The sequence below is a fragment of the Gemmatimonadaceae bacterium genome (assembly GCA_036504815.1).
In the GTDB taxonomy this organism is placed as follows: Bacteria; Gemmatimonadota; Gemmatimonadetes; order Gemmatimonadales; family Gemmatimonadaceae; genus PNKL01.
This window is the reverse complement of sequence record DASXUN010000021.1, coordinates 403701-460539: the sequence shown is the minus strand read 5'-3', so window position 1 is coordinate 460539 and position 56839 is coordinate 403701. Positions and strand designations below refer to the sequence as shown.

Sequence of the window (56839 nt, the reverse complement as noted above, 5' to 3'; positions counted from 1 at the left end):
GTTCTGGCTGAACTGCAAGCCGAGCGTCACCGTGCTGGGCGCGGCGAAGATCTTGGCGATCGGCGAACTCGCCAGGTCGCTGCCGCCGCTGCTGCTCGAATCCGAGCCGCTTCCGCTCGAGCCGCCGTTCGAACTCCCGTTCGACGAACTCCCCGCGCTCCTGCTGATGGCCTGGAACTGGCTCTCGAGCGTGCGCTGGTAGCCCGCGGTGCCGTTGAGCTGCGGATAGAACTGCGCGCGCGCCTGATAGCGCTGACCCTGCGTGCGCTTCAGTCCGGCCTCGGCGATCTTGAGCGCCTCGCTGCGCTGTTCCGCCAGCTTCAGCGCGTCGGCCAGCGACAGCTGGGCCGGCGCGGCCGAACCCTGGGCGTGCGCCATCGCGGGGAGCGCGAGGGCGAGCAGCAGGCTGGCGCCACGGGCGGCGCGTGTCGTACCCGAGATGATTCGCATGAGAGATGGTCTGTTCATATGAAGGCCCTCCGGGTCAGGCGCTGCGCTTGGCGCGCGCGGTCGAAGGGCGGCGACGGGGGGCAGTCTGCTCGGCGTGATAGCCGATGGCGGCAAGCATCAGGTCCACGTATGCGGCGGGCACCTGCTTGGCCGGAGGCAGCGCCTCGGGCATCATGTCGCGCCCCATCGCGTCGGAGAACAGCGCACCGAGGAGCATGGCCGAGGCATTGATGGCATTCGCATCCTTGGCACAGCGACCGTCGCGTGCGAGCGCCGTCAGGTACCGTTGCAGGCGCGTGTACCCGCCGAGCGGTCCCTGCGCCATGCAGCGGCGCAGTTCCGGACGTTCGATGAGCTCGGTCATTCCCTGCCGGATGGAGGGGCGGTGCGCGAGGATGTTGCTGTACTCCACCGAGGCCCACGCAATCAGTTCGGCACGGGCGTCGCCGGGGGCGTCCGGCAGCTGGGAGACCTCGCGTTCATAGACGCGGGTGCGGATGGCTTCGCCAAGGAGGGCGTCCTTGGAGCCGAAGAGGCGAAAGAGGGTCACCTCGTTGACGTCGGCCGCCTCGGCGATGAGCCGGGTGGTCGCGCCGCGGAAGCCGTGCTCGGCGAAGACTTTCGCCGCGGCGTCGAGGATGTGGTCGCGGGTGGGAACGGTCATAGGGGCTCGCGTTGAATGCAAGTAAGCACTTGCTTGAAAGCAAGCAATTACTTGCAATGAACGCAAGGGCGGGGGGCGGGGTTCCCGGGGGACCGTCCAGTGCCTCTGGCGTCCCTTCCCTGGCGTTCGCACCATCAATCCATGCGAACTCTCCCCACATCCATAGATCAGTTCCTCCGCGCCCGCCGCATCGCCGTCGCCGGCGTATCGCGCGATCCGCGCCAGCCCGCCAATGCCATCTTCCGCCGCCTGCGCGACAGCGGGCATGACGTGGTGCCGGTCAATCCGAACGCCAACGCACTGGAAGGGGCAACCTGCTACCCCGACCTGGCATCCATTCCCGGCGAGGTCGATGCGCTGATGATGGCGGCGCACCCGGCCACCGGCGTGGCGCTCGTGCGCGAGGGGGCGGCGCGCGGCGTGCGCGCGGTCTGGTTCCATCGCTCCATCGGCGATGGCAGCGTCTCGGCCGAAGCGGTCGCCGAGGCGGAGCGGCTCGGGCTGCAGGCCATCGTCGGCGGCTGCCCGATGATGTACTGCGAGCCGGTGGACCCGTTCCATCGCTGCATGTGCGCCGTGCTGCGCTGGACGGGGCGCGTACCGTCGTAGTCCGGTCGTCGCCGGGCGCGACGCGCTGACCCGCTACTTCGCCCGCTTGCGCGCCTCGTCGGAAATCGTGATGGCCGGCTTGCCGCGCATGATCAGGTGCCTCCGTCCGTCGCGCTTAAGGTGCGTTCGGCGCGCCACCACCGGTCAAGCCGCACCGCTCCGGCGGCGATCAGCCAGCCGAGCGCCGACGCCGCGATCTCCCACCACCCCGGTGTGCGCATACCCGCAATCAGCGCGACGACTTCGAGCATCGCCAGGTACCCCGCCGGTATCACCCACGGCGAGGTGCCGATCATCAGCGAGACAAGCACCACGAACGTGAGCGCCGCCGCCACGACCTGCACCAGCGGCTGGTACGACTGGAACGGCCAGACCGGCCACATCCACGCACCCACCCGCGTTGGCGTCCACTCGCCGCGCACTTCATGCTCGAGCCGGGGATCCACCTGCAGCAGTATGACCTGCTTGAGCGTGTCGGCCACGCCGCACGCCGCTTCGAGCGGCGGCCGTAGGCGCATACGCGTCCCAATGGTGTTCTCGAACATCAGGAGCACGCAGTCACGGTCGGTCAGCGTCCGCCCGAGGGCGCTGCTCTGCACGCGGGCGTAGGTCCGGTCGCCGACGCCGACCACGCGCACATACTTGTTGCCGCTCTGCGCCGTGTTGGGCACGACGATGCACGCCGTCGTCTCCCGCGTCCCCGCGGGGCACGAGATGCGGTCCACGGTCTGCCAGACGCCCGCGCCGCCGACGAGTTCCACCGGCTCTGGCCACATCGTGTTCAGCTGGTGCAAGCCGAGGAACCCGATGAGAACCGAAAAGGCGATGGCCAGCCGCACTCGCGGTTGGGTCGCGCGCGTCGCCATCCACCAGCCGAGCGCGGTCCCTGCGATGTTGAACGCGATATCGGTGGCCTGGCTCGTCCGCCCCGGCACCCACTGCTGGATGAACTCGATGCTCCCGCTCACCACCAGGCCGGCCAGCACGGCGTGCCACCAGCGCCAGCGCCCGCGGCTGGCAATCCATCCGAGCGGAAGAAACAGCACGACGTTCTGCGCGTAATCGACGCCGGCCATCGTCTCGGTGAAGAAACCCCAGAACCTGACGGACGTCCCCTGCCCCACGGGCTGCAGCGTGAGCAGCAGCGTGGTCGCCAGCCAGAGCGCGGCACTGGCGCGCGTAACGAGAGCGCGCGCGTCCCCCTTCATCGCTAGTCCGCCTTCCCCGCCAGCCGCGCCTCGCGGAGCTCGATCACCGCGCTCTCCCGCATCTGGTCGTCGAAGGCGTTCTCGCTGCGCGAGATCACCAGCGTCGCCACGCCGTTGCCAATGAGGTTGGTGATGGCGCGCGCCTCGCTCATGAAGCGGTCCACGCCGAGCAGCAGCGCGATCCCCTCGATGGGAATCACGTTCACGCTCGCCAGCGTGCTTGCGAGCACGATGAATCCGCTCCCCGTCACGCCGGCCGCCCCCTTGGACGTGATCATCAGGATGAGCAGGATCCCCAGCTGCTGCGACAGCGGCAGGTCCTTGCCGTAGACCTGCGCCAGGAAGATCGTCGCCATCGTCAGGTAGATGCTCGTCCCGTCGAGGTTGAACGAATACCCCGTCGGCACCACGAGCCCCACCACCGGGCGCGCGCATCCGTAGCGCTCGAGCTTCTGCATCAGCCGCGGCAGCGCCGCCTCCGACGAGCTCGTCCCCAGCACCAGCAGGATCTCCTCGCGGATGTAGTTGAGGAAGGCGAGGAGGCTGAACTTGTAGTAGCGCGCAATCAGGTTCAGGACAATGAAGATGAACAGCGCCATCGTCGTGTAGACATCGAGCATCAGCCGCCCGAGCGGAATCAGCGTCTTGAGCCCGAACGTGCCCACCGTGAACGCCATCGCGCCGAAGGCGCCGAGCGGCGCGACCTTCATGATCAGCTGGACGATGCGGAACATCACCTCGAGCGTCTTCTCGAGCACGTCCATGAGCGGCGTCACGCTCACCGGCATCGTTACCACCGCCATGCCGAACAGCACCGCGAAGAAGACGATCTGCAGGATCTCGCCCTGCGCGAACGCCTGCACCGGGCTCGACGGCACGATGTGCATCAGGTAGTCCACGAAGCCCATCTGCTTGGCCTGCGTGGCGTACGCGCTCACATCGCCGCTCACGAGCTGCGACGCGTCGAGCCCCGCGCCGGGCTTGGTGTAGTTCACCACCATCAGCCCGATGGCGAGCGCAAAAGTGGTCACCACCTCGAAGTAGATGAACGCCTTGCCGCCCACCCGGCCGATCTTCTTGACGTCGGCGATGTTCGAGATGCCGAGGACGATCGTGAGGAAGATGATCGGCCCGATGATCATCTTGACCAGTTTCACGAAGGTGTCGCCGAGCGGCTTCATCTCCTTCGCCAGCTCGGGATTCACCACCCCGAGAATCACGCCGATGGTGACGGCGAGCAGGACGCGGAAGGTGAGGTTGTGGTGGATGCGGCGCAGGTTCATGGCGTGTGAAGATCGGCGCTTTCCCAGACCAGCGCAACGCGCCGCGGCGGCGCCTACTGAATCCGCGCCCCTTCGCCCTTGATCTGGACGTCCATCACGTCCTTGGTGTACTTCGACTCATCCACCTTGGTGCCGCGCTCCTTGGCCATCTCCTTGGCCTGGGCCAGCGCCTGCGCCGCCGTCAGCATCTTCACCTGCACTTCGCCCTCGACGGTCGCCTTCTTTCCCTTGGCGTCGAGCGGGAAGACGATCACGCCATCATCCACCTTGAAGCGGATCGACTCCAACGGCTTGTCGCTGGCGATCTTGATCCAGCAGCCGCGCTCCTCGCAGACCTCGATGATCGCCCCCTCCACCTGGACCTTCTGGCCGTGATAGGCGTGCGGATTCTGGAGGATCTTGGAGATGGGCGTCTTCTCCTTGAGGGTCAGCGGCTTGCCGTACTGCTTGCCCTGTGCCTGCGCGGTGGCGGTCAGGGCGACGAAAGCCAGCGCGATCGTGGCCGAGCGAATGAGCGTCATTGGGGTAGTCCGGAGACGGGAGTTTGCGGCTCCCCTAACGTCAACGAATTCCGCCCCCATTTCCAAGCTGGGAATTGCCCTACACATTGTCAGGGTGCCCTGCCATAGGAACGGCATGGAATTGCGGGTACCATAAGAGACTGTTCCTTCACCCCCGCACTCCGCCCTCTTCACCCCCTCTTTCATATGATCTCATCTCTTCGCAGCATCCGCTTCCTCGCGGCCCTGATCGCGGTGCTCCTGATTCCGGCGCTGGCGAGCGCGCAGGCCAAGCCGGCCGCCAAGGCGCCAGCGGCGGCCGCGGCCCTGGTGCAGACCGGCCCCGGCGGCTGGATCAAGGAATTCGGCACCATGTGGACCTTCGACGCGCCGCCGATGGACTACTGGAAGGGCCGCTACGGCTTTGAGCCCACCAAGGAATGGCTCGAGCATGTGCGCCTCTCCGCCGTCCGCATCCCCGGCTGCTCCGCGTCGTTCGTGAGCGACAACGGCCTGGTGATGACCAACCATCACTGCGCCCGCGGCTGCATCACCGCCGTCTCGCCCAAGGACACGAGCTACCAGGAGGCCGGCTTCACCTCGGCCAAGCTCGAGGACGAGAAGAAGTGCCCCGGCATGTACGCCGACCAGCTCGTCGGCACCGAGGACGTGACCGCCAAGGTGCGCGCGGCCGTGACCTCCAAGAAGACCGCCGAGCAGGTGGAGCAGCGCGACAAGGCGATCAACGACATCCAGGCCGCCTGCTCGGTGGGCGGCCTCACCTGCCAGGTCGTCACGTTCTACCAGGGCGGCAAGTACTCGCTCTATCGCTACAAGCGCTACATTGACGTCCGCCTCGTGATGGCGCCGGAAGAAGGGACGTCGTTCTTCGGCGGCGATCCGGACAACTTCACGTATCCGCGCTACGACCTCGACCTCACGCTGCTGCGCGTCTACGAGAACAACGCCCCGTTCAAGGCGCCGCACTACCTCAAGTGGAACGCCAAGGGCGCGGGCGAAGGCGAGCTGACGTTCGTCGTCGGCAACCCGGGAAGCACCGGCCGCCTGCTGACCATGGCGCAGATGGAATTCCTGCGCGACTACCAGTATCCGTTCCAGCTTGCCAACTACAAGGCGCAGATTGCCTTCTTCAAGGCGCTCGTCGCGCAGAGCGAGGCCAACAAGCGGATGTACGAGAACACCGTCTTCGGCCTCGAGAACTCGCAGAAGGCCGTCACGGGCTACAACGCCGGCCTGATCGACAAGAACATCATGGCCAAGAAGGCCGCGTTCGAGAAGGATTTCCGCGCGCGCATCCTGGGCAAGCCCGACCTCGCCGGCAAGTACGGCAAGTCGTGGGACAACATCGCCGCCGCGCAGAAGGAATTGGGCTCGTTCTTCGTCGCCCAGCAGTTCCAGGGGTTCGCGGGCTCGACGCTGCTGAATCTCGCCGCCGGCATCGTCCGCATTCCGGAGCAGGAGAAACTGGCCGATTCGCTCCGCCTCCAGGCCTATCGCGGCCCGGGCCTCGCGCGCGCCAAGGGACAGATTGGCGCCAGCATGCCGGTGGACGTCGCGATGGACAAGCAGCTCCTCGCCATGCAGTTCGAGCGCGCGCTCAAGGCGCTGGGCCCGAACGACCCGTTCGTCAAGCTCGCGCTGAACGGCAAGGCGCCGGCTGAAGCCGCCGCCGCCCTGCTCGACAACACGACGCTCACCAAGGTCGAGGCGCGCAAGGCGCTGCTCGACGGCGGCGCCGCCGCCGTGGCCGCCAGCACCGACCCGCTCATCGTGTTCGCCCGCCAGGTGAACCCGATGGCCACCAGGCACTCGATGCGCGCGATGAAGCTGAACACCACCATCAGCGCGAACGTCGAGCTGGTGGGCCAGGCCATCTACGCCGCCTACGGCGAGAGCCTGCCGCCGGACGCCACCTTCACGCTGCGCATCACCGACGGCGTGGTCGCCGGCTTCCCGTACAACGGCACCATCGCCCCGTACAAGACCAGCATCTACGGTCTCTACGGCCGCAGCGCCGAGTTCGACAACAAGCCGCCGTTCCAGCTCGCGCCGCGCTGGGTGAACGCCCGCACCGCGGTGGACATGACGACGCCCATCAACTTCACCAGCACGCACGACATCATCGGCGGCAACTCCGGCAGCCCGGTGATCAACGCCAGGGCGGAAGTGGTGGGCCTGGTCTTCGACGGCAACATCGAGAGCCTGCCGAACCGCTTCATCTTCACCGACGACGTGGCCCGCACGGTGGCCGTGCACACCGCCGGCATCACCGAGGCGCTCAAGAAGGTGTACGGCCTGCCGCGCATCACGCAGGAGCTCGAGGCGGCCGCCGCGAAGAAGTAGTATTTAGTATCAAGTAGTTACCAATACACCCGCCGGTCGCGCGCGTCGCGGCCGGCGGGTGGGTGCTATTGACCCAATTGCCGACGCGGCGTGTATTCAACACATGCCCTCTCGCCTCGTTCTCCTCGCCGGCGCGCTCTGCGCCCTCCTCGCCCTCCTCGCCCCCGCCGCGGCGCACGCCCAGGCCGGCGGCCCCGTGCTCGCCGTCGCCCCCGACACCAGCGCGCGCCAGCTCATCAAGCTGCGCGACGGCTCCACCGTCCTCGGGCGCATCACGCAGTCCTGGGGCGACTCGGCGCGCGTCGAGTCCATGGCCGGCACGTTCGTCGTGCGCGGCGCGAATGTGCGCACGGTCACGCTCGTGCGGGCCACGTCCATCCACGGCGGGGAGTACTGGCCCGACGACCCCAACGCCACGCGCCTGTTCTTCGGCCCGACTGCGCGCACCCTGAAGAAGGGCGAGGGGTATGTTGCCAACCACTGGGTGCTCTTCATGGATGGCTATGGCGGCGTCACCGACCGGTTCACGCTCGGCGGCGCCATGACGCTGATTCCCAGCGACAACTTCATCAAGAACAACGTCTATTTGCTGTCGGCCAAGCTCGGCCTCACGCAGTCCGAACGCCTCAACACCGCGGTCGGACTGTTTGTCGGCGGCGCGCCGTTCAGCGACGTCGCCGGGAGCGTGAACACCTTCGGTATCGCGTACGGCGCAGCGACGTGGGGCGGTCTCGATGGTGCCCTGACCCTGGGCGGCGGATACGGGTTCGCCGAGGGAAAGGCCGCGCGCAACCCGATGGCGATGGTGGGCGCGACGCGGCGACTGTCTCGCCGCTTCTCGTTCGTCACCGAGAACTGGATCTTCCCGAACGTGCAGGACCACCCGCTCGTCTCGGCGGGGCTTCGCACGACCGGCGAAAGCATTTCCTGGGACATGGGGTTCGTGACCGTCCTCGGCACGGGCGGCGGGACCGTCCTCGTGCCGTGGTTCGGCGCCGCGTGGAAGTTCTAGCGCTCCTGCGAGCGCGCAACCGCCCTAGCCATGACGAACCCCTTCTCCCGCCGCGACTGGATCAAGACCGTTGGGGTCGCCGGCGCCGCCGCGTTCGTGCCGCACGATGGCACGGCCACGCAAGGCAATTCCCCCGTGTCCGAGCACCACACCGTGCCCGCGCCCCTGCACCAGCACTTGGCCACCGGCGACATCATCGAACTCTATTCCACGTCCGATGTCTTCACGCCGGCGCGCGGCGACTCGTTCATGCGGTTCTCGTTCGACTTTCCGGAACCCGCGGTCGTCTTTGGCGGGCATCGCTTCAGCTTTCTCGTCTTCACCGACGAGAACACGTACGCCATGGACCGCGCGCTCATGCGCACCAGCGGCAATGAGGACGCACTCGAGCTGACCTGCACGGGGATGGTCTGGGCCGGCGGACAGGAGAAGGCGCCCGGCACGGTGACCGTGAAGTTCGCGCGTCAGGGTTCGACGATCACGTGGGACGTCACCGCCGAGATGCACCGCCCGGTGAAGACGGTGACCACCGTCATCCGCGACGTCCCGCGCGGCAAGGTTTCCTTTGGCGGCGGCACGCCGCAGGACACTCGCGACGGCGACGTGCTCGGCGGCTACACTTTCGGCGCCGGCGACCTGCACGGCGGGCAGACCCCGCAGAGCATGAACACCCCGGTGGCCATCGTGCAGGCGGGCGACGCGGACTTCCACTATTTCACGACGCTCGACAATCGCGTGCGCCCCAAGCGCTACTTCTTCCAGGCGGGCGAGCGCGGCTTCCGCACCGAGTGCATCTACGAGCATGACGCCTGGCGCAACGACGCGCGCGTGGTGGTGCCGCGCTGGCAGATGGGGCGCGCCGTCACGTTTGAAGAGGCCATGACGCCGCACATGCAGCACATCGAGCGCGCCTTCAACCTCCAGCCGTGGGAGACGCGCCCCGACATGCCGCAGTGGATGCGCGACGTGGCGATGGTGACGACGCTGCACGGGATGCACTACACCGGCTTCATCTTCAACGACTACGCGCGACAGCTGGAGATCCTGCGCTGGATGGCGACGCAGATTCCGCCGCACCGCGTGCTGGTCTTCCTGTCGTCGTGGGATGGCCGCTACTACTGGGACTATCCCAACTATGTCGTCCCGCAGCGCATGGGCGGCGAGGCGGGCTTCAAGCGGCTCATCAGCGAGGCACGATCGCTGGGCTTCAAGATGATGCCGATGTTCGGCACCAATGCCGCCAATCGCAGGCAGCCGGTCTGGCCGAAGATTGCCTCGAGCGCCACGCACAAGATTGACGGCGACCAGTACGACATCAACTGGGTGGACTGGAACAACGACCGGCACCAGGACGCCTGGCTCACCTACATGAACTTGGGCGCCGACAGCTGGCGCAACTATCTCACCGCGCGCATCGCCGAGGTGATCGAGCGGTACCAGGTGGACGCCTACTTCCTGGACATCGTCGGCGGGCACGTGAACTCCACCACCGGCGACATGCACGAAGGGACGCGCCGCATGGTGCGTGACCTGCGCGAGCGCTTCCCCAAGGTCGTGGGCGTCGGCGAGATGCCGTACGACGCGCTGTACGAGTTCATTCCCATGTTCCACGCCGGCGGCGGCCCGCGCTGGCGCAAGTACGCGCGCTTCTACCAGCACCTCAGCGCGCCGGCCCCCGGCCGCGGCAGCAGCGGTGTGCACGAGTGGGGCTTCTCCAGGTTCAACACCGAGACGCTCGGCCTGAATCCCAACGCCATCCCCACACTGCAGGTCGTGGACGACACCTTCACCCAGCACCGCGCCACCATGGCGGCGATCATCGCGCAGGCGAAGGCACGGGCTGGGATTGTGTGATTGTGGCAGCTGTTTTCACCACGGAGGCACGGAGAACGACCTGAGGGCCACGGAGGGACTACAACTTCTTTGAATAACAGCGCGCGCCACGCGAAACTCTGCGTGGCGCGATGTCGTTACCCCAGTTGTAGTAGTTCTCCATGGCCCTCAGGCAGTTCTCCGTGCCTCCGTGGTGAAAAAGTCCTCTACCTCCGCACAAGTCGCACCCCATACACCGGAACAATCCGCGATCCTGAGTCGGCCTCGAACCGCACGGTCACGCTCTTCTTGCCGAGCGTCAGTACCGTAGGCACCGCATACTCGGCTTCGTAGAACCCCGACTTCACCACGTTCGGCGCGTAGCGAGCAACTTCAGCCCCCTCCACGATGATCGCGAACTTCCCCTGCGGCGCCGGCAAGCCGTGCTCGTTGAAGTACGTCACCGCCAGCGACACCGGCACCGTGCCGTCCACCTTCACGTCGTACGAGAACCACCCGCTGCCACCGCGGTTCGGTTTGCGTCCGCGCCCGACCGGCCGGTCCTTGGGCTCGCTCGTGTAGTTGGCCGCCTTCTCCGACTCGGCGTCGCCGACCACCACGCGCCCCACCGTCACGAAGTCCCGGCGTTCCGCGTTCCGGCGCTCGTTCTCGCGCGCGGCCCACAGCGTCTCGTAGCCCTGTGGAGTCACCAGGTCCACGTACACGCTGTACGTCCGCCGATGCGTGCGATAGAACGGCCGGAAGGTCAGCGCCGGCCCCGGTCGACGCGGCTCGAGCAGCTGCGTTGCCCAGCGCATCTTGAAGTCGCCGGCCCGTCCGGCGGGTTCGAGGAACTCGCTCGGCGCGCGTGTATCGAAGACGAGCAGTGGCACCGGTCCCGATGGATCGTCCTCGCGGCGCTTGGTGTCGCGCGGCCCGAGATCGGCGGCCAGCGCCAGCGGCCCCCACATGATGGCCGTGACGTTCGGATTGTCCGGCGTCGGCTCGAGCGTCAGCGACTTGGGAATCGACACCGACACGGTGTCGCCGGTTGCCCACATGCGCGTGATGTACACGTAGGTGCTCGCCGGCGCGTCACTCTCGTTGTGCACGCCGCCGGCGCGTCCGCCCGCCACGGGATCACTCAGCGACGCCTGCGCCGGCTGCGCGAGCGCGCTGCCGTTCACCGCAATCGCAAAGCCATCGCCCGCCCAATACGGGAGTCGCACCGCCAGCGTGAACGTCGTCGCCTTCGGCACGGTCACCCGAATCGTCGCGCTGTCGCCATCGGGAAAACTGGTATCCATCGCCAGCGTCGCCTTGCCGAGCGTGAACTGCGCCGTGCTCGGCACGAAGAGGTTTGCCCAGATGGTGTCGTCAGACTCGAACCAGACGCCGTAGCCGTGCAGGGCGTGGCTCTCCATCCCCGTTCCCACGCAGCAGGTGAAGTCGCGCTGCATGTCCTGATACTCCTGCTGCACGCCGCGCCCCACCGGCACCATGTACGACGTGCGCCCATCCTCGGGGTCGATGGAGGCGAGAATGTGATTGAAGAGCGCGCGCTCCTGGAAGTCAGCGTACGCGGCATCGGGGCGCCAGGCAAACAGCTGTCGCGTCAGCTTGATCATGTTGTACACATTGCATGTCTCGGCGGCGCGCCCGTCCACGCGCAAGGCGAGTTGGTCCGGCGGCCCAAAGTATTCCTCCAGTCCGTGCCCGCCGCTTGCGTAGCTGTGATGCCGCACCACGCGATCCCAGAAGAATGACGCCGCCACGATGTCGTCGGCGTCACCGGTGTAGCCGTACCGCGCCGCCGAGCCGATGAGCTTGGGGATCTGGCAGTTGCCGTGCTTGCCGCTGAGGTTGTCCTGGTGCCGCTTGAGCGGGAGCGTGAAGGCGTGGTGCTCGAACCGCCGCGACAACGCCAGCCAGCGCGCGTCGCCCGTGTCGGCATAGAGGTCGGCGAGCACCTCGTTCATCCCGCCGTGCTCGGTGAGCAGCATCTTCTGCACCTGCGCGTCGCTCATCGGCGCGAGCACGCCCTCGGCCCACGCGGCGTACTTCACCTCGAGTTGCAGCGCCAGCTTGTTCCCCGTGTGGCGATACGCATCGCGCAATCCGGCGTACGTCTTGTGCAGCGTGTACCAGGGCGACCAGAGCCCGTTCAAGTCGAATGAACCCGAGCGGATCTCTCCCTTGGACACCTGCGCAAACGCCTCGCGCAGTCCCTCGAGCGCCCCCAGGTAACCGTCGCCGTTCTTGCGCTGCACGACGTCGAGCTCGCGGACGATGTAATCGGCGCGCTCCTTCATGCGCGCATCGCCCGTGGCCTCGTACATCAGCGAGACCGCCGACAGGTAATGCCCCGCGATGTGCCCCGTCAGGTTGCGACCGCCGCCGTCCCATCCGGTGAGCGGCTCGGCTTTCTTCTCCAAGCCGGCGCGTGCGCGATAGGGCGCCAGCATGCGATCGGCATCGAGCGAGAGCAGGTAGGCGAGCGTGATCTCCTGCGCGTGCTTCAGCGGACCGCCGGTGAGGCGTACCTTGGCCAGCGGCACCGGCCGCGCCCGCATCAGGCGCCGCTCGGTGGCGAAGGCGTCCCCCGTGACAGTTTCACCGACCGCTCGTTTCACCGGCGCTGCGGACGCCACGTCGGCGCCGAGCGTCAGGGCGGCGGCCGTCGTGGCGGAACGCTTGAGGAAATCGCGACGTGCCGAGTCCATGGGAACACCCGCTGTCGAATGTTGGTCGCTCTCGCTCATCTTATTAAGATGCCGCCTCGCTCTTCTCTCGTCACCCGCAAGGCAACCTCGCTCGCCGGCACCGTCAAGGCGCAGGCCGTCACGCTGGGCACCCCGCTCAGCATATCCTGGGCCACCCTCGGCGCGAACACCATCCTTGGCGGCGCGCTCAATCACTTCGGCATCGTCCCGCGTACCGAGCAGGGACTGTGGGGCATTCTCTTCGCGCCGTTTCTGCACGGCAGCGTCGCGCATCTCGCCGCCAACAGTGTCTCGCTGCTGATCCTCGGCTGGCTCACGCTCGCGCTCGCCGGGCGCCGGACATTTTGGATCGTCTCCGCGTCGGCCGCACTTGGCGCGGGCATCACCGCCTGGACGCTCGGTGCGCCGGGCACGGTGCACATCGGCGCGAGCGGCGTAATCTTCGGTTATCTCGGCTACCTGATGCTCAGCGGCTGGTGGGCCCGGCGCGTGATGCCCGTCCTCGTCAGCCTCGGCGTCACCGCGATGTGGGGCGGCGCGGTGCTTGGCGTCCTCCCCGGCCAGGTGGGGATCAGCTGGCAGTCACACCTCGGCGGTTTCATCGGCGGTGTGCTCGCCGCGCGGGCACTGCACAAGCGTCAGCGGTAAGGCTGAGTTTGGTGTGGCATTCTTGGCTTTTTCACCACGGAGACACGGAGAACTACTTGAGGGCCACGGAGGAACTACAACTTCTTGGGGTAACAGCGAGCGCCACGCATTGATCTGCATGGCGCGATGTCGTTACCCCAGTTGTGGCGGTTCTCCGTGGCCCTCAGGTCGTTCTCCGTGCCTCCGTGGTGAAGAAGGCCAGCGCAGGCACTCAGGGCCTCGCCAGTCGCACCGCCGCGAGGATGATGACGATGCCGGCGATCGCGCTTACGCGCGCGTAGAGCGACGCGCGCCGGCGCAGCATGAGCGACTCGGGCGATCCGGCCGTCACTTGTCCCGCGCGTGGGCCGAGCACCCAGTCGTGATAACCCTCGACGACCAGCATCACCAGCACCGCGGCCAGCTTGATCTTCAGCGCCGTCGCCCAGCTGGAGTTGCTGAACCCCGGATCGCGCCACATCGCGACGTTCAGCGCGCCGCGAGACCAGAGGTTGAACACCCCCGTGACGAGCAGCACGCCGAGCGCCATCCAGCCGACCGAGCGAAAGCGGTACCCCAGCTGGTCGAAGAGCCGCTGGCGCAACTCGGGGTTCTCGACGGCGCGCAGCACCGGCGCGCCCACGAGCGCAAGAAAGAACATCCCGCCCAGCCAGACCAGCGCCGCGAGGACGTGAATGGTGACGCTGACGTAGTAGAGCGACGGCATGGGGTGGGGAGCGAGCGTGGAGGTTACGACTTCGGCTTGTTGTACTTCAGGTTCGCGCACCCCACGATGTCCTGCTCGCGGAACCCCCGGTCGTAGATCATCAGCTGATAGTTGCCTTCGCTCGCCACCAGCGGCATCCTCCCTTCCCAGGTCATTTCCGCGTTGCCGCCGCTGCGCACTTCGAGCGGCGGCGCCTCACCCGGCGGCACCAGGAATTGCACGCGCGATCCGCAGCGTCCCGGCGAGATGCTCCACTGCAGGATGCCGGTCGAGCTCGAGCTCGCCGAGGCCCCCATCGTGGAAAGGCGGATTTCCACCTTGAAGACGCCCTCCTTCGCGGACGGCGTGATATTGACGCTTCCCGACATGCGAGAGGCATCCTTGCCGCCGGAGAACGATGTCGCTCGCACTGCCCCGCTATAGTTGCCGAGATCGGCGCCCTGCGCCTGGACGGCAACGGGAATGAGGACCGCAGCGATCGTGACGACCACAGACATTCGGCGCATGACTCGAGATCCAGTAAGGGTGCGCGGGGGGCGCCCATGAAACATGAACGGGTGAGTCGCGGTGCGCGAGGACGCGTCTGGCGGAGCGTGCCTCGCGCAAACACGCCTGATGCTCAACGGTTGGACTGACCACGTGCGTAGTGGTACCGCTAGCTTCTTCCGCAGTTCCCCAGCGTGGAGCCTGAATGAAGAACGTTCTCATCGCCGTCTCCCTCACGGCGTTCGTCCTTGCCTCGGCGGGCGATGCGCGCGCCCAGGGCAAGCTCAACCGGTTCGGCAATCCGCCCACGATGGCGCCGGCGCCCACGTCGGCCGCCATCTCGGTGAAGGACCTGCAGGTGCGCCTGTATCAGTTCGCCGACGACTCCATGCAGGGGCGGCAGATCGGCCGCCTCGGCAACAAGAAGGGAACCGATTACATCGCCGCCGAACTCAAACGGCTCGGTGTGCTCCCCGCCGGCGACAACGGCACCTACTTCCAGGTGATGCCGTATCACCTGCGCCAGTTCACCAGTCACTCGCGCCTCACGGTGGATGGCAATCCGCTCGCGTGGGAGAAGGACTGGGTGCCGGTGCCCGGACTGCGCGCCCCGCGCGCGATCAGCGGCGCCACGGTGATCTTCGGCGGCGTCGCGGGCGACACCACGCGGCAGATCACGGCCGCGCAGGCGAACGGCAAGTTCGTGGTGCTCCTCCCTGCCCCGCCGTCCACGGCGCCGGTTGGCCAGTTCGGTGGACGCGGTGGCTTTGCCCCGCCGCCCACGCGCCTCAATGGCGCTGTGGCCGTGGCGACCATCAATCTCGACGAACTCACAGCGGCGCAGCGCGCGGCCATCAACCAGCCGACGGTTGCTTCGCTCGCGATGACGCGCGGCGTCGGCGGCCGCCCGGGGGGCCCGGGCGCGCAGGCACAGCAGCCCGACTCGCTGACGCTGATGAAGCAGCTCATCGAGCAACTGCAGCCGCAGGCGAACTTCCGTCTCACCAAGGCGGCCGCCGCGCGCCTCTTCGGTCGCGCCAACATCGACGGCATCCCGCTCGGCACCACCGGCGGATCGGTGACGGCGTCACTCGACTTCATCGAACTCCCCACCGACTTCGCGCGCAACGTCGTCGGCATCATCCCTGGGAGCGATCCGGCGCTGAAGAACCAGTATGTGGCCATTGGCGCCCATAACGATCACGTGGGCTTCAGCAACACGCCGGTGGACAAGGACTCGGTGAAGGCGTTCAACGACATCCGCAACCGCCTGCTGCTCGCCAACAACATGGTGGCGCTCGACCCGCAGAAGATGGCGGCGATTCGCGTCAACATGGACAGCATCCGCAAGGCGCATCCCAAGCCGCGGCTCGACAGCATCCGCAATGGCGCCGACGACGACGGCTCCGGCTCGATGGGCGTGCTCGAGATCGCCGAGTACATCGCGAGCATGAAGGTGAAGCCCAGGCGCTCCACGCTCTTCGTCTGGCACACGGGCGAGGAAGCGGGGCTGCTCGGCTCCGGTTTCTTCACGGCCAATCCCACGGTGCCCATCGACAGCGTGGTAGCGCAGATCAACATCGACATGATCGGGCGCGGGCGGGCCGAGGATCTGCCGGGTGGCGGCGGCGACTATGTGGGGGTGATCGGGAGTTCGTTCGACTCCCGGGATCTCGGCGACCAGGTGCTCGCCGTGAACAAGAAGCAGCCCAAGCCGCTGACGCTCGACTTCAAGTTCGACACCACGATTTCGTGGAGCGGCTACAACAACCTCTACGCGCGCAGCGACCACATCAACTACGCGCGCGCCGGCGTTCCCATCGCCTTCTTCTTCACCGGCCTGCACGGCGACTATCACCAGCTGTCGGACGAAGCCGAGTTCATCGACTATCCGCACTACGCCAAGATCACCAACTACCTGAAGGACCTGACGGTCGAAGTCGGCAACGGTCCGCGCCCGCGTATCAACGGAACCAAGCCGTCACGGGCGCCGAAGACGGCGTTGCCGTAACGGCGGAGTACGACAGAATGCGACAGAAGACGACAGAGACCGGCAGTGACTGCCGGTCTCTGTCGTACTCCGTCGTACTCTGTCGTATTCACCGCATGCGGGCGTCGTACTTGAGATTCGCGCATGCAATCATGTGCTGCTGCGCGTGCCCGTTGCGGAACAGCCCCACCTGATAGCTCGCCTGCGCGTTGAGGTTGAGCATCGTCTTGTGGCGCACTTCGCCGTCGCCGCCGGAGCGGGTGACGAAGCCGGGGAGCTGGTTGGCGTGCTCCACCATGATGAGCTTCGAGCCGCAGCGTCCCATCGACACACCCCACTCGAGTTCGTCGTCGGGGGTGGTGGTGGAGACCAGGATCACGATCGAGTAGAGGTCGAGTCCGCTTTCGTGCACCGGCTGCATGGTGACGGTGCCGCTGATGCGTCCGGTCAGGCCGCCGGCGTTGCGCGAGTTCTGCGTCATCAGCACCTCGCGGAACTGGCCCGTCCACCCGCCGAGCATCGGGAGCTCGGCGTTGGTGTCCGTTTGGGCGCGGGCGGCGGGAGCGGCGGCAACGACGGCAGCGACAATGGCCGCGGCGGCGGTACGAATGGGAAATGTCATGGCCCGGACACCTCGGGTTGGGGGGACTAATTCAACATGAACGGTCTTCCCGGCAGATGCTACTACCTACGTCACAAAGTCGGCGGCGAACGCGAGCATCAGCGCATGCGCGCGAATGTCGGGCGGCCATCCCTGCGTGAGTTCTTCCAGGCGCGCGCGATCGTTGGCGAAGAGGGCGCGGGTGGCTTCTTCATAGTTGGTGAAGTCGCCGGCGATGGCGTACATGAAATGATAGGCGCGCTCGTGCGCGGCCTTCGTCACATGTGCATCGCCGCTCGCACGCCGCGCTTCATCCACCAGGCGCCGCAGCGTGACCGACGCGCCGCCCTGCTGCGCGTTGAGCCATTCCCAATGACGCGGCAGCAGCGTCACTTCGCGCGGCACCACGCCTAGCTTGGGGCGCCCGCGCCCGCGCGGCGGCGCGGGCGACGGCGCGTACCGCGCGCGGATCTCGTCGTCCGATCCGCGCGTGTCCACGTCGAGCTGCCGGCCGGTGCCATCATCAAAGATCAGCACCGGCACCGCCGACTCGGCTCGTTTCACCGCGATGGCCACGTCGGCCAGCGGGCCGTGCGCGAGGCGGCGGTTGGAGAGGAAGGCGGTGTAAGTCGGGAGCTGGTCAGACATTGCACACCTTCAGGCCTGAGAGTGCACTAAATATTATCCGGATATTTAGAGAGCGCAATATCATCCGGCTATAATCAGTCGCCACTCAGAGATCTTGCACATAGTTAGTATGTTAAACTATCTTATATGCATAGCTAACATATAGGATGATGTTTATCTATAACAAATGTTATATTATCATACAAACATATCGATTGGCGTAGCGCACGATTGTACTATATAGCATCATATAAGTTGTTTTATTCGAATTAGACGCCATTATGAATCAAAAGAGTTATATTATACTTCATAAATCGTCACCCGATCATACCATGAATAGGATCACGAGGAGCGGTACCACCGACGAGATTCTCACGCTGCTCGGCGCGCGCCTCCAACGACTGCGGCTGCGACAGAATCGAACCGTTGCCGATGTCGCCCGGGCGGCCGGCCTCAGCGTGATGAGCGTGACGCGCGCCGAACACGGCGAGAACACCACCATGGAGACGGTCGTGCGCATTCTCCGCGCCCTCGACCAGGTGGAGGCGCTCGACAACTTCCTCCCGGCGCCCACAGTCTCGCCGCTCGCGCTCGCGCACTTCGGCGGTCACGAGCGCCAGCGCGCCCGCAAGCCGCGCGCGCCACAAGACCCACCGGCCAAGCCGTGAGCGATCAGGAACCCGTGCGCCGCCGTACGCGCCGTCGCCCGGTCCCCGACGACTACGCGGTCGCGAAGATCTTCCTGTGGGACCAGGAAGTCGGAGCCGTCGCCGAGGACGCGACCGGCGAGATCACGTTCGAATACACGCCGGCGTTTCGTCGCTCCGGTCTCGAGATCTCGCCGGTCCATCTGCCGCTCGCGACGGAAGGCCCGCGAACGTTCCCCGAGCTGCGCCGCACGGAGTCGTTCGCCGGACTCCCCGGTGTGCTGGCCGACTGTCTCCCCGATGCCTTCGGCACGACGGCCATCCGCGCGTACTTCGATCGCGTCAAGCGTCCCAACCAAGCGCTCAGTCCGGTGCAGAAACTCCTGTACCTCGGCAACCGCGCCATGGGCGCGCTCGAGTTTCGGCCCGCGATCGAGCGGCGCACGCGGGCCGCCGACGATGCGCTCGAGATTCGCGCCCTCTGGGAAGATGCCCGGCGACTGGTGGACGGCGATCCCCACATCGCCATTCCGGAGATGATTCGCGTCTCCGCCTCGGCGGGCGGCGCCCGCGCCAAGGCGCTGGTGCTCTGGAATCCGGCGCTCACGCGACTCAAGTCGGCGTTCGCGCCACGCAAGGCCGGCGACGAGCATTGGCTGCTGAAGTTCGACGGCGTGTCGGACGGCGGCGGCGGACCGGTGGCGCGAAAGCAGGATGCGCCGGGCCCCTATGGCCGCACTGAGTACGCGTACGCCCAGATGGCGCGCCGAGCCGGCATCGAAATGCCCGAGACGCACCTGCTGCACGAACGGGGCTACGCGCACTTCATGGTGCGGCGGTTCGATCGCGTGGGCGACGCGCGCCTGCACCTGCACAGCCTGGGCGGCCTGCTGCACTCCGACTATCGCCAGCCGGGCGTATCGTCGTACGAAGACTACTTCCGGGCCATCCGCGACCTCGGCATGGACCAGCCCGACATCGAGCAGGCCTACCGGCGTATGGTCTTCAACCTCGCGGCGCGCAACCAGGACGATCACGTGAAGAACCTCGCGTTCCTCATGGACGAGCACGGCACGTGGCGCCTGGCGCCGGCCTTCGATGTCACCTGGGCAGTGGGAAGCAACTGGACGCGCACGCACCAGATGCGCGCCAACGGCAAGGTGGAGGACTTTTCGCGTGACGACTTGCTGACCATCGGCGGTCAATTCGATGTGCGGCGCGACGGCGCCGACATCATCGCCGACGTGGAGAGCGCGCTGGCCACGTGGGAAACCGAAGCCCGCGCCGTCGAGCTCGACGACGCGTGGATCACGCAACTGCGCGCCCATTTCCGGCGCTTCGTGTAGCATCACGCACCCGACGTTTCGATTCCGACCTTTGCCTCGATGCCCATGACCACTCGCATCGCCAAGCGCGCCTTCCTCGCCGGTGTCACCTGCCGCACCCAGGGCTGGTACCTGCACCACGCCCCCGACGAAGTGCCCGGCCCCGGATTGCAGTGGCGCTTCTGGGTGGGCGCACACGTGCACGAGCGCGCCCGCATCTGGCTGGGCGACGGCGTGATGCTGCGGCGTACTCCCCTCGAGGCGGCCATGGAAGACACGCAGGCGTACGTCGCCGATGCGTCGCAGCAGTTGCTCTTCGAGACCACCTTCGTGTGGAACGGACTCGTCGCCCGCGCCGACGCCATTCGCCGGCACGGCATCGAGTGGGATCTCATCGAGATCAAGTCGGGAAAGTTCAAGCCGGACGAGAAGGTGGACGCCGAGTATGTGGACGACCTCGCGTACACGCGGATGGTGGCAGCGGGAGCGGGGATCAGGGTGGCGCGATCGCTGCTGGTGCTCATCAACGGCGAGTATCGGCTGAACGGCACCGCCGAGCCGTTCCACGCGGTGGACATCAGCGAACTGGTGAACGCGCGCGCCGCGGAGTTCGCGGCGATCGCCGACGACGTGTACGCCAGGGTGGCGGCCGACGAGCGTCCCACGCCGGAGCTGATCTTCGCCTGCCGCAAGTGCGAGTACTTCGACACCCAGTGCGTGGGGCGCGGCATCCCCGACCCGCTGTTCATGATTCCGCGCATCACCGAGAAGAAGTTCGAGGCGCTCAAGCAGTACGAGCGCATCTCGCGTCTCCCGGCGAACGTGGAACTCACCGACAACCAGCGTCGCGTGGTGGAGGTGCTGCAGGCCGGCGTGCCCACCGTGAATGCCGACGGGCTCCGCATCCTCGACCAGGTGCAGTGGCCCGTGCGGTATCTCGACTTCGAGTCGGTGTCGCCGCCGTTCCCGTGGTTTGAGGAGTGCGAGCCGTACCAGATGGTGCCGTTCCAGTACTCGCTGCACCGGCAGGACGCCCCCGGCGCCGCGGTCACGCACATGGAATACCTCGCGCCGGCCGACGGCGACTGGCGTCTCTACATGACCGAGGTGCTGTTGCATGATCTCGGCACCTCAGGCTCCATCGTCGTCTACTCAAGCTTCGAGAAGCAGCAGCTCGGCTTGCTCGCCAAGACCTTCCCCGCCCTCGCCGACCAGATCAACGCCGTCATCGCTCGGCTCTTCGACCTCGAGCCGGTCTTCAAGAACGGGTACCAGCACCCCGAGTTCCTGGGGCGCACGTCCATCAAGAAGGTGCTGCCAGTGATGGTCCCCGAGCTCAGTTACAAGTCGCTGCCGGTGAACAACGGCGACGACGCGCTGGGCGTGTTCGGGCTGATGCGCGTGAAGGTGATGGACGAGGAGCTCGTGCCGGCCAAGCGGGAGCAGTTGCTGCGGTATTGCGAGCTCGATACGCTGGCCATGGTGCGGCTGCACGAGGCGACGGCAAGGCTGCGCGGGGGCGGCTGAACGATCCCAACAGCGATGGAATGACGACGGCACCGAAGCACCCAGGCGCAATGATGGTCTGGGTGTTGTGCCATCACCGTCACTTGTCACGTGTCACGTGACACGGTACATTCCATGATCAAGAACTTTCGTGACAGGCGGACGCAGGAACTGTTCTTGCTTGGATGCGCGCCTGGCGTTCCGGCTGACCTGGCCTGGCGCGCGGCGAAGCGCCTCGAACGCATTGAGATCGCACGATCTGTTGGGGAACTGGGATTCCCACAGGGATTTCGGCTGCACAAGCTGCAGCGTGATCGTGCTGGTCAGTACTCCATTGCCGTGAACCGGCAGTGGCGCATCTGCTTTCGATTCGAAGACGGCGACGCATATGATGTGGAGTTCTGCGACTACCACTGAGAGGGCATCTGTTATGAGCATTCCGGTGACCGGCCGTCCCCAGTACCGTGTGGCGCATCCCGGGGAGCACCTACGAGAGGACTACCTACCCGACTACGGGTACACGGTGACATCCCTGGCAGCCGCCCTCGGCGTCTCCCGGCAGTCCATCAACGAGCTCATCAACGAGCGTCGTGGCGTCAGCGCGGACATGGCGCTGCGGCTTGGCCGCCTGTTCAACCAGTCGCCCGAGTCTTGGCTCGATTTGCAGCGGGATGTCGATCTCTGGGACGCGCGTCAGGCCATCAAGGACGATCTGGCCCGCATCAAGCCGCTGCCGGTACAGCCGATTCCTACAGAGGCGGAGTTCCGCCGTACCAACTCGTCGCGGGTCAGCGAGAACACGCCGCGCCGAAAGGCAACGAAGCGAAACGCTAAGACCAAGCGTTGAGAATCTGCGAGCGCATTCCCCCGCCGTTACGACGCCCTGGCGGCGGCCCCGTCCAATAGCGCCTCCGGATGCGTGGCCGCGATGCGAAGAAGGACCTTCGCTGGCCCCTCAGGCCGACGACGCTTCTGCTCCCAGTTCTGCAGCGTGTCAACGCTGATGCCGAGCAGCGCGGCGAATTTGGACTGGCTCAACTTGAAGTGCCTGCGGAGCGCAGCGACATCAGGGTGCCGGCCATCGAGCACTTCGGCGGCACCGAACGCGCGTGACGGCGCCTTCTTTCCGCGGGCAATTGCCTTGGCTTCGGTGACGCTCTCGAGGAGTTCGTCGAACAGTTCCTTCCGCATCGTCTTCGGCTCATCGAAAGCAGGGAGTACGAAATATACGCCAATGGCGTATAGCCAGCAATAGATGGAGCGTTATCCCAGAATCCGCAACCCGTGCTTCTGCACCACCGCGAGCATCTTGAGCGCGATCCCGCTCGGCCGCTTCGCGCCGGTTTCCCACTTCTCCACCGTGCTCTCGCTCGTGTTGAGGTACCGCGCGAAGACCGGCTGGCTCACATGGTGGCTTTCGCGGAGCTGCTTGATCTGACGCGGCGCGAGCGTTGGAGGCGCGGTGAGGCACGATTCATCGAATTCGCGCATCGTCGCCTTGCTGATGGCCCCAACCTTCAGCAGTGCCGATGCCGACGCGTGGATCGACTTGAAGGCTGGGCTTCTGAACTTACTCTTGCTCACGGCAGATCTCCTTCAGGTGGCCAGTCAGCAACAGTTCGGTCAGCTGCTTGGCATTCAGGGCGGCGTAGATCGCTGCCAGTTTGCGAAACGCCGCGAGTTCCGCCGGGGTGACGCTGGCCTTGTCCTGCTTGGCGAAAAGGTGAACGTAGAGCCACAGCTGCCCACCCTTCGCCAGGAGGATGCTCCGGTGAAGGTTCCGGTTCAGGCGCTTCTTGAGAACGCCTCCGCCAAGATCGTTCGCCCGCCCCCGACGTGCCTCGCGCACAGCGCGGCACAGGTCAGCGTCGGCTATCCGCGCCCGCTTTGCTGCGCGAGCGAACCAGGCCGTCTTGAACACCCGCATGGTTGGACCGTGCTGGTGCGCCTGAGAAGTGTAGCACTTAGTGCTACTGCACACAAGCGTGCCCGCGACCGGGCGCAGGAGCGGTCAGCGTCGAGTTCCGCGCCCCACGCTACCGGCCTGCCGCGACCCAATCATCATCGTTTTGTTGCGCTCGACACCAGTGGGACGCGCTGCAAGGCGGGCAGCGAGCGTTACCCCACCATCCCCACAATCTCCGCCCCGTACGCCTCGAGCTTCTTGGCCCCCACGCCGCTGATGCGCCCGAGCTCGGCGAGCGTGCCGGGGCGAACGAGCGCAATCTCGTGCAGCGTGGCGTCGTGGAAGATCACATACGCAGGCACGCCATGCTCGGCCGCGGTGGCACGCCGCCACTCGCGCAGGCGTTCGAACACGGGGAGCGCCTCGGCGGGCAAATCGGCCACGAACGTTGACGTGGGCTTGGCCTTCTTCACCTTCTCGGCCTTGCGATACTCGCGCAGCGGCACGCGCTGCTCGCCCTTGAGCACGGGGCGCGCGGCGGCGGTGAGCTTGAGCGCGCTGTAGTTGGCGTGGTCCACCACGATCAGCCCGAGTGCGATAGCCTGGCGGATGATCGCGCGCCATTCGGGGGCCGAGCGATCCTTGCCGATGCCGAAGGTGCTGAGGTCGTGGTGCCGCCAATGCAGGATCTTGTCCGTGTCGTGCCCCATCAGCACGTCCATCACGTGCATGGCGCCGAAGCGCTGCCCTACCCTGTAGATGCAGCTGAGCAGCTGCTGCATGGGGATGGTGCCGTCCACGGTGACGGGCGGGGTGAGGCAGGTGTCGCAGTTGCCGCAGGGGGCGCCGCTCTCGCCGAAGTAGGCGAGCAGGCGCATGCGTCGGCACTCGGAGGTCTCGCAGAAGCCGAGCATCGCGTCGAGCTTGGCCACCTGCACCTTCTTGTACGCCTCGTCGGCCTCGGAGCCGTCAATCATCTGGCGCAGCTGCACCACGTCCTGCAGGCCGTAGGTCATCCAGGCGTTGGCGGGGAGCCCGTCGCGCCCGGCGCGTCCGGTCTCCTGATAGTACCCCTCGATGCTCTTGGGGAGATCGAGGTGCGCGACGAAGCGCACGTCGGGTTTGTCGATGCCCATGCCGAAGGCGATGGTGGCCACCACCACCACGCCGTCCTCGCGCTGGAAGCGCTGCTGCGCGCGCGTGCGCGCGGCGGTGCTCATGCCGGCGTGATAGGCGAGCGCGGTGATGCCGTGGTCGTCGAGGAAGGCGGCAGTCTCCTTGCTCTTCTTGCGCGAGAGGCAGTAGACGATACCCGACTCGCCCGCGTGCTCGGCGCGGATGAAGTCGAGGAGCTGTTTGCGGGCGTTGAGCTTTTCGACGACGCGGTAGCGGATGTTGGGACGGTCGACGCTGGCCGAGAAGACGCGGGCGTTGCCGAGCTGGAGCTTGTCGATGATCTCGGCGCGCGTCTGGCGGTCGGCCGTGGCGGTGAGCGCGATGCGCGGGATGGCGGGGAAGCGCTCGTGCAGGACCGAGAGCTGGATGTACTCTGGACGGAAGTCGTGCCCCCACTGCGAGACGCAGTGGGCTTCATCGATGGCGAAGAGCGCGAGCGTGGACGACTCGAGCAGCTGCAGGCAGCGATCGGTGAGCAGGCGTTCGGGGGCAACGTAGACGAGGTCGAGCTCGCCGGCGCGGACCTGACGTTCGACGGCGGCGGCCTCGGTGGCGCTGAGCGTCGAGTTGAGATAGGCGGCACGGACACCCAGTTCGCCTAGCGCAGCCACCTGGTCGTGCATGAGGGCGATGAGGGGCGAGACCACGACACAGACGCCCGGGCGCATGAGGGCCGGGATCTGGTAGCAGAGCGACTTGCCACTCCCCGTGGGCATCAGCACCAGGGCATCGCCGCCGGCGGCGACGTGCTCGATCACCTCCGCCTGATTACCGCGGAAGGAGGGGTAGCCGAAGACGGTGGTTAGGACGGTGAGGGCGGGGGTGGGCATTCAGTGGAAGGAAGCTAGCTGGTAATCGACCGTTAGCACGCAGTGCGACTGCCGCGCGGAGCAGCGCTTCTCAGTGACGGCGAGGCACACGAGGACGGAGGCGGAAGTTCATTCGAAACCCTTACACCGGGCGAGGGAAACCTCTACACACTCCAGCACGGCGTAAAGAGATAGCCGTTCTAAGGAATCACGCAGTAGGCGCCCTGACGCCCCTTTGACAGTGAGGTGGTATTGATCGCCCCGAACTAATCGCTCTTCACCACAGGTGTCCTTCAATTTCTGAGGTAGGCGAGAGATGAGATATTCCGCAGCGATTGTCGCAGCGGTCGTGCTGACTTCAACTGGATGCACGACGGAGCCGACGAGTATAGCCGGCAACGAGGCCGCGGTGGCACGGCAGTCCACGGCCTTCCAGTCGCAAGGACAGAGTGCGTCAGCGGGCGGCGACCACTTCTACGCGTCGTCCGAGCGGTTCGGCTACACCGGCAGCGTGTCAGTGTACGACACGTGGGCCGACGCAAAGAGCGGGCGCAACGCACGCTGCTCTGACGTCGCGTGGCCGCAGCGGGACGGTGCGCTCTTCGTGGTCAGGAATGCGCCGGAGTACTACATCGACAATAACGTCGTCCTGACCAACTGGTTCGCAAACGACGGCAGAGCGAACCCGAGCAACGTCAACGAAGGCTTTGCTCAGATGGCCGACGAGAATGCCGACACCTGGCAAAACCAGAGCGCATGGTGGAGCAAGGACCTGGAGACATTCACGGTAACCGTCAAGGGTCGGAACGCGACCTATCCTTCAAGAGAAGATCCCCAAGATTACGCCCGGTTGTGGAACGCTTGCGGACAGCCCGGAAGTGGCGAGGTAACCAGGGGCACGTTCCTGACCTACGACTATGAACTCGTCGCCATCGGCCTGTCCGGGATCGAGAATCCAAAGGGCTTCTACAGGAATACCAAGAACGCGACGGACTACAGCGGGTATTTCCGCGGCATATTCCGCAACGAGAGCACCACGTCGCCAACGTCCAACGGTTACTACGTGTTCGATTTGAGGTTCAACAATATCAGTTGGGCTGCCGCAAGAAACCTGGGCTGGGGAGGACCGACCCTGCCGGACGAGTTCGGCAGCAGCAAGAAGCAGTAGCGACGTAGTCGCGCAAATACGGGCGAGAAAGAGAGCACCAGCCCGCGAGCGCAACCTGACTTCCGGCGATCGAAAGGTCGCTGGGAGTCTTCTGTTGCCCGCATATTTTGAACGTGAGGTGCTCCGCAAGCGGCTGGATGATTCGCGTTCACGCGTATGACGTCTCACATTGAGCACGTCGCAGGCTGAGTCAGCGTCACCGCTTCCATCCCGATATTCGCCCTCGCATTTGGAATGCTGGCGCTGTCTCCGTTTCAGTGCCTAGACGGCACATTGCACGTACTAGCCACGGGAGTCGCTTATGCCCAGCACACAGTGCTCCCTTGCGTTACGCCGAAAGAGCGCGCGACGTATGCCCTAACGGAGCCGCCGAACAACAACAGAAGAACCCCTACGGGCAAACGATATGACCATTCAACGTCTGATGTCGCCCGATGCGATTTCGGCCGAGTTCGGCCCGATCAGCGAGTTACCAGCACTGCGCACCGGCGTCATCGATCCCGGTGTTATTCGCGCCCATCGCAAGTCGCGCACGCTATGGACCCTCGTGGACGGTCCGTTCGGCCCGTTGCTCACGTCCGGCTATCATCTGGTGAATCGGCTGGCGTACTGCAGTAGTGCCAAGCCTGTGCCACACGACGTCATTGTGGACGAAGCACCCGATACGGCTCTTGAGGTATGCGACACATGTGATGCTGCGTGGGACAGCGACTTGTATGAGCAGTGTCCGTATTGCGAGGGTGACAGCCGCTAAAACGACGCAGCACAGTCTGATAACCGATACCTAGAGCTCCGGCCTTAGAGCGCGGCCCCGAGAGGCATTTACGGGATAGTTCTGCGCGTTGAGCTCGATCTTCTGGCCAATCGCGTTCGGCAGATCAACGCCGATGCGATCACAAAGCAGTAACAACGCTATTCCGACGTCCGCCGCCTCCATCGCGACGCGATTCCGGTTAGCCGGATCTTTGGACCAGGCATCTGCTTCGGTGCTTGAGACCCACCGATACTCCGCTAGCAGTTCCCCCGCCTCGCTCGCAACCGCCATCGCGAGGTTCTTGGGGTCATGAAACTGCGCCCAGTCACGCTCGGCGACAAACTCGCGGAGGCGTGTGACTATTTCAGCGAGTCGATCGGCCATCCTTCCTCCTAACCGCGGAACAATGTGTCGTTATGCCACTGCAGTTGCTCGCGGGACGGTCGCTCATCCTCATTTCCCGGCAACAGAATCCTGCTCCCGTGAAACGGCGCATATGGCTCGCCATTGTCGAAATCATCTTTCAGCGCTTTGCTGGCCACGAGCACTTCGTGCTCGGGCGTGACAGTGATATATCCCCGGTCAAAGAGCGTGTGCACGTCTGAGCGAAGCAACAGGCCGTTGTCTAGGCGATGCTGCCCGCCCTCTGCTACTGGTCTGATGTGTGCCGCTTGAAGGACGGGCAGTGCCTTTTCACCAGAAATGGCACATCGCCGACTATAAGCGTCTGTTACCATCACGCGAAAGGCGCCCTGCCTGAGCCGCACACGACCGCGTGTCGCTTCGCCATAGATCGGCCCATCAATCTGGACGGGTCGCTCTGCAACTCGACCCTTCGTTTCGCTACGGGCTGCTATCACTGCATCCCAAAGTGCACGCCCTACGGGCTGCGTCAGATCGTAGCCTTTGCCTTGTACTACACTTGGCGCGAAGTCCGTCGGGGCCGGAATCCACTGTTCTCGAGGCAAAAAGAACGGGTCTTCTAGGATGATGTTCCCGATCTCATAGTCTTCGTGCGGATTCGCGCCCTTTCGCCTATAGTGTTCAACGCGGGCTCGCATCGCAGCATACGAGCCGACTCCATTCTTCTCGCCAAAGGTCTCCCAGACGATGCTGATCGGTAGCCGCGAGAAAGACGCGAAGAACCCTCCACCAGCGATGAAGTTGTTTGGCGCGTGAAGCTTGAACAGCAGGGGAGCGCCCAGTGTCAGGACATTAAAGCCTCGTCCACCACCAGGCTGCCAGAAGTTGACCTCATCGATTCCTGGCTGTTCACTCAGAAACCGAAACCAGTCCCCGTCAGTAACCGCAACGTATGCTTTCACAGTTCACGCGGGCTGTGAGACACACCATCAAATTGGCACCGAAGAAGCGGGTGCCTCAGACCTGCGCAATACCCAACTTGGCCAGATACGAGTACGTCTCATCATAGTACTCAGCGCGCCGCGTCGGATCATCCTTCGACCCTTCGGGCACGAAGATCACCATGCCTTGCCGGGCCCGCGTGAGAAGAACGCGGTACGCATTGAGTAGGTATCTCTGCCGGCGTTCTTGTCGGATCTTCCGCCAGCCATCTACGCGGAATTCGTTGAAGTTCCATCCGTCGCCATGTCGCCGCAGATCGGCGTCCCAGTTCATGCAGATCCAATCAAGTTCGAGTCCCTGTACCTGAAACTCAGTGGCTGCATCTTCCAGGTAGAAACTCGAGCGTGTGTCCGTGGCGTCGTTCAGGAACCAATGCACCGGATCGACTTCAACCCGCACATCAACTGCGTACGGCTTCAGTCGCTTGGCCGATGATGACGCCACTAGTCCGAACCGTTCGGACCCTCGCGCGTTGGCACGTATCCAGGACTTGGCTGCCGCCAGATCGCGCGTGAGCGCCAATGGATATCGATCCATTTGGCGCAGCGACTCAGCCGCTTGGCTTAGCTCGAGATCAAGTGTCTGGCGCACGAACGCTGAAACGTTCTCGGCGCGAAACGAGCGCATTGACGTCTTTAGGTGAAGATCAGTCTCACGATTCACAGCGGCTCTGCTTGACACATTTGCGATTGCTGACTCCGCGGTGTATTCAGAGTCGGCGAGGGATGGTGAGATGTACACATCCCAGCCAGCAAAATGCTCAGCAACGGCATCGAGCCAGCCGCCGATCCCTGCCTCGCCATCGTAGATCTCTTGCCCACCGCCGACTAGGCAGATTACTACCGCCCAATCTTGTCGACGGTTCATATAGTTCAGCAGGAACTCGGGCTCGGACTGTGAGAAGTCATGGAGTCCGCGTTTGCGGCGCATGAAGTCCGCCGTCTTCTGTCGATCCCATGCACGCTGTGCCTCATCGAAGATGACGACGTGATCGTCGGGGGCGCCGGAATTCCGCAGTCCGTCGTCTCGCCAGTGGTGCACGCTTTGGATGAACTGCTCGACGCGATTCGCAATCGCTCCCTTGCGCTCTCGATCGGGCTTGGCGCGCGTTGCGGCTTGCCGCGTGTGCTCATCTCGTACCAGTGCTTCTCGCAGCACGCGTACGAGTGGCACATTGCCGGAAAGAAAGACTGCGTGAGTCTGATTTAGCCGATCGCGACGCCTTGTGGCGACATTGAGCCCGACGAGTGTCTTACCAGCGCCCGGTACACCCGTGACAAAGACGATGGCCTTGCGCCCTCGTTGGGCTGCGTCGTCAACGATCTGTTCCACCCGGAACGACGTGACACTCAGGTTTTGAGCTCCCGCGTCGTGCCGCGCGATAGCTTCGACCGAATGTCTCGCGTAGAGAGCTTGGGCGGCCTCAACAATGGTTGGAGTCGGCTGATAGGGTGATCTACCCCAGGCTGGGCCATCGATCGCTGCGCCCGTGGCGAGGGCTACTGCCTGCTGCACAAGAGCGCGAACGCCGGAAGCGTTGCACTTTGCCGGCGGGTACACGTCGTCTCGGTGCGGCTCCCGCCATCTGCTGTCGCTGGTCGTAGCTGCCGTGCAGATGAGAATCGGGAAGATCGCGGCGCTATGGCTTGCCCGATGGAAGTTCTTGAGGTCTAGGCCGTAGTCCCACGATTGGTTGTAATCCTCTCGATTATAGTGCCGGGCGCCAACCTTGAACTCCATCGGGATGACCGCTGCTCCGGAGACAAGGACGCAGTCCACTCGACTCCCAAGGCGTGGGATGTCGAACTCAAGAAAGACCACGCCTTCAAGGCCGGCGACGGCCTCGCGAATGATTGGCAACTGGGCCGACCATGCGCCGATGGCTTCAGTTGTAAGCGGGAACGCAGAACTCCTTGCCATCTCCCCGAGCACCTCATTGTCCGACTTTGCAAGAAAGTCGGGCGCCGACGCTTCGAAGTAGGCTGGGGCGAGCAACTGATGGTCAGGAGTTGTCATTCACATCTTGATGACGGATGCCGTCTGGCTGCCGCCGTGCCCGCTGCTTTAGCTACCGCCGTCGGTACCAACATGGGTTAGGCCTCACCGACCGCAGGATTTGCGTTCAGCCCAGCGCCGAAACGTGTCGCAAGGTGCGCCATTTCGTACACCGTTCGCAGCAGCTGCGCCGTGAAGTAAATGGTGCCTTCGGCTCGTCCACGGTCAGGCGCTTCGAGTCGGTGGTTCGAGTCGTTGCCGTGCTTCTTGATAAGATTCACCCACTCCTTCATGGGAGGCGTGACGTATCCCTCGTCGATGAGATGGTCGATGTAGGAAGCGAAGGTGGCGCCTTGCTCGGCTCCCTTATCGACTGCGACGTGCATGAGAATCTTCCGGCAAAGAATCTCGGTTGCCGTGAGCGCGCTGACAGACATGCAACGGCGAGCCTCTTCGTACGCCCGTTCAACGTCTGGCGGGAGCCCTTCCACACTGGGACCGAAGGCCACTCCGGGATAAACCTCGCCGGAGTCTGCTTGTACGGAGGCGTCGTGGCACTGGGAGCATTGAAGCCAGCGGATGACACCCCCAGGCGACTTGCCCACCCATGCGAGAACGGCACCTGAGACCTTGTTTCCGCAATGTCCGCACGTGTAGCCGAACCAGGCTTCTGCAGTGCTTCCGTCCGGTCGGTTGATCGCACGATGGCCAAACGCACTTGCACTCATGGGAATCTGGAGTCAAGGGAGGAGATGCCGATACTGCCTAACGCATGGCGTTCTGCTGCGAACGCTCAAATAGAACGCGGCCGCACAGCCTCCGCTACCGAAGACACCCGCGCTCATCAGCGCGCATGGACCTGTAATGCCGTTGCGCGTTGACACTTACACCCTGAACCGCTCAGCGCGCTTCGGCACCTGCGGAAAATGATACAGACGACCTTCCTGGTAGCTCTTGGAGGCGCGTACGGCGGCGAAGACAACCGCGAAATCTCGCTTCGTCATCCGGAAGAGACCTCTGGGAGTCTCAACTTCGAAGACTCCGTCGTCAGGAAGCGGCTCGATGATGTCAGCCTTGAATCCGAGACGCGAGAACTTGTAGCGCACCGCACCGTCCGATCGCAGCTCCGCGGCATTTGACACGAGTGGCCGACGTCGCGTGGATGAGGGAGTGCCCCACCGCAGCTTCGAGACGCGGATGAGTTCCTGAACTCCAAGCTGTCCACGTTCGGAGCGGGCTCTCGATCCAGGACGCTCGAGTCGTGCCAGCGTAGCGTCTCGCGCTGCCTCCCAAATGACCTGAGCCTCGTAGTTCTCATCGAGGATCACGAGGAGCACCGCGTCCCACTCTTTTGCGGCGGTAAGGGAACCGAGGCGTTGCCCGGGTCCGGCATCAGGCTTGAGAACGCGACCTTTTATTTGATACCGAATGCCGGTGGCGCGGTCGAGCGCATCCCATCCCGATTGGCGCACGGGCGCGAGCTCCAAGCCTAGCAACCGGACGGCTTCGAATTCCGCGATCTCCCCAGTAACGCCGAGAGGGCGCCCTGTGAGTGCAAGGTACCGTTTCGCGAGAAGCTTCACGTCCGCGAGAATGCCAACCAAATCATCGGGATGCGGAAAGGTCATGTTGAATCGGTATAACGACTCGGCGTTCTGCTGCGAACGCTCTAATAGAATGCGGCCGCGGAGCGGCCGCTACCAAATGCACCTGCGTTCGTCGGCAGCAGCGGCTTGTTAAGCAACTGGCGCGTTACACTTCTCCGTTCTGCGTAGAGAGTTCCTGCAAGTCTTCCCTCAAAGCGGCGACTTCTCGTGCAAATGTCGGGTTGTTGAGGAGTGTCCCAGAGGTAGCTTGCGCGAGTTCCTCGATTCCTTGCGCGATGAGATCGCGACTGGTCAGGATAGTGTTGCCGCTGGCGGCGGCTGGCCGCTGGTCGACGTACCATTCAGAGTTCTTCCTGAAGTAGTTGAAATGGAGAAGCCCACCAAGGCGACCGTGAATTGCGGCAAGGCTCTTCGTCACAGGTGTGTAGCGAAAGCCGAACGCCTGTCCACCATCGGCTCGACGGAACACGTGCGTCGTCTGCTTGGTGGTTCGTGGGTTCAATTCGACGAGGCGAGCTAGGAGTCTCGTCGCGGCGAAGTCCGAGATCTTCTTGATGTCATCGTCACGGGTGTCTGTTGGCAACTCGGCATAGATGTACTCGAACAGGCGCGCTTCAATGCCAAATCGCAGCATAAGCGCGGCCACGAAGAGTTGCTGGACGTCGCCCTGCTCATCGAATGCTCGAAGTGAAACACGGGCGCGCTCTAGGAAGCCCGAGCCGGTCGCCATCCATCGGAAGATGCCATTCTTCTTCATTCGATCTGATGGTTTTAAGTTGCCTAACGATGGCTTGTGCTGCGGCCGTTCCAATAAACTGTGAGAGCGGGGCCACTGCTGACCAGCCCATCCACTCAGCGGTGTCCCCGCTCGCGCTTCCGAAGCACGGCCGGCTGCACCAAGCGCCGTTAGGGCGTCGAGTGCTAGATGAGTCGCCCAGGGGGACGCTGTTTGACCTCCGAAGGATCGCGTGCGAGGACTTGGTGCACCGGGTCCAGCGGACTGCGCGGGGGGACCGTACGCCCGAATAGCTCTCCCAGGAGTTCATTCTGCGCTTCAATCTGCAGGTCGATCATGTATCCGGAGATATCATTGCAGACATCCTGGTACTTGGTGTGCAAAGATCCGAACTCCGCCAACTGGATCTCGGTCGGGAATCCAAGAGGACCTACCTTCGTGCCGGTCGTGGCATCTGCAAACGGAAGGAACATCATGATCGCGTTCCATAGAGCGGTCTGCGCTGCCAGCAACTCTCGGTGCTTCTCCGAGAGCTCACGCCTAATCGTCTCGAAACGCGGAAAGGCAATCTCGTAGTGCTCGACGATCTCGAGGACGGCGTTGACGCTCGCCGCACCGGCGTGGGCGGTCTCCGACATTTCACTCGCGAGCTGCTGGGGCGCTACACTGAACCCTTGCCGCACGCGCATGTGCCATGCCGAGAAGACCCCTGTGTGCACGAAATGCGCTTTGCTAAGCAGAGAGGAGCAGGTAGAAAACCTCTCTGAGACGCGATCGTACAGCCTGAGCTTTAGGTCGTTCCGAAGGTGTGCTTCCTGTAGCTTCAACGCCGCCGCGTGATTCTTTTGCACCTGCAGGTAGGCGAGTAGCACGCCAAGAATGAGGCCGGCCGCGGTGATGATTTGTCCGACGAAGATCCCGCCAGCTTCCATTCGGTCCTCACATCGCTGGAGATCGGCGTAACGAGGTTTAGACTGCGAGATCCTGAGACGAAGCGCTAGTCAAAGGTTTGCTAGTTGCGATGAAGATCCAGTTGCCGCTTCGCACTCCCCCCGCCCATCTTCAATTCCTTCCCTCTTCTATAGATAGGGCCCGCATGCGCTCCAGCTCGCTAATACTCACCCTCGCCCTTCCCCTCGCCCTTCCCGCCCAGGGCCACAAGCAACTCACCACCGCCGACTACGACCGCGCCGTCAAGATGCTCGGTCAGAACGTCAACGCCCTTGTCGTTGGCGGCCAGGTGAATCCCACGTGGACTCCCGACGGGAAGTTCTACTACCGCGCCACCCGCCCGGATGGCGTCAGCTGGATCCTCGTCGACCCGGCCAAGAAGAAGGCGGCCCCGCTCTTCGACCACGCAAAGTTGGCCGCCGCCGTCAACACGGCGTCAGGGGGGAGCTACAAGGCAGATGCCCTCCCCTTCATGACTGCCGACCTCTCGCCCAAGCGCGATACGCTCTCCTTCAGCACCGCCGGCAAGCGCTACGCCTGCGACCTCAAGGCGTACGCCTGCAAGCAGTTGGGCGACGCGGCCGCCACCGGCATGCCGGGGATGATGGGGCGCCGCGGCCCTCGCACCCTCGAGGTCACCTCCCCCGACGGCAAGAAGGCCGCCTTCATTAGAGACTGGAACCTCTACGTCCGCGACGTCGCCACCAACGCCGTCACCCAGCTCACCACCGACGGCACCCCGAACTTCGGCTACGCCACTGACAATGCAGGCTGGGTCCACTCCGCCCGCGCCGTCCTCAAGTGGTCGCCGGATTCAAAGAAGATCGCCACCCAGCAGCAGGACGATCGCAAGCTCTCCGACTTCCATATGGTGCGCTACCAGGTGGGCGCCCCGAAGCTGGAATCGTGGAAGTACCCGTTCCCGGGCGATTCGGTGGTCTCCATGATCCACCGCGTCGTCATTGACGTGGAGTCCAAGACGGTCACCCGCCTCAAGATGGCCCCGGACTTCCACCGGGCCATGCTCGGCGATGACATCTCCATGGACGACCTGCAGTGGAAGGACGACGGCTCCATGCTCGCCATCGCCTCCACCCCGCGCGACCACAAGGGCGTCACCCTCCGCGTCGCCAACACGGCCACCGGCGAAGTGCGCGACGTGCTCAAGGAAACGGTCAGCACCCAGTTCGAATCCATCACCGGCTACCGCGTGCTCTGGAACTCGAACGAGATCATCTGGAACTCGCAGCGCGATGACTGGTCGCAGCTCTACCTGTATGATCTCACCACCGGCCAGCTGAAGAACGCGATCACCACCGGCGAAGGGCCGGTGAGCGAGATCGTCAGCATCGACGAAAAGGCGCGCACTATCACCTACCTGGCGCAGGGGCGCGTGGCGGGGCAGGACCCGTACCTGGCCCACGCCTTCCGCACCACGCTCGACGGCAAGGGGCCGGCCGTGCTGCTCACCCCCGACGTGGGGACGCACACCATCCGGCTCTCGCCCGACAATAAGTATCTGGTTGATACTTATTCCACCGCCGACACCCCGCCGGTGAGCGCGCTGCGCGACGCCAAGGGCAAGCTGGTGATGGAGCTCGAGAAGGCCGACATCAGCAAGCTGGTGGCCGCGGGCTGGAAGCCGCCCATCCTATTCAGCGTGAAGGCGGCTGACGGCAAGACCGACATCTACGGCCAGCTCTTCCGCCCCACCAACTTCGACAGCACCAAGAAGTACCCGATCATCAACAACGCCTACCCGGGACCGCAGTCGGGTTCCGTGGGGAGCCGAGCCTTCAGCGCGGCGCGCGGCGACAAGCAGGCGCTGGCCGAGCTCGGGTTCATCGTGGTGAGCATCGACGGGCGCGGGAGCGGCCCGGGGCGCAGCAAGAGCTTCCACGACTACTACTACGGTCGCATGGGACGCGGCAACACGCTCGAGGACCAGGTGGCCGGGATGCAGAACCTGGCCAAGCGCTACGCGTGGATCGACATCGACAAGGCCGCGATGTGGGGGCACAGCGGCGGCGGCTTCATCACCGCCGACGCGATGTTCCGCTACCCCGACTTCTTCAAGGTCGGCATCAGCGAGTCAGGCAACCACGACCAGCGCAACTACGAAGACGACTGGGGTGAGCGCTACCAGGGGCTCCTGGTGCGCAACGGCAGCGACGACAACTACGCCGCCGAGGCGAACCAGCTGCAGGCCAAGAACCTCAAGGGCAAGCTGCTGCTCGCGCACGGCACCGCCGACGACAACGTCCCGGTGGACAACACCATGCTGGTGGTGGACGCGCTGATCAAGGCGAACAAGGACTTTGATCTGCTGCTGATTCCGAACGCGGCCCACGGATACGGCGCGGCCGGCAACTATATGATGCGCCGTCGCTGGGATTATTTCGTGACGCATCTTATGGGTGCGATTCCGCCCAAGGAGTACATCATCAAATAGACGCTAGACGGTGGATGGTAGACGGTAGGGGGGCGCTCCGACTGGGGGCGCCCTTCTGCTTCTTCGGGCAACTGATACCGCGAAGGGACAAAGGGCACGAAGGGGCGCGAAGGCGTCTCGGTGCAATGGAATGGTGACGATGCTGGATCAGGCGGGCTGCAACTTGCCGTATGCCCGCGCTCCTCACCAAACCGATCGCGCCCGCCGCCGTCCCATTTCGCGGGATGCGGCTTGCCAGGGTATACAATTTATTGTATAGTGCAACGTGACCCAGAAAGGCGTCTTCTGGGTCGGCTCATCGCGACGCGCGGCGAGTGAATTGCCGGCAGAGGCACGCCGTCAGCTTGGTCTCGACCTGTATCAAGTGCAGCTTGGAAGGTCGCCATCCAGTTGGCGACCAATGCGTTCGATCGGTGCTGGCGTCATTGAACTCCGCGTGAGCGCTGCCGGGGAGTACCGGCTACTCTACGTCGCGAGATTCTCCGAGGGGATTTACGTGCTTCACCTCTTTCAGAAGAAACGCCGTAAGACCTCTCCGCTCGACATCGAAGTGGCGCGCGCGCGATTCCGGATGGCCTGCCGCATGCACGCGGAGATCTGATACATGCCTATCCGCATCTACCGGTCCTCTGGCAACGTGTTCCTTGACGTGGGCTTTCCGCGCCCAGAAGCCGAGCGTCTGCTCATCCGCAGCGACCTGATGATTCAGGTGGCGGACCTCATCAAGAAACGCCGGCTGACGCAGGCTCGCGCGGCCAAGCTGATGGGTGTGACACAGCCACGCATTAGCGACCTCGTACGCGGCCGCATCGAGCTCTTCAGTATTGACACGCTTGTTGACATGCTGGCGCGACTTGGCGTGTCCGTGTCCATCGTCACGAAGCCGAGGCGCGGCGGGCATCGCGTGGCGTAGCGGGACCTGCGCTTCTAACCGGACATACCTGAGGAGAAGTCGAGGCCAACATGCGGGAGGCAATCACCTTCCACCTCGACGGACTGCGCGCCGATGGTCAGCCCGTACCGGCGGCCCATACGACGGCGGTTTATGTGGAGGTCGCGGCGTAGCGACCGAGGCAACTAACACGAAAGGGGCGCTCCGCTTTGGAGCGCTCTTCTTCGTCTACCGTCCACCGTCTGCCGTCAGCCCGTCGCGTAAACCGGATTGTCCGTGCATCGAAACGGTGAGAGATAGATCCAAGCCGTCGTTAGCTTCGCCCTCATTGTGGATGCCATTGCCGTCAAGGCGTGGCGACTGCCCCCTGGATCGGGTTCGCCGCCCGGTGCGCCTAATAGCCAATATTGCTATTTCTTGTTATCAGCAATAGGCTGTTAGGACCATCCGACGGGGCACCCACATGAACGTTTCGCTGACTCCTGAGTTCGAGGCCTTTGTGAACGAGAAGGTGAAGCGCGGGTCCTATGGATCCGCGAGCGAGGTGGTACGGGCCGGCCTTCGGCTGCTCCAGGAGCGGGACGCAGAACTCGCCGCGCGACTGGAGGCCCTTCGCCGTGACGTGAGGGCCGGTCGAGCACAGCTCGAGCGCGGCGAAGGCGTCTCGGGTGCCGATGTCTTCAGCCGCCTGCGGAAGAAGAGACCTCCGCGTCGCACCCCGTGAATCGCGTCACGCTATCTCCCGCGGCAGCCCAGGATCTCGCCGACATTGCGGCGCATATCACCGCAAGTCGTCCCAGTGCCGTCAACGGTGTGCTCGACGCGTTGGAGGCGGCGTGTCGGTTGGTCGCCCAGTATCCCGCCGCAGGACGTGCGCGCGATGACATCGACCCTGGCGTAATGAGTTTCCCCATCGGCGCCTACGTGCTCTTCTACTATGCCAGTGCGCAGGGGGTCGGCATTGCGCGAATCCTCCACGCGCGTCGCGACGTACCGACCGCGTTCGAATCCGAATGACGCGCCTCACGAGGGTACGCCATCTCGTCGTCTGAGGCGCTGGTCAGGTCGCGTGCTTCTGAGATGCATGAAAGCGCAATGAAATGGTGACGGTCAAACGGCGGCGCGGTGTTAGTGTGATGCCATGAGTCGCATGGTCCGTATCACGTTGCGCATAGACGCATCGCTTCTCGCGGAAATCGACGGTTATTGCCGGCGCGTTGGATGCTCACGGAGTGCGTTCATTCGTGCCGCGCTGCGCTGGCACATCGACCGTGAGCGCAAGCGGCAGAAGCGCCGTAAACGTGGTCGACGTGCTCGCTAAGAACGGTTCCGCGGCCCAGCACGTGCCGTGCGAATTGGCAGAGGGGCGCTCCGAACCCGGGGCGCCCCTCCGTCTTTTCCGCCATCCGCCATCTGCCATCCGCCATCAGCCAGCTACTTCGCCAGCTTCCTAGCCAGCGCATCCGCCGCCAGCATATGTCCCTGGAAAGCCGGCGCGACCTTGGTCACGAGATCCTTCAGCTCCGCGTTCTTGATGGCCGGCAGCAGCGTGGTGGTCACGGCGTCGATGACCGACTTATGGAACGCGACTTCGTGATGAAGAAAGGCCTGGTCGAAGTCGGCCTTGGACGCGGCGCGCAGCGCCTTCATCGCCGCGGCGTGATCGCGGGCGCCGGCGTCATCGGCCGGGGGCGTGGGCTTCACGCCGAGCTTGCCGGCGAGATCGCGCCCCAGCTGGCGCACCTGCGTGTGGTCGCGCTCGAGCATCGCGCCGAAGTCGCGCACCTCCTGGCTCTGGCCGCGTTCCCTGGCCAGGCGTCCGGTCTCGATGTCGGCGGTGTTGGCGGCGTCGAAGATGGCCACGATGGTGGGGTCGTCGAGCGCCCGGGCGCGGTGGTGGCCGGGATGGCTGGGCAGAGCGGCGCCGAGTACGGGGATGGCGATGAGGGCGGCAGCGGCGAGAAGCAGCGGGGGGCGCATGGATCCTCCTGAGGGGATATGGTGAACGGCCTACTTGTATATGGTATGGTGATTAGTGTAATATGTCAATGATAAATAGTATATATTTGACTAATAGGACTTATCCGCCTACCATGGAAGGGCGCTAACCCCTGTCCCTGCAAAGGAGTACCCGTGGCCTCCACTCCCGGATCGCCGATTGACAGTGCCACCGCCCGCGGCCGCATCACCGCCCAGCTGCGGCGCGGCGAGCGCAGCGTGGACGAGATTGCCCGCGCCGTGGGCACCACCAGCAATGCGGTGCGCAGCCACCTGAGCGCGCTCGAGCGCGACGGCCTGGTGCGCAACGCGGGGGTGCGGCGCGGGGGCGGCGCCGGCAAGCCGGCCACGCTCTACGCGCTCACCGCCGACGCCGAGCTGATGTTCTCGCGCGCCTACCCGGCGGCGCTCAGCGCGGTGATGGGGACGCTGCTCGCCCGGCTCGAGGGGCCGCAACTGTCGGCGGTGCTGCGCGACGTCGGCGCGCGGCTGGCGCAGTCGGCGGGCGGCGAGGCGCGCGGCACGCTGCGCGAGCGCGTCAACACGGCCGCGGCCGCCCTGGTGGCACTCGGCGGCGACGCCGAGGTCACACCCGACGGCGACGGGCTGCTGATCCACGGCTACGGCTGTCCGCTGGGGCAGTCGGTGGCCGAGCATCCCGAGACGTGCCGCGCGGTGCGGGCGATGGTGCAGAAGGTCACCGGGGCGCACACCGAGGAGCGGTGCGAGCACGGCGCGCATCCGCAGTGCCGGTTTCGGGTGAGCGAGTCGGGATAGGCCTCGCAGCCACCAAGTGATTGGTCCCGGAATGAACCGGTGACGGGAGTCACGCTACGCGCGATGATGTTGCCGCCATGCGAACGATCCGGATCCGCGGTCGGTTGTGCCTGCTCCCGATGTGTGCTTACATTGTAATCACATTTCGGAGGCACCCGTGAAAGCCAGGCTTGTGCGCATAGGCAACTCCCGCGGCCTGCGGCTCGCCAAGCCGCTGATCGAGCAGCTGGGCTTCGAGGATGAGGTGGACCTTAGCGCCGAGGATGGGGCGCTGGTGATTCGCCCGTCGCGGCAGGTGCGTGCGGGCTGGGCGGAGGCCGCGGCCAGGCTCGCGAACGCCGGTGAGGCCAAGATCGGCGATGGCGCTGCCACCCGCTTCGACACGGACGAGTGGGAATGGCGGTAGCGCGCCCCCCGCGCCGCGGCGACGTCTACCTCGTCCAGCTCAATCCGACGCGGGGGCGCGAGCTGCGGAAGACGCGCCCCTGCGTGGTGGTGTCGCCGGACGAACTGAACGCCCACCTGCAGACGTTCATCGTCGCCCCGCTGACTACCGGCGTCCATGCGTACCCGTTCCGCGTCGCGTGCCGGTTCGAGGGAAAGGACGGTCACGTGGTGCTCGATCAGGTGCGTGTGGTGGACCGGGAACGCCTGACGAAGCGCCTCGGCGCCCTCACCGAGCCGATGCTGCGGAAGGTCCTCGGCGTCCTGCTCCAGATGTTCGCGTGGTAGCGCGGGCCACCGCATAACGTTTTCGTAGCGAAACGACAGAGGGGCGCTCCCAACTCGGGGCGCCCCTCTGTCGTTCTACCGTCTACCGTCTACCGTCTATTTCGTGCGCACCTTGTCAGCCCCACCGACGACAGGGAGTGCCACGGAAGTCTTCGACAGGTCAATCGTCAACTCCGTCCCCGCCGCCGGCCACAACGTAAAGCTACGGTCCGAACTCATGATCAGCAGGCCGAGTTTCTTGCCGGGCGGGATCATCCGGTCGCCGGGCTGCAGGTCGAACGTCAGGTCGTAGAACTTGCCGGGTTGCAGCGGTTCGCCGGGGCGTTTGCTATTGTAGTTGCCGCCCTTGGTGAGCGACCGGTAGTTCTGCGGGTCGGCCCAGCCGCGCGATTGCACCCCCGCCAGGCCGTCGCTCCCGATCTTGGTGCTGTCGAACGGGAGCGTCACCAGCCACACGCTGAGGTTCACCGCTGGCTTGCTCGACGACAGGCGAATGGTCACGCGCGGCGTCCCGCTCCAGTGCAGCGTGTCGGTGAGCACCGGCGTGGCATACAGCAGCCGGTGCGGTGACGACTCGAGGCTCGACAACGCCGCGCCGCTGAACGACACGTCGTCGCTGAGCGTCTCGCGGAGCATCGCGTGGTTCGGCCGCAGCGAGAGCGCGCCCACGCCGTTGCCGCCGCTCACGGGGTAGAGCGTCACGCTCTTCGCGTCGGGATTCGGAAAATCGGCGTACGTGGTGGGCGTACCGCCGCGGATGGGCTGCCCTTCACGCACCACGTACAGGCGCGGATCCTTGTCGACGCCGTTGTCCACGCCGTACAGGTAGTGCGAGAACCACTTGTTGCGCAACTCGAGCGTGGGCGGGCCGCCGTGCCCGCCCTGATGCAAATACAGCGCGGCCGGCGTCCCCTGCCGGCGCAGCGCTTCGTAGATGCGCACCGAATGTTCGGGAACGACGTTCCAGTCGTTCTCGCCGTGCGCCAGCAAGGTGGCGGCCTTCACCCCCTTGATCTTGTTCAGCAAATCACGCTCGGCCCAAAAATCGTTGTAGTCGCCGTGCTGCCGGTCGCGTCCCTGCACGTAGAGCCCGTCGCGGATCTTCGCGTTGCAGACGTCGTGCAGTTCGGGGGCGCCGCTGAAGATGAAGTCGTAGAGGAAGTCGATGTCTTCGCCGAGCCAGTCGCCCGGATGGCGAACGAGGCCGTTGCTGCGGTAGTAGTGGTAGTAGCTGGTGTTGGGCGCGATGGGGATGATGGCCTCGAGCCCCTCGACGCCGGTGGTGGCCGCGGCGAGCGGGATGGTGCCGTTGTAGCTCGTCCCCGTCATGCCGACCTTGCCGGTGGCCCACGTGGCCTTCACTTCCTCGGTGCCGGTGGCGGTGGTGTAGCCCTTGGCGCGGCCGTTGAGCCAGTCGATCACCGCCTTGGGGGCGTATTCCTCGGGGTGCCCACCGACGGTGGGGCAGCCCTGCGAGAGGCCGGTGCCGGGCGCTTCGCTGTAGACGACGGCGAAGCCGCGCGGGAGCCAGGTGTTGACCTCGCCGGTGACGATCGGCTTGCGCTCCGCCTGGAACGGCGGTGGCGGCTGGTGCGTGCGCTCGGGCGGCGGCGCGCCGACTTCCTGCTTCACGTCCCACAGGTATTTGCGGGGACCCGACGTGCCGGCGAAGTACGGCGAGCTTTCGTAGACGACGGCGACCTTCAGTCCTTCGGTCTGCGTCTGCAGCGGGCGCGTGACATCCACGTGCACCCGGTCCTTCTTGCCGTCGCCGTCGCTGTCGAAGTCGGTTTCCACCCAGAGTCGCTCGTGTATCCACTTGGCCGGATCGGCAAAGCCCGGAACCACCTGTGCCTGGCCGTTGACGAAGAGCGGGACCGTTTTGGCGTCCTGCGCGCTCGCGGTGCCGGTGGCGAGGAGGAGGGCGAGTACGGGGGCGAAACGGCGTGGCATGCGATGGCTCCGTGCCAAGTGGTGCAGAATAGTACCTCGTCCAGTTACGCACGACAGGCGGATTTTGCTTTGGGGTGGCACTTCGGCTTTTTCACCACGGAGGCACGGAGGGGAAGCTGAGGGCCACGGAGGACTGCAACAACTGGGGTAACGACAGGGCGCCACGCCGAGCATGGCGTGGCGCACGCAGTTCCTCCAAGAAGTTGCCGTTCTCCGTGGCCCTCCGAGCTCCTCCGTGCCTCCGTGGTGAAAAAGCCCAGCTTCAACGCACCCTTTCTCGAATGCCGCACGAGTCTGCAGTATTGGATATGCGCTCATTTCTGATTCTCGCCTGCGCCGCGCTTCCGCTCGCGGCCCAGCAGCCGGCGCGACAGACAGATGCCGACGCCTACACGCGCTACGAACTCCTTGCCCCGGGGTCGGCGCAGTTCCGCATCATCTACGAGATCACGGCCACCACGCCCGGCGCGACGGCCTACTTCAACCCCATTCGCAAGGGGAGCGTGGCCAGCGACGAGTCGGTGCTGGACCGCGCCACGGGGAAGCCACTGGCGTTCCGCGAGGTGGGCGGGCTGGAGGCGCGCGCCGGCGGGGTGCGCGGCGCTGATTCCACCCAGCGGTACATCCGTGTCACGCTTTCGCGGCCGGTGCCGGCCAACGGCGGCGAACAGCGCATCCTGATCCTCAAGACCTACACCGACACGCTCTCGTACCTGATGCGCGGCGACACGCTGATCTTCACGCGCCCGCTCGGCATCAAGCGCAACACCGTCGTGCTCCCAGCCGGATGGGAACTCTTCTCATCGTCGTTCCCGGCGCAGGTGCTGCAGGAGAAGGACGGGCGCGTGGGGATCTCGTTCTGGAACAGCGCGCCGAGTGAAGCGGCGGTGACACTGAAGGCGTTGCGGCTCAAGGCGCCCTTCCCCGCCGCGCCAGCGCGCACGGGGGAGATGGCCAGCCGGCTGAGTGAGCGCACGCACCAGAACCGCGAGATCGTCTACTTCCTGCAGCCGCCCGAGACGCACGCCTTCGACCTCTACCACGACTACACGGAGTCGCGCCCTGGCGTCTCGACGTACGTGAATGTGGTGCGCGCGGGAAGCACGGTGAGCACGCCGAGCGCCATCAACCTCGACACCGGCGAGCCGGTGCCGTGGGAGGTTGTGAAGGGCGACGCCATCACGCGGGCCGGGCTCGACGTATCGAACGTGACGCCGACCACCGAGGCGGTGGTCTTCCGCTTTGCGCCGGTGCAGGCGGGGGCGTCCATCCGCCTGCGGATGTCGGAGACGTACACCGACTCGGTGCGCTATCGGCTGGTGGGGGACGAGTTGGTGTGGGATCGCGCCTTTGGGCGGCCGTCCAACATCGTGGTCCTCCCGGCAGGGTGGGCGCTGACCAACTCGTCTGTCCCCTGCACCGTGAGCACGCGCCCCGACGGGCGGGTGCAGTTGGACTTCATCAACGGCCGCAACGATGAAATTGCCGTGCTGATCACCGCTCGGCGGCGGTAGAATTGGCCTTTTTCAGAGGGAATTTTGGGGAATTCGGACAATTCGACGTCCAATTGGTTAGATTGAGGTACGCCCCCACCGCAAGGAAGATCATGATCAAGGGATTTGAATTCGCCGCTGACGGACGCACGTACGTCTGCTCCATCGAGGAGCGTCGAGGCACGAAGGGCGAGTTCTGGTGGTGGTTCTCAGTCTCCGGCGACCAGTCGAGCTACGCGCCGTTCCAGGCGGTGTCCAACGACACGCGCACCTCGGTGCAGGAGCGCGTGCTGGAGTTCTATCGCCATCGCTGCGCGCGCCGCGCCGAGCCCAATGTGCGCGGCGGGCAATGGGGCCGCCGTCCGCCGAACGTCGGCGCGCAGCAGGGGCCGTCCGAGGCGCCGAAGCCCGTTTCGTAAAGCCGGCCTTCGTGCAGCACCGCTGGGGTTTTTCACCACGGAGGCACGGAGGGAAGCTGAGGGCCACGGAGAACGACTACAACTGGGGTAACGACATCGCGCCACGCAGAGTTCTGTGTGGCGCGCGCTGTTATTCAAAGACGTTGTAGTTCCTCCGTGGCCCTCCGGCTGTTCTCCGTGCCTCCGTGGTGGAAGAGTCCAGCGTAGTGAAGAAGACCTGCGTGCCTCCAGAGCTTTCGCGACCGTGCATCGGCGGCGAAATTCTGGCCCATGATTCGCTTTGGCGTTGACCGCCTGATTGCTGACCCGCACCTGCTCGGCGGCGCCAAGCGGGTGGGACTCGTCACCAACAACGCCGCCCGTCTGGCGGGCGACACCGGCAAGCACTCGCGCGTCGCGCTCGTCGAGGCGGGCGTGCCGATCGTGCGCCTCTTCGGCCCCGAGCACGGGCTGGGCGGCACCGCTCCCGACGGGGCGCGGGTGATGGACGGCACCGATCCGCTCACCGGCGTGCCGGTGGTGTCGCTCTACGGCGAACGATTGTCTCCCGACCTGGCGATGCTGCGCGATCTCGACGTCGTGCTCTTCGACATCCCTGACGTGGGGGCGCGCTTCTACACGTACACCTGGACGCTCTACCACATGATGGCGGCGTGCACCGAGGCGCTGGTGCCGCTCATCGTCCTCGACCGGCCGAATCCGCTGGGTGGTGACCTGCATTGCGCCGAGGGGCCCGTGCTCGAGTCGGCCTGCCGGTCGTTCATCGGCGAGGATGCGATTCCAATCCGGCACCAGCTCACCAATGGCGAACTCGCCATGCTCTGGCAGCGCGAGCATTTTGCCGGCGTGCGGCTGGACGTCTTCACGTGCGAGGGGTGGCGCCGCGCCATGCGGTGGCCCGATCTCGGGCTGCCGTGGGTGCCGACGTCGCCGGCCATGCCGACCTTCGAGAGCGCTCAGGTCTACGCGGGCACGTGCCTGTTCGAGGCGACGAACCTCAGCGTCGCCCGCGGCACGGACGTGCCGTTCCAGCACGTGGGGGCGCCGTGGCTCAACGTGAACGCGGTGCTCGCCGAGCTCTCGCGCCGCATTCCCAAGGGGGCCGAGTTCCGCGAGGTGACGTTCGTCCCGGCCAGCGGACCGTACACCGGTGAGGAATGTCGCGGCGTGGGCATCACGGTGACGTCCCCCCTCGCGCTGCGCCCGGTGGCGTTGGGCTTCCTGCTGATGGCGGCCATCGTGACCACGCACCGGCTGCGTTTTCAGTGGGCGCGCTATCCCACCGCCGCCAACCCGAGCGGCGACCAGCATTTTGAACGGCTCGTCGGTCGCAAGGACATTCGTCGCCACTTCGATGCGGCGCCGCAGGACATCGACGCCGAGCTGGTGCGATCGTGGACCGACACCGGAGACTGGGCCGAGCGAGTGGTGCCCAAGCTGCTCTACAGCTGAACCGATTGTTCGCTATTTTCCCGAACCATGAACGTGCTGCAGATTCTCCTCACCGTCGCGTTCGTGCTTTCGGGGGCGGCGGGTCTCATCTACGAGTCCATCTGGAGTCGCTACCTGGGGCTCTTCGTCGGGCATAGCGCCTACGCCCAGACGATCGTCCTGGTGATCTTCCTCGGCGGCATGTCCGCCGGCGCCGCGTGGATCGCACGCCGGTCGCAGTCGATCACCTCGCCGTTGATGTGGTACGCGCGCGCCGAAGCCGCCTGCGGTGTCATTGGCTTCGGCTTTCACGCCGTCTTCGGCGCCGTCACCGCCTTCTGCTACGACACGCTCTTCCCCGCCCTGCCGGGCGGCGGCGCGCTGATCGTCGTCAAGTGGATCGTTGCGGCGGTGCTGATCCTCCCGCAATCGATGCTGCTGGGCACCACCTTCCCGCTGATGAGCGCCGGCTTCCTGCGCGCCTCGTCACCCGACGGCAAGACGGGAAGCGGCAAGGTGCTCGCCAACCTCTACTTCGCCAACTCCTTCGGCGCGGCCGCGGGCGTGCTGCTGGCCGGCTTCGCGCTGATCGCGGCGTTCGGGCTCCCCGGGACGCTGCGCACCGCCGCGATCCTCAACGTGATCGTGGCCGCGATGGTCATTGCGACGGTGCAGCTGCGGCAGCAAGAGACCGACGCGCCGGTGGACGCCGGGCCCGCGACGCCATCCGCGGCCGTGCCGGTCGCGCTGTGGCGCACGCTGATCTTCGTCGCCGCCGGCACGGCGGTTTCGTCGTTCATCTACGAGATCGCCTGGATTCGCATGCTCTCGCTGGTGCTGGGGAGCGCCACGCATTCGTTCGAGCTGATGCTCTCGGCGTTCATCCTCGGGCTTGCCCTCGGCGCGCTCTGGGTGCGCCGGCGCGCCGACTTCTTCCGCGATCCGATGCGCGCGCTGGCCGTGACGCAGTGGGTGATGGGCGCGCTCGCGGTGGCCACGCTGTCGGTCTACATGATGAGCTTCGACTGGATGGCCTCGCTCATTCAGGCGCTCGCCAAGACCGACGAAGGGTATCGCGCCTTCTCGCTGGTGCGGTATGCCTTCTGCCTCGCGGTGATGCTCCCGGCGACCTTCTGCGCGGGGATCACGCTCCCGTTGATCACGCGCATGCTGCTCACCGCGGGCGCCGGTGAACGCGCCATTGGCGCCGTGTACAGCATCAACACCCTTGGCAGCATCATTGGCGCCGCGCTCGCCGCCCTCGTGCTGATGCCGCTGATCGGGCTCAAGGCGCTGCTCGTGTCGGGCGCGGCCATTGACATGGTGCTCGGCGTCTGGCTGATGTGGCTCGCCGGCCGGACATCGCACGAGTCCCGCCGGTTCGCCTTCGCCCTGGCGGGCGCCACGGTTTTCGTGGTGCTTGGCTCCACCCTCAATGCCCCGTTCACGCGCGAAGTGCTTACCAGCGGCGTATACCGGTATGGCAAGGTGGATCACATCACCAAGCATGTCATCTTCTACAAGGATGGCCGCACCGCCACGGTGAGCGTGCGCAAGACACCGGGGAAGAACGAGTACGCCCTGGCCACGAACGGCAAGCCGGATGCGTCGGTCTCGGCGGTCTGGTTCGACTCCACGGCGCACCGCGTGCGCGCCATCGAAGGCGACGAGAGCACGCAGCTGTTGCTGCCGCTGATCGTGCTCGCGCATGTGCCGCGCGCCGCCGAGGGGGCGGTCATCGGGCAGGGGTCGGGGATGTCGTCGCACTTCCTGCTCGGCAGTCCGTACCTCAAGCGGCTGACGACCATCGACATTGAACCCGAGATGGTGCGCGGGTCGCGAATGTTCTACCCGGTGAACCGGCGCGTCTTCGACGACAAGCGTTCGCACTTCGTGTACGACGATGCCCGCTCGGTCTTCGCGTCGGCGCACCGCCAGTACGACTTCATCCTGTCGGAGCCGTCCAATCCGTGGGTCAGCGGTGTCAGCGGACTTTTCACGGATGAGTTCTATCACCGCGCCAGGCAGTACCTGGCGCCGCACGGCGTCTTTGGACAGTGGCTGCACCTGTATGAGATTGACGACGCGCTCGTGTTGAGCGTGGTGCGCGCCGTGCACCGCAATTTCGCGTCGTATCGCGTCTACCTGACGAACGACGTGGATATCCTGATCGTCGCGTCGCCTGACGCGGCGCTGCCCGCCCCGGACTGGTCGGTCTTTCAGTACCCGGACGTCGCCCACGACCTGACGCGTTTCTGGCCGATCACGCCCGAGGCGCTCGATGGCGCACTGGTGGCGACCGACGCGTCGCTGGCGCCCATCGTGCGGTCCGGGACGCTGATGAACTCCGATTTCCGCCCCGTGCTCGATCTCGGAGCGGAGCGGACGCGGTTCCGGAAGATCGCGGCCATGGGACTGATGGATGTGTCGGGTGATCGCTTCGATATCTTTGCCGCGCTCGAGGGGCGGCGCATCGGGTTTGGCACCGAGATTGACGCGGGACTCGCGCTGCCGCGGAGCACGATGCGCGCGTTGGGGACGCGGCTGCGCGCCGACGTTCCGCTCCCGGCCACGGACTCCACGGCCCGCGAGCGGGAGTACCGGCAGGCGCTGTCGCGCCGCGATATCCTGCGCGACGTGATGGCGGTGCCGCGCGCGCCGAAGGACTGGTTCACCTGGTTCCGGATGACGCTCGAGGTGGAGCGCGACCTCCACGGCGGGATGAGCGGCGTCATCGACTCCGCCTACTACGCCGACGTCGAACGGTACATGACGCGCTGGCAGGCGCCGGCGGCGGCGCACTCGGCCTGGCGCTTCATGCGCGCGGTCGGCACGTACGATTGGCCGACAGTGGTGACGGAGCTGACGCCACAACTCAAGTCGCGCGTGGCCGGGCACACGTGGATTCCGGTGGACATTCTTCGCCCCGCCGGAGTGGTGGCCCTGGTGCAGACCGGCGACCGCGTGACGGCGCGCAAGGTCTTCGATTCGCTCGACCCGTTCAGCGTGCTGGAGAAGGACGACCTCCGGGTGCAGGTGCTGCAGGCACTCGTCGCACGACGGCGAGCGGGTGGTTCGGTGAGCCATTAGGGTTTTTTCACCACGGAGGCACGGAGAACTGCTTGAGGGCCACGGAGGAACTGCAAACTCTGGGGGTAAAGGCAGCGCGCCACGCAGAACATTGCGTGGCGCGCTGTCTTTACCCCAGTTGTGCAGTCCTCCGTGGCCCTCAGCCTTTCCTCCGTGCCTCCGTGGTGAAAAAGCCAAGCCGCAAGCACACTAAGGCTTGACTGGCATCGGCTTGGGCGGCTTGCCCTTGAAGTCGCCGGCCTTGATGATCACGAACTTCGCCGGGTTCACGTATTTCTTGATGGTGGCGTTCACCTCGTCCACCGAGAGCTTGGCCACCTTGTCCTCGACGGTCTGGTCGAAGGCCATGGTGCGCTGCTGGAACGTCTGTTGCGACAGCCGATTCACCAGCTCGGCGTCGCGCGCCCGCGACTGCTGGCGTCCCTGCAGCCAGGCCTGCTTGGCCTTCTCGAGTTCGTCGGCCGTCACGCCGTCCTTCACCCAGCGACCGATCTCCTCGCCGAACGCGCTCTCGAGGCGGACCACGTTCTCCGGGTTGTAGATGGCGTACGTCTGCAGGATGGCGGCGCTGTCGAGCGCCTGCGCGCCGAACGCCGAGCCCACGCCGTAGCTGAGGCCGTCCTTCTGGCGGATGCGCACGGCAAGACGCGAGTTGAGGAAGCCGCCGCCGAGGATGTAGTCGCCAAGCACCAGGCTGGGGTACTCCGGCTGGTCGTCGCGTACGGCCAGGTTGAGGCCGCTCAGCCAGAGGGCGTTGGCCTTGTCGGGCGTCTCGATCTGCTCGGTCTTGGCCGGCACATCGAACGCCTTGCGCTTCATCCGCGCAAACGGCTTGGGATTCTTCCAGCCGCCGAAGAGATCCTTCATCACGGCGGTCACCGAGTCGCGGTCGAAGTCACCAGCCATGGCGAGGTCGCCGTACGAAGCACCCACCAACTCGGTGTAGACCTTCTTGACGTCCTCCAGCTTCAGCGCCTTCAGTTCGGCAATCTGTTCGTCCACCGTGCCGACGTAGAGCGGATGGTTCTTCGGCCACGGGTTGACAGCGCGCTGGAGGGCGACGGAGGCCAGGAACATGGGTTCCGACTTGTTCTGCTCGAGGCCCGCCAGGTTTTCCGTGCGCAGCAACTCAAATTCGTTGGCGTCGAACGCCGGCTCCTTGAGCACCTCGGCGACCAGCCGCAGCGTCGGAAGCAGGTTGGGGCGCGTGGTCTCGATCCGGACGGAGATGTTGTTCCCCGCGCTGCCGATGAGGACGCGCGCCTTCAGCTTGTCGAACTCGTCCTTGATCTGCTGGCGCGACTTGCTCTTCGTCCCCTTGTCGAGCATCGAGCCCATCAGTTGCGACGCGGTGGTTCGCCCGGCGAGCGACTTCTCGTCGCCGAAGCGCAGGTTGAGCTGGGCATTCACGGTGTTGCCGCGCGTCTGCTTGGGAAGCAGCGCGAGCTTGAAGCCGTTCGGCAGGGCAGCGCGCGTCGTGCGCTTCTCGATGTTGGTCGTGGACGGATCGAAGACCTCGCCCTCGGCGAGCGCGACATTCCCCTTGTAGTCCTTGGTTGCGGCGACAATCTCGTCGGTCGTCACCCAATGGATGTCGGCACGATCGGGCTTGGGCGTCGGGATAAAGCGACCGACGGTGCGATTGTCGGGCTTGAAGTACGACCTGGCCACGCGCTGCACGTCTTCCGGCGTGACCGCCTTCAAACGGTCGCGGTGCACGAACTGCATGCGCCAGTCACCCATCGAGGCCCATTCGGAAAGGCCGAGGCCCACCCGTTCGGAATTGTTGAGCGTCAGATCAATCTGCTTCAGCAGGGCGGTCTTGGCGCGCTCGACCTCTTCCTTGGTGGGCGGCGTGGACGTCACGCCGTCGAGCGTCGCGAGCAGCGCGTTGCTTGCACTGTCGAGCGACTGCGCCTGCCGGACGTTGGCATACGCGAGGAAGATGCCGGGCTCCTTGAACTGGAAGCTCATCGAGCCGACGTCGGCGGCGAGTTTCTTCTCCACGAGCGCCTTGTACAGACGGCCGGAGGGCTGGTCGCCGAGGATCTGGGTGAGGACGTCGACCGCGGGATAGTCCTTGTCGGTGCCGCCCGGAATGTGATAGAGCGCCATCGTGGCCTGCACGTCGCCGACGCGACGCAGGGTGACCGAGCGCTCACCGTCCTGCGTCGGCTCCGCCGTGTACGTCGGGAAGATCATGTTGCCGCGGTCGAGCGACCGGAGCGGCCGGGGAATGGCGCCGAACTTCTCGGCGATGAGCCCCAGCGTGCGGTTAACGTCGAACTTCCCCGCCACGATCAGCACGGCGTTGTCGGGCTGGTAATACTTCTGGTAGAAGGCCTTGAGCCGCTCGATGGGGACATTCTCGATGTCGGCCCGCGCGCCGATGGTGCTCTTCCCGTAGTTGTGCCACAGGTAGGCCGTCGACATTGCGCGTTCCATCAGGATGCTGAGCGGGTCGTTCTCGCCCATCTCGAACTCGTTGCGCACGACCGTGAACTCGCTCTCCAGGTCCTTCCTGGCGATGTACGAGTTGACCATGCGGTCGGCTTCGAGGTCGAGCGCCCAGACGAGGTTGCTGTCGGTGGCCGGGACCGTCTCGAAGTAGTTCGTGCGGTCGTACCAGGTGGTGCCGTTCGGGCGCGCGCCGTGCTCGGTCAGTTCCTGGGGGATGTTCGAGTGCCTGGGTGTCCCCTTGAAGGCGAGGTGCTCGAGCAGGTGCGCCATCCCCGTTTCGCCGTACCCTTCGTGCCGCGACCCGACGAGGTAGGTGATGTTCACCGTCGTCGTGGGCTTGGAGGCATCGGGAAAGAGCAGGACCTTGAGGCCGTTGGCGAGGTTGTATTCGGTGATCCCCTCGACGGTCGCGCCTTTCGTGATGCCGGCCGGCAGCTGGGCCACGGCCAGGACCGGAAGCGCGAGGAGCAGGGCGAGGGCGGTCACCGACCGCGCGGCGCGGCGGGCGAGAGTGCGGGTCATGCGTACCTCTGGGAGATGATAGGAACGGCGCGCGCGCGGCGGACCGCTGGGGGCGTGCACGGATGCTGAAATTGTGGCAGGCGCGGATCCTCTACGGAAGCGGGTGGGGTGCGGTTCCATGGCTGGCATTGGGTGCTTTCGGAGGGTTTCTTCACCACGGAGGCACGGAGGAGAAGCGAGGGCCACGGAGAACTGCCACAACTGGAGGTAAAGACAGCGCGCCACGCAAGACTCTGCGTGGCACGCGTTGTTGCCCAAGAAGTTGTAGTTCCTCCGTGGCCCTCAGGTCGTTCTCCGTGCCTCCGTGGTGAAAAAGCCCAGCGTCTCCGGAAGAAGTTTAGCGTCGGCTACGGCTGTGTTGCCGGCGCGGCGGGCTTCTTCCTGGCGAGCGACATGCCGTCGTTCTTCACGTAGAGATCGAGCCAGTTGGTCCAGCGCGCCCACTGGTCGAGGAGCGTCTCCCTGGTCACCGGGCCGTGGTCCTCGTACGGATACATGAACAGCGACGCCACCTTGCCGTTGGCGCGCAGCGCCTGCATCAGGCGGATGGAGCTGATGGGATCGGTGCCGACGTTCTGGTCTTCGATGGAGTGATACATCAGCAGGGCGCCCTGGAGCTTGTCGACATTCAGCATCGGCGACATCTCGAGATACGTGCGCTGGCCGTTCCACAGGTCGCGCCGTTCGCTCTGGAAGCCGTTCGGCGTCAGCGTGCGGTTGTACATGCCGTCGCCGGCAATGCCGGCCTTGAAGAACGGCGTCTGCACCATCGCGTTCACCGTGCTGAACGCGCCGTAGCTGTGCCCGCCAAGTCCGAGCCGAGTGCGGTCGATGATCGCCTGCCGGTCGAGTTCGTCGATGACGGCGTACAGGTTCATGCGCAGGTCCGACACGTAGTTGTCATTCATGCGCCCCGCCTCACCAATGATGGGCGGGTTGAAGTTCGCCACCGCGTAACCCTGCGCCGCGAGGAACTCGATCGTGCGCGGCCCCGACGTGGGGAAGCGGCTCGCATTCTCCGTGCGGATCGAACGGTCGTAGCCGCCCTGATCGGTGTACTCGTATGGATAGAACCAGAACATCCCGGGGAGGCGCGTGCCGGCCGTGTAGTTGGCCGGCAGCGTGACGTTCACCACGAACTTGATGCCGTCGGCGCGGGTGACCACGATCCGCTTGCGCTGGAAGGCGGTGAACTCGGGGGCCGGATCCACGTTCTTGGTCAACTGGGTGACCGTGCCACCCTTGAGATCCTTGAGGAAACTGTTCGGCACCTGCGTCGGCGACTCGCGCGTCACGATGGCAAAGGCGCCGTCGTCATCGAGCAGCGAGCCCAGCGACTCGACAACATCCTTGGCCGCCCCCTCGAAAACGCGCGTCTTCTTTCCGGTTGCCATCTCGACCTTGTCGAGGAAGTCCCTGGGCGGGTTGGCCAGAAAGTCGCGCGAGTACTGCGTTCCCTTCAGGAAGACCTCGCCGGCGGCGCTCACCACGGCGACTTCCCCGCCGTTGGTGCCGCGCTTGGTGAGCATCGACCCAGGATTGGTGTAGAACGACAGCGTGTCGGCCCCGCCGCGTCCGCCACCGCCTGCAAAGCCCGCCGCGCGCGCGCCGCCGGCGAAGGCGGGCGTCCAGCCGCGCTGGCGCACGATGCTCATGCGCTTGGTCGGATCGCTCAACTTGACCGCAAAGATCTCACCCGTGCCATTGTTGTTGGTCGCGACGAAGAGCGTCTGCGCATCGTCCGAGAAGACAGCGGTCGCAATCGCCGCCGTGTACTGGTAGATGACCTTGATGTCCTTGTCGCCGAACGGTGGCAGCCACTGCACCACCTTTTCCGGACGTGCGGCGGGCGCGCCGCCGCGGGCACCGGCGGCACCCGCGCCAGCGGCCGGCGGACCATCCGCGGGACGCGTGCTGTCGCTGCGCGCCGCCGAGTCCTGTGCGATGTAGTAGAACCCATCGCCCTGCGGCATCCAGGCGAGTCCCTTCTTGCTCCCCGCCGCGCCGCGACCGCCAAAGCCACCCGGGCCACCGGTGGTGTCGTTCGCCAGGCGGACATCACGCTTGGAGATCTGCGCGATCTGCTTCCCCTCGGCATCCCACACCACATCGGCGCTGCCGAACGACGAATACTGCGTCACGTACGAGAACGGCTTCTGCGTGATCGAGAGGCGGAAGTACTTTCCGTCGGGCGAAGCGTCCACCGACGAAATCATCGTCGGCGTGCCGACCTTCTTCACCGTCTTCTTCGCCAGGTCGATCACCGCGAGCTGGCCGGTGACAAAGTATTCGAACTGGTCGAACTCCCACGGCTCCTCCATCAGCGACGCATAGTTGCGCTCAGCGGCCTTGGTGCCGTCGGTCCAGAGGCGCACCTGCGGGCCGGTGGCGATGTCTGGCTTCTTCGGCATCTCCTTGCGCGGCTCGGGGATGAGCACGGCAACCAAGCTCTTGCCGTCGGCCGTCCAGTCCACCGAGGTCACGAGTGTGGCGAGGAGCGGCGTCTTGGTGACCTGCACCGACTTGCCGGTCGCGATGTCGGCGACGAAGACGTGTGACGCGGCATCGAAGTTGGCGATGTACGCGACCTTCCTGCTGTCGGGCGACCAGGCGGGAGCAGTGATGGTCGCTCCCTTTGGCGCCTCGAAGTTGATCGTGCTTCCGGTGCGCGCGTCGATGAGTTGAAGCGCGATGGCGCCGCGGGCGGTCAGCGCGCGGGCGCGGTTCGCCTTGGTGTCCACCTGCAGGCCGGCGTAATAGACGTGCGGCTTGCCGTACGCCTGCACGCTCGGCAGGCCGTCGGTCTGTTCGCGCAGGAAGTACTTCCGGTCGGGGCTCAGGTTCGAGAGCGACACGACCTGATGCCGCGGCGCGGTGATGAGCTTGGCGATCTCCGTCGCGGGCTCGATGTACCCTTCCTTGGCGAGCGTCTCGCGAATGGCCGTGAGCCTGGCATTCGCGTTGCCGTCGGCGGCCTGCTGCGCGAACGCCGGCGAGACGAGGAGGAGAACGAGCGCCGCCAGGCGGCCGACGCGGACGAGAAGAGAGCGAGTGGGCACGGGGTTCTGGTGTTGAGGTCCCGATTGGCCCGGCGGCGCGAGGATCGCACCCCGGGGCGTTGCCATCCAATTGATACGCGTTCGGTGAGGGGTTCGCTGGGCATCAACCAACAGTCCCCTTGCGGCGTCCACGAGAGTGGCGTCGATTGGCTGCCATGAGACAGCCCGCCTTGCGCACCGCGAGCCTCTGTGCCGCCGTGCTCGCTGCTCCACTTGCCGCACAGAGTCCGGCATCGGAGCCGGATACCGTCCTCACTCGGCGCATCCTCGCGGCCGAGGACCGGCGCGACTCCACGGATCGCGCACTCGCGATGGGAGCCAGGAGCGCGGATGCGCGCGTCTCGCTGATTGCCCGGCGCGCGCTTGCTCGCATGCGTGAGCCACGGTTTGCGGCGCGTGATTCGCTGGGGCCGGCGCTCCCGGCCCCGCCCAAGTACGCGGAACCCGCCTGGCGCCTGCGGTATCGGGCGCTGGATCCCAAGAAAGTGGACTGTGCCGCCGTGCGCACGGCGCTGGCGGATGAATTGTGGCACGTGCGGCTGCGGGCGGCTGACCTCGCCGCCCCGGCCTGTCGGGGTGATTCGGCAGTGATCGCGACGCTGCGCCAATGGATGGCCACCTCCAACACATCGTCTCGCACGCGCGATGGCGCGGCGTGGCAACCGGCGGCGCATGGCATCGTCGCACTCGCAAAGCTGTCACCCGATGCGATACAGCTGGCGCTCCCGGGTTTGATCCAGCATACCGCGCTGCCCTGGGTGCGCGTGTATGTCGCCCGGGCCGCGTCGGTACTGGCCGATACGCAGTCGTTGCGGACCCTTGCCCGCGACGACAACGACAACGTCAAGGAAGCGGCGATGGCCGGGCTGTCACGGCTCACCGCACACGTCGACGATTCGCTCTTTATAGCGGCACTGGACGCCAAGGGATACCAGGCGGTGCGCGCGGCGGCGATGGCCCTGAAGGGCGCACCGGCCACGCCCGCCCTGCGACGCGCGCTCGTGCAGGCGTCATACCAGTTGCGCGCCGACTACAGTGAGACCTCCCGCGACGCTCGCCTTGAAGTGCTGGCCCGCCTCGCCGAGGTGGCGGATGCATCCGTGCTGCCGGCCGTGCGTGAGCTCTCCACCGACTTCGACTGCGAGGTAGCCAACGCCGCCTCGGCCATCGCCACGAAGCTCGGCACCCCCGGGAAGGCCAAGTGCACGCCGTTCCTGGGCACCGTGCCCGATCACGCCGTGCGCCTTGCCCTTGGCGCCGACGTCCGCCTGCGCGTGGTGATGGCCGAGCAGGGCGGCGGCGGCGCGTTCGTGGTGCGGCTGCGCGGCGACGTGGCGCCCATCATGGCCGCGTGCGTGCTGCAACTCGCGCAGACGGGCTACTACAACGGCCGCGCCTGGCACCGCGTGGAACCGGACTTCGTCATTCAGGGACCGAGCGCCGGTGACAACGAATACGTGGGCCATCCGCTGTTCATTCGCGACGAGCTGGGCACGGTGCCTCATGTGCGCGGCACGGTCGGAATGAGCACGCGCGGCCACGACACCGGTGATTCGCAGTGGTTCGTGAACCTCAAGGACAACCTGCGGCTCGGCAGAGATTACACCATCTTCGGCGAGATCGTCGAGGGAATCGAGGTCGCGGACAACGTGCTCGAGGGAGACAAGATCGAGCGGATTGAAGTCGTGAAGAGTCCGTAGGGATCACCCGGACTCCAGCGCTCTACTGCCGACCGACCGGCCGCCGGATGACGCGCCCTGGGCGCGCTGAGGTGAAGACGTTGTTCGCAATCACGGGTTCACCATTCACGAGCACCCAGGGAATCCCCACGGGGTAGTGGTGCGGATCGGTGAACGTCCCCATGTCGCGCACGGTGGACGCGTCGAAGATTGTCACATCGGCCACGCATCCGGCGCGCAGGCACCCGCGGTCG

At 65.3% G+C, this 56839-nt stretch carries 52 protein-coding genes (2 of these 52 only partly in view); 26 read left to right on the top strand and 26 right to left on the bottom strand.

Features of this window, described 5'->3' with window-relative positions:
- Both VGJ96_11665 and VGJ96_11660 read right to left on the bottom strand, forming a co-directional pair.
- Positions 1 to 468: the start of a TolC family protein gene (locus tag VGJ96_11665; GenBank protein ID HEY3287763.1), read on the bottom strand. 1104 nt of this gene lie to the left of the window's left edge; 468 of the gene's 1572 nt are visible here — the first part of the coding sequence; the start codon lies at positions 466 to 468; the stop codon falls past the left edge of the window.
- A gap of 16 nt (positions 469 to 484) precedes the next feature.
- On the bottom strand, positions 485 to 1114 hold the full coding sequence (locus tag VGJ96_11660; GenBank protein HEY3287762.1) for a helix-turn-helix domain-containing protein: 630 nt from the start codon (positions 1112 to 1114) through the stop codon (positions 485 to 487).
- A gap of 141 nt (positions 1115 to 1255) precedes the next feature.
- On the opposite strand from VGJ96_11660, the gene VGJ96_11655 reads away from it, so the two are divergent.
- Entirely contained in the window at positions 1256 to 1723 is a 468-nt protein-coding gene (locus tag VGJ96_11655; GenBank protein ID HEY3287761.1) for a CoA-binding protein, read from the top strand.
- 92 nt (positions 1724 to 1815) lie between these two features.
- On the opposite strand, the gene VGJ96_11650 is transcribed toward VGJ96_11655, so the two are convergent.
- The 3 genes from VGJ96_11650 to VGJ96_11640 are packed head-to-tail and all read right to left on the bottom strand — an operon-like array spanning position 1816 to position 4735.
- Positions 1816 to 2931 carry a VanZ family protein gene (locus VGJ96_11650; protein HEY3287760.1) on the bottom strand — a complete coding sequence of 372 codons (1116 nt, stop codon included), beginning with the start codon at positions 2929 to 2931 and terminating at the stop codon, positions 1816 to 1818.
- A 2-nt stretch (positions 2932 to 2933) separates the two neighbouring features.
- The gene (gene dctA / locus VGJ96_11645; GenBank protein HEY3287759.1) at positions 2934 to 4214 is read right to left on the bottom strand and encodes a C4-dicarboxylate transporter DctA; all 1281 of its coding nucleotides are present in this window, start codon (positions 4212 to 4214) and stop codon (positions 2934 to 2936) included.
- 53 nt (positions 4215 to 4267) lie between these two features.
- Positions 4268 to 4735 (bottom strand): DUF4920 domain-containing protein, encoded by a 468-nt coding sequence (locus VGJ96_11640; protein HEY3287758.1) that lies wholly within the window; start codon positions 4733 to 4735, stop codon positions 4268 to 4270.
- A gap of 186 nt (positions 4736 to 4921) precedes the next feature.
- Here VGJ96_11640 and VGJ96_11635 point away from each other — a divergent pair, with 186 nt between their 5' ends.
- The 3 genes from VGJ96_11635 to VGJ96_11625 all read left to right on the top strand — a co-directional run bounded on the left by VGJ96_11635 (position 4922) and on the right by VGJ96_11625 (position 9944).
- Positions 4922 to 7078, top strand: coding sequence for a S46 family peptidase (locus tag VGJ96_11635; GenBank protein ID HEY3287757.1), 2157 nt, complete (start codon positions 4922 to 4924; stop codon positions 7076 to 7078).
- Between the two features lie 103 nt (positions 7079 to 7181).
- Complete coding sequence (locus tag VGJ96_11630) at positions 7182 to 8090, top strand: hypothetical protein (GenBank protein HEY3287756.1); 909 nt, start codon at positions 7182 to 7184, stop codon at positions 8088 to 8090.
- 30 nt (positions 8091 to 8120) lie between these two features.
- Complete coding sequence (locus tag VGJ96_11625) at positions 8121 to 9944, top strand: hypothetical protein (GenBank protein ID HEY3287755.1); 1824 nt, start codon at positions 8121 to 8123, stop codon at positions 9942 to 9944.
- Between the two features lie 185 nt (positions 9945 to 10129).
- On the opposite strand, the gene VGJ96_11620 is transcribed toward VGJ96_11625, so the two are convergent.
- Positions 10130 to 12625 (bottom strand): beta-L-arabinofuranosidase domain-containing protein, encoded by a 2496-nt coding sequence (locus tag VGJ96_11620; GenBank protein HEY3287754.1) that lies wholly within the window; start codon positions 12623 to 12625, stop codon positions 10130 to 10132.
- A gap of 48 nt (positions 12626 to 12673) precedes the next feature.
- On the opposite strand from VGJ96_11620, the gene VGJ96_11615 reads away from it, so the two are divergent.
- Entirely contained in the window at positions 12674 to 13273 is a 600-nt protein-coding gene (locus VGJ96_11615) for a rhomboid family intramembrane serine protease (protein HEY3287753.1), read from the top strand.
- A gap of 211 nt (positions 13274 to 13484) precedes the next feature.
- Here the strand turns inward: VGJ96_11615 and VGJ96_11610 are convergent, their stop codons facing one another.
- Both VGJ96_11610 and VGJ96_11605 read right to left on the bottom strand, forming a co-directional pair.
- On the bottom strand, positions 13485 to 13979 hold the full coding sequence (locus VGJ96_11610; protein HEY3287752.1) for a DUF4149 domain-containing protein: 495 nt from the start codon (positions 13977 to 13979) through the stop codon (positions 13485 to 13487).
- Between the two features lie 23 nt (positions 13980 to 14002).
- Positions 14003 to 14485: a hypothetical protein gene (locus tag VGJ96_11605; GenBank protein ID HEY3287751.1), complete on the bottom strand. Its 483-nt coding sequence runs from the start codon at positions 14483 to 14485 to the stop codon at positions 14003 to 14005.
- Between the two features lie 185 nt (positions 14486 to 14670).
- Between VGJ96_11605 and VGJ96_11600 the strand changes: the two genes are divergently transcribed.
- Complete coding sequence (locus tag VGJ96_11600; GenBank protein ID HEY3287750.1) at positions 14671 to 16476, top strand: M28 family peptidase; 1806 nt, start codon at positions 14671 to 14673, stop codon at positions 16474 to 16476.
- An 88-nt stretch (positions 16477 to 16564) separates the two neighbouring features.
- On the opposite strand, the gene VGJ96_11595 is transcribed toward VGJ96_11600, so the two are convergent.
- Together VGJ96_11595 and VGJ96_11590 are read right to left on the bottom strand one after the other, a co-directional pair.
- The gene (locus tag VGJ96_11595) at positions 16565 to 17077 is read right to left on the bottom strand and encodes a hypothetical protein (protein ID HEY3287749.1); all 513 of its coding nucleotides are present in this window, start codon (positions 17075 to 17077) and stop codon (positions 16565 to 16567) included.
- Positions 17078 to 17143: 66 nt separating this feature from the next.
- A complete protein-coding gene (locus tag VGJ96_11590) occupies positions 17144 to 17704 on the bottom strand; it encodes a DUF2239 family protein (protein HEY3287748.1) in 561 nt (186 codons plus the stop codon).
- A gap of 311 nt (positions 17705 to 18015) precedes the next feature.
- Here VGJ96_11590 and VGJ96_11585 point away from each other — a divergent pair, with 311 nt between their 5' ends.
- The 5 genes from VGJ96_11585 to VGJ96_11565 all read left to right on the top strand — a co-directional run bounded on the left by VGJ96_11585 (position 18016) and on the right by VGJ96_11565 (position 22008).
- Positions 18016 to 18351, top strand: a complete 336-nt coding sequence (locus tag VGJ96_11585) for a helix-turn-helix transcriptional regulator (protein HEY3287747.1) — start codon at positions 18016 to 18018, stop codon at positions 18349 to 18351.
- Positions 18348 to 19676, top strand: coding sequence for a type II toxin-antitoxin system HipA family toxin (locus VGJ96_11580; protein HEY3287746.1), 1329 nt, complete (start codon positions 18348 to 18350; stop codon positions 19674 to 19676). The genes VGJ96_11585 and VGJ96_11580 overlap by 4 nt, the downstream gene beginning before the upstream one ends.
- Positions 19677 to 19721: 45 nt before the next feature.
- Positions 19722 to 21182, top strand: a complete 1461-nt coding sequence (locus VGJ96_11575) for a DUF2779 domain-containing protein (GenBank protein HEY3287745.1) — start codon at positions 19722 to 19724, stop codon at positions 21180 to 21182.
- Between the two features lie 114 nt (positions 21183 to 21296).
- Entirely contained in the window at positions 21297 to 21578 is a 282-nt protein-coding gene (locus tag VGJ96_11570; GenBank protein HEY3287744.1) for a type II toxin-antitoxin system RelE/ParE family toxin, read from the top strand.
- Positions 21579 to 21591: 13 nt separating this feature from the next.
- Positions 21592 to 22008 carry a HigA family addiction module antitoxin gene (locus tag VGJ96_11565; GenBank protein ID HEY3287743.1) on the top strand — a complete coding sequence of 139 codons (417 nt, stop codon included), beginning with the start codon at positions 21592 to 21594 and terminating at the stop codon, positions 22006 to 22008.
- A gap of 26 nt (positions 22009 to 22034) precedes the next feature.
- Here the strand turns inward: VGJ96_11565 and VGJ96_11560 are convergent, their stop codons facing one another.
- From VGJ96_11560 to recQ, 4 genes are all read right to left on the bottom strand, one after another.
- A complete protein-coding gene (locus VGJ96_11560; protein ID HEY3287742.1) occupies positions 22035 to 22352 on the bottom strand; it encodes a helix-turn-helix domain-containing protein in 318 nt (105 codons plus the stop codon).
- 72 nt (positions 22353 to 22424) lie between these two features.
- Positions 22425 to 22745 carry a DNA-binding transcriptional regulator gene (locus tag VGJ96_11555; protein ID HEY3287741.1) on the bottom strand — a complete coding sequence of 107 codons (321 nt, stop codon included), beginning with the start codon at positions 22743 to 22745 and terminating at the stop codon, positions 22425 to 22427.
- A complete protein-coding gene (locus VGJ96_11550) occupies positions 22732 to 23088 on the bottom strand; it encodes a type II toxin-antitoxin system RelE/ParE family toxin (protein ID HEY3287740.1) in 357 nt (118 codons plus the stop codon). Before VGJ96_11550 ends, VGJ96_11555 begins: the two co-directional genes overlap by 14 nt.
- Positions 23089 to 23279: 191 nt before the next feature.
- A complete protein-coding gene (recQ, locus tag VGJ96_11545; GenBank protein HEY3287739.1) occupies positions 23280 to 25073 on the bottom strand; it encodes a DNA helicase RecQ in 1794 nt (597 codons plus the stop codon).
- A 295-nt stretch (positions 25074 to 25368) separates the two neighbouring features.
- Between recQ and VGJ96_11540 the strand changes: the two genes are divergently transcribed.
- Together VGJ96_11540 and VGJ96_11535 are read left to right on the top strand one after the other, a co-directional pair.
- Positions 25369 to 26220, top strand: a complete 852-nt coding sequence (locus VGJ96_11540) for a hypothetical protein (GenBank protein ID HEY3287738.1) — start codon at positions 25369 to 25371, stop codon at positions 26218 to 26220.
- Positions 26221 to 26626: 406 nt separating this feature from the next.
- Entirely contained in the window at positions 26627 to 26974 is a 348-nt protein-coding gene (locus tag VGJ96_11535) for a hypothetical protein (protein HEY3287737.1), read from the top strand.
- 30 nt (positions 26975 to 27004) lie between these two features.
- Here VGJ96_11535 and VGJ96_11530 read toward each other — a convergent pair whose 3' ends face one another.
- The 7 genes from VGJ96_11530 to VGJ96_11500 form a co-directional block, all read right to left on the bottom strand.
- Positions 27005 to 27358, bottom strand: a complete 354-nt coding sequence (locus VGJ96_11530) for a nucleotide pyrophosphohydrolase (protein ID HEY3287736.1) — start codon at positions 27356 to 27358, stop codon at positions 27005 to 27007.
- 8 nt (positions 27359 to 27366) lie between these two features.
- On the bottom strand, positions 27367 to 28299 hold the full coding sequence (locus VGJ96_11525) for an HNH endonuclease (GenBank protein ID HEY3287735.1): 933 nt from the start codon (positions 28297 to 28299) through the stop codon (positions 27367 to 27369).
- 55 nt (positions 28300 to 28354) lie between these two features.
- On the bottom strand, positions 28355 to 30355 hold the full coding sequence (locus VGJ96_11520) for a DUF2075 domain-containing protein (protein ID HEY3287734.1): 2001 nt from the start codon (positions 30353 to 30355) through the stop codon (positions 28355 to 28357).
- A gap of 77 nt (positions 30356 to 30432) precedes the next feature.
- The gene (locus VGJ96_11515) at positions 30433 to 31062 is read right to left on the bottom strand and encodes a DUF4145 domain-containing protein (GenBank protein HEY3287733.1); all 630 of its coding nucleotides are present in this window, start codon (positions 31060 to 31062) and stop codon (positions 30433 to 30435) included.
- Positions 31063 to 31218: 156 nt separating this feature from the next.
- Positions 31219 to 31962, bottom strand: a complete 744-nt coding sequence (locus VGJ96_11510) for a hypothetical protein (protein HEY3287732.1) — start codon at positions 31960 to 31962, stop codon at positions 31219 to 31221.
- A 124-nt stretch (positions 31963 to 32086) separates the two neighbouring features.
- Positions 32087 to 32698 (bottom strand): hypothetical protein, encoded by a 612-nt coding sequence (locus VGJ96_11505; protein ID HEY3287731.1) that lies wholly within the window; start codon positions 32696 to 32698, stop codon positions 32087 to 32089.
- 164 nt (positions 32699 to 32862) lie between these two features.
- A complete protein-coding gene (locus VGJ96_11500) occupies positions 32863 to 33609 on the bottom strand; it encodes a hypothetical protein (protein HEY3287730.1) in 747 nt (248 codons plus the stop codon).
- A gap of 164 nt (positions 33610 to 33773) precedes the next feature.
- Here VGJ96_11500 and VGJ96_11495 point away from each other — a divergent pair, with 164 nt between their 5' ends.
- The 5 genes from VGJ96_11495 (at position 33774) to VGJ96_11475 (ending at position 37989) form a co-directional block, all read left to right on the top strand.
- A complete protein-coding gene (locus VGJ96_11495; protein HEY3287729.1) occupies positions 33774 to 36080 on the top strand; it encodes a DPP IV N-terminal domain-containing protein in 2307 nt (768 codons plus the stop codon).
- A 265-nt stretch (positions 36081 to 36345) separates the two neighbouring features.
- Positions 36346 to 36681 (top strand): type II toxin-antitoxin system RelE/ParE family toxin, encoded by a 336-nt coding sequence (locus tag VGJ96_11490; protein ID HEY3287728.1) that lies wholly within the window; start codon positions 36346 to 36348, stop codon positions 36679 to 36681.
- Between the two features lie 3 nt (positions 36682 to 36684).
- Complete coding sequence (locus VGJ96_11485) at positions 36685 to 36993, top strand: helix-turn-helix transcriptional regulator (GenBank protein HEY3287727.1); 309 nt, start codon at positions 36685 to 36687, stop codon at positions 36991 to 36993.
- Positions 36994 to 37435: 442 nt separating this feature from the next.
- Positions 37436 to 37696: a type II toxin-antitoxin system ParD family antitoxin gene (locus tag VGJ96_11480; protein ID HEY3287726.1), complete on the top strand. Its 261-nt coding sequence runs from the start codon at positions 37436 to 37438 to the stop codon at positions 37694 to 37696.
- Positions 37693 to 37989, top strand: a complete 297-nt coding sequence (locus VGJ96_11475) for a type II toxin-antitoxin system RelE/ParE family toxin (GenBank protein HEY3287725.1) — start codon at positions 37693 to 37695, stop codon at positions 37987 to 37989. The genes VGJ96_11480 and VGJ96_11475 overlap by 4 nt, the downstream gene beginning before the upstream one ends.
- Before the next feature lie 417 nt (positions 37990 to 38406).
- Here the strand turns inward: VGJ96_11475 and VGJ96_11470 are convergent, their stop codons facing one another.
- Positions 38407 to 38952 (bottom strand): DUF4142 domain-containing protein, encoded by a 546-nt coding sequence (locus VGJ96_11470; GenBank protein ID HEY3287724.1) that lies wholly within the window; start codon positions 38950 to 38952, stop codon positions 38407 to 38409.
- A gap of 153 nt (positions 38953 to 39105) precedes the next feature.
- On the opposite strand from VGJ96_11470, the gene VGJ96_11465 reads away from it, so the two are divergent.
- The 3 genes from VGJ96_11465 (at position 39106) to VGJ96_11455 (ending at position 40479) form a co-directional block, all read left to right on the top strand.
- Positions 39106 to 39747, top strand: a complete 642-nt coding sequence (locus VGJ96_11465; GenBank protein HEY3287723.1) for a helix-turn-helix domain-containing protein — start codon at positions 39106 to 39108, stop codon at positions 39745 to 39747.
- Positions 39748 to 39904: 157 nt separating this feature from the next.
- Positions 39905 to 40153, top strand: coding sequence for an AbrB/MazE/SpoVT family DNA-binding domain-containing protein (locus VGJ96_11460; protein ID HEY3287722.1), 249 nt, complete (start codon positions 39905 to 39907; stop codon positions 40151 to 40153).
- The gene (locus tag VGJ96_11455; protein ID HEY3287721.1) at positions 40144 to 40479 is read left to right on the top strand and encodes a type II toxin-antitoxin system PemK/MazF family toxin; all 336 of its coding nucleotides are present in this window, start codon (positions 40144 to 40146) and stop codon (positions 40477 to 40479) included. The genes VGJ96_11460 and VGJ96_11455 overlap by 10 nt, the downstream gene beginning before the upstream one ends.
- Before the next feature lie 96 nt (positions 40480 to 40575).
- Here VGJ96_11455 and VGJ96_11450 read toward each other — a convergent pair whose 3' ends face one another.
- On the bottom strand, positions 40576 to 42432 hold the full coding sequence (locus VGJ96_11450; GenBank protein HEY3287720.1) for a Xaa-Pro dipeptidyl-peptidase: 1857 nt from the start codon (positions 42430 to 42432) through the stop codon (positions 40576 to 40578).
- A 308-nt stretch (positions 42433 to 42740) separates the two neighbouring features.
- On the opposite strand from VGJ96_11450, the gene VGJ96_11445 reads away from it, so the two are divergent.
- From VGJ96_11445 to VGJ96_11430, 4 genes are all read left to right on the top strand, one after another.
- Positions 42741 to 43946 (top strand): hypothetical protein, encoded by a 1206-nt coding sequence (locus VGJ96_11445; GenBank protein ID HEY3287719.1) that lies wholly within the window; start codon positions 42741 to 42743, stop codon positions 43944 to 43946.
- A 92-nt stretch (positions 43947 to 44038) separates the two neighbouring features.
- Complete coding sequence (locus VGJ96_11440; GenBank protein HEY3287718.1) at positions 44039 to 44344, top strand: hypothetical protein; 306 nt, start codon at positions 44039 to 44041, stop codon at positions 44342 to 44344.
- Between the two features lie 270 nt (positions 44345 to 44614).
- Positions 44615 to 45796 carry a DUF1343 domain-containing protein gene (locus tag VGJ96_11435; GenBank protein HEY3287717.1) on the top strand — a complete coding sequence of 394 codons (1182 nt, stop codon included), beginning with the start codon at positions 44615 to 44617 and terminating at the stop codon, positions 45794 to 45796.
- A gap of 27 nt (positions 45797 to 45823) precedes the next feature.
- A complete protein-coding gene (locus VGJ96_11430) occupies positions 45824 to 48865 on the top strand; it encodes a fused MFS/spermidine synthase (GenBank protein ID HEY3287716.1) in 3042 nt (1013 codons plus the stop codon).
- 189 nt (positions 48866 to 49054) lie between these two features.
- Here the strand turns inward: VGJ96_11430 and VGJ96_11425 are convergent, their stop codons facing one another.
- Entirely contained in the window at positions 49055 to 51847 is a 2793-nt protein-coding gene (locus VGJ96_11425; protein ID HEY3287715.1) for a pitrilysin family protein, read from the bottom strand.
- Between the two features lie 347 nt (positions 51848 to 52194).
- The gene (locus VGJ96_11420) at positions 52195 to 54906 is read right to left on the bottom strand and encodes a prolyl oligopeptidase family serine peptidase (GenBank protein ID HEY3287714.1); all 2712 of its coding nucleotides are present in this window, start codon (positions 54904 to 54906) and stop codon (positions 52195 to 52197) included.
- 155 nt (positions 54907 to 55061) lie between these two features.
- On the opposite strand from VGJ96_11420, the gene VGJ96_11415 reads away from it, so the two are divergent.
- The gene (locus VGJ96_11415) at positions 55062 to 56606 is read left to right on the top strand and encodes a peptidylprolyl isomerase (GenBank protein ID HEY3287713.1); all 1545 of its coding nucleotides are present in this window, start codon (positions 55062 to 55064) and stop codon (positions 56604 to 56606) included.
- Between the two features lie 22 nt (positions 56607 to 56628).
- Here VGJ96_11415 and VGJ96_11410 read toward each other — a convergent pair whose 3' ends face one another.
- A protein-coding gene (locus VGJ96_11410; GenBank protein ID HEY3287712.1) for an amidohydrolase family protein crosses the window boundary here: on the bottom strand, positions 56629 to 56839 show its final stretch. 2426 nt of this gene lie beyond the right edge of the window; 211 of the gene's 2637 nt are visible here — the last part of the coding sequence; the start codon falls outside the window, past its right edge — the gene reads right to left on this strand; it ends in the stop codon at positions 56629 to 56631.

Bases quoted from the DNA above. Each gene is read 5' to 3' on its own strand.
- VGJ96_11660 (HEY3287762.1), bottom strand. From the start codon at position 1,114: ATGACCGTTCCCACCCGCGACCACATCCTCGACGCCGCGGCGAAAGTC.
- VGJ96_11655 (HEY3287761.1), top strand. From the start codon at position 1,256: ATGCGAACTCTCCCCACATCCATAGATCAGTTCCTCCGCGCCCGCCGC.
- VGJ96_11650 (HEY3287760.1), bottom strand. From the start codon at position 2,931: ATGAAGGGGGACGCGCGCGCTCTCGTTACGCGCGCCAGTGCCGCGCTC.
- dctA (HEY3287759.1), bottom strand. From the start codon at position 4,214: ATGAACCTGCGCCGCATCCACCACAACCTCACCTTCCGCGTCCTGCTC.
- VGJ96_11640 (HEY3287758.1), bottom strand. From the start codon at position 4,735: ATGACGCTCATTCGCTCGGCCACGATCGCGCTGGCTTTCGTCGCCCTG.
- VGJ96_11635 (HEY3287757.1), top strand. From the start codon at position 4,922: ATGATCTCATCTCTTCGCAGCATCCGCTTCCTCGCGGCCCTGATCGCG.
- VGJ96_11630 (HEY3287756.1), top strand. From the start codon at position 7,182: ATGCCCTCTCGCCTCGTTCTCCTCGCCGGCGCGCTCTGCGCCCTCCTC.
- VGJ96_11625 (HEY3287755.1), top strand. From the start codon at position 8,121: ATGACGAACCCCTTCTCCCGCCGCGACTGGATCAAGACCGTTGGGGTC.
- VGJ96_11620 (HEY3287754.1), bottom strand. From the start codon at position 12,625: ATGGACTCGGCACGTCGCGATTTCCTCAAGCGTTCCGCCACGACGGCC.
- VGJ96_11615 (HEY3287753.1), top strand. From the start codon at position 12,674: ATGCCGCCTCGCTCTTCTCTCGTCACCCGCAAGGCAACCTCGCTCGCC.
- VGJ96_11610 (HEY3287752.1), bottom strand. From the start codon at position 13,979: ATGCCGTCGCTCTACTACGTCAGCGTCACCATTCACGTCCTCGCGGCG.
- VGJ96_11605 (HEY3287751.1), bottom strand. From the start codon at position 14,485: ATGCGCCGAATGTCTGTGGTCGTCACGATCGCTGCGGTCCTCATTCCC.
- VGJ96_11600 (HEY3287750.1), top strand. From the start codon at position 14,671: ATGAAGAACGTTCTCATCGCCGTCTCCCTCACGGCGTTCGTCCTTGCC.
- VGJ96_11595 (HEY3287749.1), bottom strand. From the start codon at position 17,077: ATGACATTTCCCATTCGTACCGCCGCCGCGGCCATTGTCGCTGCCGTC.
- VGJ96_11590 (HEY3287748.1), bottom strand. From the start codon at position 17,704: ATGTCTGACCAGCTCCCGACTTACACCGCCTTCCTCTCCAACCGCCGC.
- VGJ96_11585 (HEY3287747.1), top strand. From the start codon at position 18,016: ATGAATAGGATCACGAGGAGCGGTACCACCGACGAGATTCTCACGCTG.
- VGJ96_11575 (HEY3287745.1), top strand. From the start codon at position 19,722: ATGACCACTCGCATCGCCAAGCGCGCCTTCCTCGCCGGTGTCACCTGC.
- VGJ96_11570 (HEY3287744.1), top strand. From the start codon at position 21,297: ATGATCAAGAACTTTCGTGACAGGCGGACGCAGGAACTGTTCTTGCTT.
- VGJ96_11565 (HEY3287743.1), top strand. From the start codon at position 21,592: ATGAGCATTCCGGTGACCGGCCGTCCCCAGTACCGTGTGGCGCATCCC.
- VGJ96_11560 (HEY3287742.1), bottom strand. From the start codon at position 22,352: ATGCGGAAGGAACTGTTCGACGAACTCCTCGAGAGCGTCACCGAAGCC.
- VGJ96_11550 (HEY3287740.1), bottom strand. From the start codon at position 23,088: ATGCGGGTGTTCAAGACGGCCTGGTTCGCTCGCGCAGCAAAGCGGGCG.
- recQ (HEY3287739.1), bottom strand. From the start codon at position 25,073: ATGCCCACCCCCGCCCTCACCGTCCTAACCACCGTCTTCGGCTACCCC.
- VGJ96_11540 (HEY3287738.1), top strand. From the start codon at position 25,369: ATGAGATATTCCGCAGCGATTGTCGCAGCGGTCGTGCTGACTTCAACT.
- VGJ96_11535 (HEY3287737.1), top strand. From the start codon at position 26,627: ATGACCATTCAACGTCTGATGTCGCCCGATGCGATTTCGGCCGAGTTC.
- VGJ96_11530 (HEY3287736.1), bottom strand. From the start codon at position 27,358: ATGGCCGATCGACTCGCTGAAATAGTCACACGCCTCCGCGAGTTTGTC.
- VGJ96_11520 (HEY3287734.1), bottom strand. From the start codon at position 30,355: ATGACAACTCCTGACCATCAGTTGCTCGCCCCAGCCTACTTCGAAGCG.
- VGJ96_11515 (HEY3287733.1), bottom strand. From the start codon at position 31,062: ATGAGTGCAAGTGCGTTTGGCCATCGTGCGATCAACCGACCGGACGGA.
- VGJ96_11510 (HEY3287732.1), bottom strand. From the start codon at position 31,962: ATGACCTTTCCGCATCCCGATGATTTGGTTGGCATTCTCGCGGACGTG.
- VGJ96_11505 (HEY3287731.1), bottom strand. From the start codon at position 32,698: ATGAAGAAGAATGGCATCTTCCGATGGATGGCGACCGGCTCGGGCTTC.
- VGJ96_11500 (HEY3287730.1), bottom strand. From the start codon at position 33,609: ATGGAAGCTGGCGGGATCTTCGTCGGACAAATCATCACCGCGGCCGGC.
- VGJ96_11495 (HEY3287729.1), top strand. From the start codon at position 33,774: ATGCGCTCCAGCTCGCTAATACTCACCCTCGCCCTTCCCCTCGCCCTT.
- VGJ96_11485 (HEY3287727.1), top strand. From the start codon at position 36,685: ATGCCTATCCGCATCTACCGGTCCTCTGGCAACGTGTTCCTTGACGTG.
- VGJ96_11480 (HEY3287726.1), top strand. From the start codon at position 37,436: ATGAACGTTTCGCTGACTCCTGAGTTCGAGGCCTTTGTGAACGAGAAG.
- VGJ96_11470 (HEY3287724.1), bottom strand. From the start codon at position 38,952: ATGCGCCCCCCGCTGCTTCTCGCCGCTGCCGCCCTCATCGCCATCCCC.
- VGJ96_11455 (HEY3287721.1), top strand. From the start codon at position 40,144: ATGGCGGTAGCGCGCCCCCCGCGCCGCGGCGACGTCTACCTCGTCCAG.
- VGJ96_11450 (HEY3287720.1), bottom strand. From the start codon at position 42,432: ATGCCACGCCGTTTCGCCCCCGTACTCGCCCTCCTCCTCGCCACCGGC.
- VGJ96_11445 (HEY3287719.1), top strand. From the start codon at position 42,741: ATGCGCTCATTTCTGATTCTCGCCTGCGCCGCGCTTCCGCTCGCGGCC.
- VGJ96_11440 (HEY3287718.1), top strand. From the start codon at position 44,039: ATGATCAAGGGATTTGAATTCGCCGCTGACGGACGCACGTACGTCTGC.
- VGJ96_11435 (HEY3287717.1), top strand. From the start codon at position 44,615: ATGATTCGCTTTGGCGTTGACCGCCTGATTGCTGACCCGCACCTGCTC.
- VGJ96_11430 (HEY3287716.1), top strand. From the start codon at position 45,824: ATGAACGTGCTGCAGATTCTCCTCACCGTCGCGTTCGTGCTTTCGGGG.
- VGJ96_11425 (HEY3287715.1), bottom strand. From the start codon at position 51,847: ATGACCCGCACTCTCGCCCGCCGCGCCGCGCGGTCGGTGACCGCCCTC.
- VGJ96_11415 (HEY3287713.1), top strand. From the start codon at position 55,062: ATGAGACAGCCCGCCTTGCGCACCGCGAGCCTCTGTGCCGCCGTGCTC.